This is a genomic window from Streptomyces sp. R-74717 (genome assembly GCF_047305335.1).
Classification (GTDB): domain Bacteria; phylum Actinomycetota; class Actinomycetes; order Streptomycetales; family Streptomycetaceae; genus Streptomyces; species Streptomyces atratus.
In genome coordinates this window covers 7,957,371-8,007,500 of sequence record NZ_CP102361.1, presented here as the reverse complement: position 1 = coordinate 8,007,500, position 50,130 = coordinate 7,957,371, and the positions used below count along the sequence as shown (strand labels likewise).

Below are 50,130 nucleotides of genomic sequence, written 5' to 3'. Positions count from 1 at the left end.
GACCACTGTGACGTCCCCTCTTGCCGGACATGCCATCGGGCTCGCTGCGGTACCGGACCCGGTCTTCTCCGGCGCGATGGTGGGTCCTGGAACCGCCATTGATCCCGTACGCGAGCCGTCCGAGGCCGTATCGCCGGTCGACGGCATCGTTGTCTCCCTGCACCCGCACGCGTTCGTCGTCGTGGACGAGCACGGGCGCGGTGTTCTCGTGCACCTCGGCATCGACACCGTTCAGCTCAATGGTGAGGGTTTCGAGCTGCTCGTGAACAAGGGGGACACGGTCACGCGCGGTCAGGGCATCGTGCGTTGGGATCCTGCGGGCGTCGAGGCGGCCGGCAAGTCCCCCGTGTGCCCGATCGTCGCGCTGGAGGCCACCGCTGATTCCCTCTCCGACGTCCGTGAGGACGGGGACGTGAAGATCGGCGACACGTTGTTCGGTTGGCAGTGACGGACTCGGTGCAGTGAAGGCCGACTGGATATCCACCGCGGAGGCACGGGCCGCCGCACAACCGGGGACGGGTGAAATGGAGACAACGCTGCGAGGCGTCGGTGTGAGCCACGGAGTGGCGATCGGCGAGGTGCGTCATATGGGCACGGCGGTACTCGAACCGCCAGCCAAGCAAATTCCGGCCGAGGAGGCGGAGCGCGAACAGGGGCGCGCTCGCCAGGCTGTGGAGGCTGTGGCGGCCGATCTGATTGCGCGCGGCAATCTGGCCGGTGGCGAGGCCCAGCATGTGCTCGAAGCCCAGGCCATGATGGCTCAGGACCCCGAGCTGATGGCTGATGTGGATCGGCGCATTGCCGTCGGCAGCACCGCCGAGCGCGCCGTCTACGACGCGTTCGCCGCCTACCGGGCTCTGCTCGCCAGCGCCGGGGAGTACCTTGCGGGTCGGGTTGCCGACCTGGACGACGTGCGCAACCGGATCGTGGCTCGCCTGCTCGGTGTGCCGATGCCAGGTGTGCCGGACAGCGACGAGCCCTACGTGCTGATCGCACGGGATCTCGCGCCCGCCGACACGGCGCTGCTCGACCCGGCCCTGGTGCTCGGCTTTGTGACCGAGGAGGGCGGGCCGACCAGTCACAGCGCGATTCTGGCGCGGGCGCTCGGTGTGCCTGCCGTGGTGGCGCTCCCCGGTGCCGGTGAACTGGCCGAGGGCACGGTCGTCGCGGTGGACGGCAGCACCGGTGAGATCTTCGTGCAGCCCAGCGCCGAGAAGCGTGCGGAGATGGAGAGCGCCGCTGCGGCGCGCAAGGCCGCACTGTCCGCTTCGACCGGTCCCGGCGCTACCTCCGACGGCCACAAGGTCCCGCTGCTCGCCAATGTCGGTGGGCCGGGCGATGTGCCGGCGGCGGTCGAGGCCGGTGCCGAAGGCGTGGGTCTGTTCCGTACCGAGTTCCTGTTCCTGGACGACAGCAAGCAGGCACCGTCCGAGGAGAAGCAGGTTGCGGCGTACCGGGCAGTGCTTGAGGCGTTCCCCGAGGGACGTGTCGTGGTGCGGGTGCTGGATGCCGGCGCCGACAAGCCGCTGGACTTCCTGACGCCGGCGGACGAGCCGAACCCGGCGCTGGGTGTGCGCGGGTTGCGGAGTCTGCTGGACCACCCCGAGGTACTGAGGACCCAGTTGACCGCGCTGGCGAAGGCGGCCGAGGGTCTGCCTGTCTACCTTGAGGTCATGGCTCCGATGGTGGCGGACCGCAAGGATGCGAAGGCCTTCGCAGATGCCTGCCGTGAGGCCGGGCTGCGGGCGAAATTCGGCGCGATGGTGGAGATTCCGTCTGCGGCGCTGCGGGCGCGCTCGATCCTGCAGGAGGTGGAGTTCCTCTCGCTGGGCACCAATGACCTCGCGCAGTACACCTTTGCCGCCGACCGTCAGGTGGGTGCGGTGTCCCGGCTGCAGGATCCGTGGCAGCCTGCGCTGCTCGACCTCGTGGCGCTTTCGGCGGAGGCGGCCAGGGCCGAGGGCAAGAGCTGTGGTGTCTGTGGTGAAGCCGCCTCCGATCCGCTGCTCGCCTGTGTCCTGACGGGGCTGGGTGTGACGTCGTTGTCGATGGGGGCCGCGTCCATTCCTTATGTCCGCGCCACGCTGGCGAAGTACACGTTTGCGCAGTGCGAGCGTGCCGCTTCCGCCGCGCGTGCGGCGGACTCCGCCGAAGAGGCACGGGTGGCGGCTCAGGCGGTGCTGTCGGGCGAGTAGCCCTGCGGCGTCTGTGGTTGAAGGGGCTCCCTGCCGATGGTGGCGGGGAGCCCCTTCGGATTGTCAGTGGTGTGATTCCGGTTCGTCCGCGCCCAGGTCGAAGCCCGCGCAGTACTCCACATGTGACTCCGGGGCGACCGGTTCGCCGGTGTCGGCGTCGGTGCAGTAGGCGCTGAAGACCTCACCGGCGGTGAGCGGGACCAGGCTGCCGCGGGCCAGCCGCCAGCCGTGGACCCGGTCCTGGGTGCCCCGGTTGCTCGTACGGAGTACGACTCCCCCGGGCTTTTCAAGGGCGATACCGACGGCGAGCACCGTGACGAACTCGGCTCCTTCCGCTGTTTCGAGGCGGGCCGGTCCCGTGGTGTCGCGCTCGGTGTGCAGGACGGCGAGCAGGTGCTCGTTCTCGGTGGGGGCGCTGCAGACGAGGTGGTGGGTGCCCGGGCCTGCCGTCTCCAGCAGGCGCAGCAGCAGGTGGGAGGCCCGGTCGAAGGCGGCGCGGCCGATGTCCTGGCCGCAGTCCGCGCAATCTCCGAGGCCTGCCAGGGTCATCGTGGCGTACTCCCAGGTGGCCTGGCGGACGGCTCGGCTGACCAGGAGCGGGATCAGGGTGTCGATGGGCTGCCCGGCGTATGCGACGGTGGCCCCGGCTGAGGCGATCTCGGCGGTGAAGCGGCTGCGGCTAGCGGGAGCGTCGGGAGCGATTCCCGACTCGGTGCAGAATTCCGCGTACTCCTCCGGGTCGAAGAGAGCGACCGTGGCGTGCATGCCCTGTGCGGCGAGGGCTTTGAGCAGGCCCTCGACCTGCTGCAGATAGACGGCGTGGTCGTCGAACGTGAAGGTGCGGTAGCGCTGCATCGCCGCGAAGTCCTGCTCGTCGGCCAGGAGGCCGATGGTGCTGGGTGCTTCGCGGCGCAGCGTACGTCGCATGGATGTGCCGGAGCGGCTGTACCCGGCGGCCGCGCTGTGCTTGGCGTGCTTGGTGTTCCTGGTGTGCGCCATTACTCCCCCAGTGCGCTGTCGATCATTGCTCACTCAGAGTAATCATGGGCACTGACAATGCAGACGGTCAGGCACGCTTGCGGGCGAGGTCCTCGTAGAAGCGGAGGAGTTCGAGGTTGTCGACCGAGCCGGGATTGACCGCCTTGGCCAGGGCCGTGCCTTGCAGAAGGCGTTTGACCGGAACCTCGATGCGCTTGCCGGTGAGGGTGTGCGGAATGCCTGGGACCTCGATGACCTCGTCCGGGACGTGGCGCGGGGACAGGTTCTCGCGGATGGTCTGCTTGATGCTGTTGCGCAGGTCGTCGTCGAGCGCCGCCCCGTCGGCGAGGTGGACGAAGAGCGGCATCCAGTACCCGCCGTCGGGCTCCTCGATGCCGATGACGAGGGATTCGCGGATCTCGGGGAGCCGCTCGACGGCTTCGTAGATGTCGGCGGAGCCCATGCGTACACCCTGGCGGTTGAGGGTGGAGTCGGAGCGGCCGTGAATGACGACCGAGCCGCGTTCGGTGATCGTGATCCAGTCGCCGTGGCGCCACACACCGGGGTACATGTCGAAGTAGCTGTCGTGATAGCGGCTGCCGTCGGGGTCGTTCCAGAAGCGGATCGGCATGGAGGGCAGGGGTGCGGTGACGACGAGTTCGCCGACTTCGCCGATGAGCGGCTTGCCTGCGGGGTCCCAGGACTGGAGGTCCGTGCCGAGGCACGGGGCCTGGAGTTCGCCGATGTGTACGGGGAGGGTGGGGACAGCGCCGGCGAAGCAGCTGCAGATGTCCGTGCCGCCGCTGACGGAGGCGATCCAGAGTTCGTCGGCGACTTCGTCGTGGAGCCAGCGGAAACCGTCGGGCGGGAGTGGGGAGCCGGTGGTGGCGACGCACTGGATGCGGGAGAGGTCGAAGTCGCGGCCCGGGTGGATGCCGGCCTTGCGGCAGGCCATGACATAGGCGGCGGAGGTACCGAAGAGGGTCGCTCCGGTCTGTTCGGCGACGCGCCACTGGGCGCTGACGTCCGGATAGCCCGGGCTTCCGTCGTACAGCACGAGTGTGGTCCCGGTGAGCAGGCCGGAGACGAGGAAGTTCCACATCATCCAGCCGGTGGAGGTGTACCAGAAGAACCGGTCGTCGGGGCCGAGGTCGCAGTGCAGGCCGATCTGCTTGAAGTGTTCCAGCAGGATGCCGCCCTGGGACTGGACGATCGCCTTGGGGAGTCCGGTCGTGCCGGAGGAGTAGAGCACCCACAGCGGATGGCCGAAGGGGACCTGTTCGAAGACGGGCTCGGTGTCCGCGGAAGTGAGGGCGGACCATTCGAGGGCGCCTTCCGGGGCCTCGGTGCCCAGCAGCGGGATGTGGACGACGGCGCGCAGAGTGGGGAGTTCGCGGCGAAGCTCCGCGACCGTGTCGGTGCGGTCGTGTTCCTTGCCGCCGTAGCGGTAGCCGTCGACGGCGAAGAGGACGACGGGTTCGACCTGCTGGAAGCGGTCGAGAACGCTGCGGGCGCCGAAGTCGGGGGCGCAGGAGGTCCAGACGCCGCCGACGGCCACGGTGGCGAGGAAGGCGACGACGGCCTGGGGGACGTTGGGAAGGTAGGCGCTGACACGGTCGCCCGGTTCGACGCCGAGGGCACGGAGCTCGGCGGCGAGCGATCCGACCCGGCGGCGGAGTTCGGACCACGAGATGGGGACCTGGGTGTGGGTCTCGTCGACGTGGAGCAGGGCGGGTGCGTCTGCGCGCAGGGGGTCCTCCGCGGTGCGCAGGGCGTGTTCGGCGTAGTTGAGAGTGGCACCGGGGAACCACTGGGCGGCGGGCATGGTGCGGTCGCCGATGACGGTCTCGTACGGGGTGGAGAACCGTACGTCGAACCAGTCGGCGACGGCCCGCCAGAAGGTGTCCAGCTCGTCGACGGACCAGCGGTGCAGCGCCGGATAGCCGCCATCGGCCGGTGCTCCGTACCGCTCGGCCGCCCAGCTCTGGAAGCGGGTGACCGCCGCGGCGGCGATGCGCTCGGCGTCGGGCTGCCAGAGGGGGGCTTCGTTCGCTGCTGAGGTCATGGGGCGGCTCCCTGGCTGTGCGGGTACGCGGGGTGGGCGTGGTTCGCGCGCACACGTGCTGGGGTGTGCGCGTGAGGCGGCTTTTACGGACGATGCCATGTGATCGTCTTTCGCACCAGGGTTCGCCGCCCATGGTCGTGTGTCCGGATATGTGGTCCGGCCACGGGTGAACGGAAGTTGAACGGAGCCCGCACCCGCCCTGTCGGGTGGCAGGGTGAACTGCATGAACGGTCGTGACCTGGTGCGCTCGGTGAAGATGGTCGGTTCGGTGCAGGGGCTGCGCGCGGTGCGCTCCTCCTTGCGGCGTCGCAATGCGGATGCGCGGGCGCTGCCGCGGCGCGGTGCGGAGCGGGCGAGAGTGCCGGGACTTGTGGTCGGGGCGGATCCGGGGCCGGGCGGGGGTGTGGTGCGGTTCGCGCGTTCGGAGTTGCGGGTCCGGGTGGCGGTGGGCGGTGCGGTGTTCTGGGGCTGGGACGGCGCGGAGCCGTTGCCGTCGTACGCACTGGCCGGTGCGGCGCCCGAGGCGGATCCGCGGGCCGAGCTGGAACCGGACAAGGACGGCGGCTGGCAGGTGGTCTCGGAGCGGCTGACCGTTGCGGTGTCGCGGCACGGGGCCGTGGAACTGCGTACTCCTGGCGGGGTGGTGCTCCGGCGCGAGTTGCCGCCGCGCTGGTGGGAGCCGGTGGCGGGTGGTGCCGCCCGGTGGGTGCAGCGATCCGAGGTGCCGGCGGACGCCCGGTTCTTCGGGCTCGGCGGACGGGCGTCGGGGCCGCGGCTGCGGGACGGTGTGTACGAGCTGTGGAACACCGATCCGGGTGGGCACTTCGGGCCGGATGACGATCCGCTGTATCTGACGATGCCGGTGCAGATGGTGGTCTCCGATGCGGGGACGCATCTGGTGTTCCACGACAACACCTGGTCGGGGCGGGTGACGTTGCGCGAGGGCGAGGAGGGTGCGGGATCCGGCCATGACCGTCCGGGGTTGTGTGAGGTGCGGATGGACGGGGGGCCGCTGCGCTGCTGGGTGATGGCCGGTACGCCGGCCCGGGTGCTGCAGGGCTGGACGACGCTCACGGGTGCGCCCGCGCTGCCGCCGTCCTGGGCGTTGGGTCCGCAGCATGCCCGTTGGGGTTTCGGGAGCGAGCGGGAGGTACGGCGGATCGTTGCCGGGTACCGGGAGCGGGGGCTGCCCTTGTCGGTACTGCATCTGGACATCGACCACTACGACGCGCATCGGGTGTTCACCGTCGACCGTGAGCATTTTCCCGATCTGCCGGGGCTGGCGAAGGAGTTGCGGGAGGACGGGGTGCGGCTGGTGTCGATCGTCGATCCCGCGGTGAAGGCGGAGCCGGGGGATGCGGTGTTCGACTCGGGTAGGGCGGTCGGGAGCGGCGGGGCGTTCGTCCGGGATGCGCGGGGGCGGGCGGTGCGCGGGGAGGTGTGGCCGGGTGAGTGCGTGTATCCGGACTTCACCGATCCGCAGGTGCGGAAGTGGTGGGGTGGTCTGTATGAGGAGCGGCTCGCGCAGGGGTTCTCCGGTGTGTGGCACGACATGAACGAGCCGGTTTCGTTCGCGGCGTTCGGAGATCCGACGCTGCCGCGGTCGGCGCGGCACTCTCTGGAGGGCCGCGGGGGTGATCACCGCGAGGCCCACAATGTGTACGGGCTCGCGATGGCGCGTGCCGGGTACGAAGGGCTTCGCCGGCTGCGGCCGGAGGTGCGTCCTTTTCTGTTCTCGCGTTCCGGTTGGGCGGGGATGCAGCGTTACGGGGGCACCTGGTCCGGTGATGTGGAGACCGGCTGGCCGGGACTGCGGGCCTCGCTGGCGCTGGTGCTGGGGCTGGGGCTGTGCGGGGTTCCGTATTCGGGGCCGGATGTGGGTGGGTTCGACGGCTCGCCGTCGCCGGAGTTGTATCTGCGGTGGTTCCAGCTGGGCGCGTATCTGCCGTTGTTCCGTACCCATGCGGCGATCGACGCGGGACGGCGGGAGCCGTGGGAGTTCGGACCGCAGGTGCTTGAACATGCGCGGGCCGCGCTGGTGGAGCGGGAGCGGCTTCACCCGTACTTCGTGACGCTGGCGGAGCTGGCCCGGCTGACCGGTGCGCCGTATGTGCGACCGCTCTGGTGGGGTGCGCCCGGGGAACGGGCATTGCGGGAGTGCGAGGACGCGTTCTTGCTGGGCGACGCCTTGCTGGTGGCGCCGGTGCTGGAGCGTGGTGCGGATCGCCGGGCCGTGCGTTTGCCACGGGGGCGTTGGTACGACACGGCGACGGGTGAGGTGTACGAGGGGCCGGGGCAGGTGTTGCTCGACGCACCGTTGGCGCGTGTGCCGGTGCTGGCGCGGGCGGGTTCGGTGCTGCCGGTGCGGGGTGCGGACGGGGGTGTGGAACTGGAGGTGTGGGCTCCGGCCGCGGGGCGAGGTGGGGGCGGTCTGGTGGTCCGGGATGCGGGTGACGGCTGGGAACGGGCGGAGGTCGAGCGGTATACGTCGCGGCTGGTGGACGGCGAGGTTCGGGTGGAGCGGGAGGGCCAGGAGGGGCCGGTGAACCACCCGGTGCGTGTGCGGGGGTTGTAGGCCGGGTCGCGGTGTGCGGAGGGGCCGTCGGGCCGGTCAGTGGTAGCCGCCTTCGAACCACGTGCGGGCGGCCCGGGTGTGCAGGGGGAAGGCCAGCTCGGTGGGTGTGCGGAGCAGCTGGAAGCCGGAGGTCTCGTCGGTCGGCCCGGAGGGCGGGAGGCCGGCCGCGGGGCGTTCCGGAAGCAGGCCGAAGAGGAGCAGATGGCCGTCCGGAGCGCTGAGGGCATCGGCGAGGCGGACGTCCTGTTCGTCGGCCTCGATGCCGGTTTCCTCGTGGAGTTCACGTACGACCGCGTGTTTCCAGTCCTCGTCGTGGTCGATGAAGCCGCCGGGAAGGGCGAGACCGCCGCGGTGGGGCGGGATGGTGCGGGTGATGACGACGAGTCCGGTGCCGTCCCGGTCGGTGACGGGGAGCAGGGCCACGGCGACCGGCAGCGGGTTGCGGTAGGCGGTGTCGCCGCAGACGGTGCAGGTGCGGGGCCAGGCGGTGGGAGGCACCGAGGCGGAGTACGGTGCTCCGCAGCTGCCGCAGTGGGAGTCCTTGACCGGCTTGTCGGGATTGCTCATGGGCGCAGGCACGCGCGGACTGTATCCGATCGCCTGCCAGGCCCCCGTTATCTTTTTCGCGGTCCTGCAATGGGGCCGTTGGCCTCCGGGCCCGGTATGACTGTGTCCCCTCTGTCGAAGCGATGACCTGGGGGGTGGTGTCGCCGGGTCCGTGGGGTGCCGTCGGAGACGCTGATGAGAGGTCCGGCCACCGCCTGGCCCGGTGCAATGCCGGGCAGCTCGCGGGCGGCAGGTCTGCATAACGTGGATGCGCGAGCACGGTGCCACCGCCGAGGCCGGCAAGGTCAACCACTTGGGAGGGGTGCGATGTTCGACACCGGCGATGTGGGCGTCTTCCTGGGCATGGACGTCGGCAAGAGTGCCCATCACGGCCACGGGCTGACCCCGGCCGGGAAGAAGGTCTTCGACAAGCCGATGCCCAACAGCGAACCGAAACTGAGGGCCGTCCTCGACAAGCTGACCGCGAAGTTCGGCACCGTGCTGGTGATCGTCGACCAGCCCGCATCGATCGGTGCTCTGCCCCTGACCGTCGCCCGGGACGCGGGCTGCCAGGTCGCCTACCTGCCCGGACTCGCGATGCGGCGGATCGCCGATCTGTATCCCGGCGAGGCGAAGACCGACGCGAAGGACGCGGCGGTGATCGCGGACGCCGCCCGGACGATGCCCCACACCCTGCGCTCGCTGGAGCTGACCGACGAGATCACCGCCGAGCTCACCGTCCTGACCGGCTTCGACCAGGACCTCGCCGCGGAAGCCACCCGCACCAGCAACCGGATACGCGGCCTGCTCACCCAGTTCCACCCCAGCCTCGAGCGCGTCCTGGGCCCACGACTGGACCACCGGGCCGTCACCTGGCTCCTCGAACGATACGGATCCCCGGCCGCCCTGAGGAAAGCCGGCCGCCGCAGACTCGTCGAACTCATCCGGCCCAAGGCCCCGCGGATGGCACAGAGGCTGATCGACGACATCTTCGACGCCCTCGACGAACAGACCGTCATCGTTCCCGGCACGGGCACCCTCGACATCGTGATCCCGTCCCTGGCCGCCTCGCTCGCAGCGGTCCACGACCAGCGCAGAGCGCTCGAAGCCCAGATCACCACCCTGTTGGAGGCCCACCCTCTTCACCCGGTCCTGACCTCGATGCCCGGAGTCGGAGTCAGGACCGCCGCCGTCCTGCTGGTCACGGTCGGCGACGGCACCGGGTTTCCCAGCGCAGCCCACCTCGCCTCCTACGCCGGCCTCGCCCCCACAACCAAGTCGTCCGGGACCTCGATCCACGGCGAACACGCACCACGAGGAGGAAACCGGCAGCTCAAACGCGCGATGTTCCTCTCCGCCTTCGCCTGCATGAACGCAGACCCCGCCTCCCGCACCTACTACGACCGCCAGCGCGCCCGCGGCAAGACCCACACCCAAGCACTCCTCCGCCTCGCCCGCCAACGCATCAGCGTCCTGTTCGCCATGCTCCGCGACGGCACCTTCTACGAGTCCAAAGCCCCCACCGCCATCCTGGCCGCATAACCACCCCAAAAACCCGCACACCCGGCACCACGTCCTTGACGAAGGACATAGAGGCACCCCCCCCGCACTACTGGATTATGTGCTCATGACAGGCATCGCTTCCGCTTTCCGTGTCCTGGCAGCCACTGCCGCCACCCTGCTCGCCGTCACCGCCGCCGCCCCCGCGGCGCAGGCGAAGCCCGAGCCGAAGGCCCCCGAGGAGTTCGTCGCGCTGCGTTCGGTGGATCCCACGATCATCCAGGAGATGCGCTACCCCACCGCACACAACTTCATGGGCGTGCCGGTGGACGGCTACCGCCAGTCGCTCTGCATCCTGACCCGGCCGGCGGCCCGGGCCCTGCACCGCGCGCAGACCCGGCTGTTGAAGCAGGGCTACTCGCTGAAGGTGTACGACTGCTACCGGCCGCAGCGGGCGGTCGACCACTTCGTGCGGTGGGCGAAGGATCTCGACGACGAGGCCATGAAGGGCGAGTTCTACCCCCGGGTCGACAAGACGCGACTGTTCGCCGACGGTTACATCGCGGAGAAGTCCGGGCACAGCCGCGGCAGCACGGTGGACCTGACGCTGGTGAAACTGCCCGCCGCGCCGACCGCGCCGTATCTGCCGGGTCGGAAGCAGGTGCCCTGTTACGCGCCCCGGGCCGACCGCTTCCCCGACAACTCCGTGGACATGGGCACCGGATTCGACTGCTTCGACACGCTCTCGCACACCGATGACCCGCGCATCCAGGGAACTCAGCGCGCCAATCGGCAGTTTCTGAAGAAGACACTCACCGACGCCGGCTTTGTGAATCTGGCCGAGGAATGGTGGCACTACACGTTCAAGCCCGAGCTGTTCCCCGACACCTACTTCGACTTCCCGGTGGCCGGGAGGTCCGTCGCGGGGCACTGACGCGAGCGCGGAGAAAGGGCGGCCGGGACCACCCCCGTGGGTTCCGGCCGCCCGTTCTTCTTCTCGGACGCGGATCGACCGTGTCCGGTTGCCGCTCAAGCCATTACGGTGCCCGTATGTCACAGCAGACGTTCGATTCGTACGAGGAGTTCTGGCCCTACTACGTCGCGATGCACTCCAGGGCCGCCACCCGCTGGGTCCATCTGACGGGCACCCTCACCGGCCTCGCGGTCACCGCGTACGGCCTGGCACGGGGGCGCAAGAGGTACGCGGTCGCACTTCCGCTGATCGGGTACGGGACCGCCTGGCCCGCCCATTTCCTGATCGAGAAGAACAATCCGGCCACGTTCGGGCACCCCGCCTGGTCACTGCGCGGCGACGTACAGATGATCCGGATGATGCTGGCGGGCCGCGACCGGGAGCTCGCAGAGACCGCCGCCAAGTGGCTCGCCGACAACCGCTGACCGTGACACACTTCTGACGTTCCGTCAGAACTTCTATCGGGGAGGGGTTTTGCCACAGATGCGCACACCAGTGGTGGCCGGATGGTTCACCGGGGACAGCACCGACGAGGACTTCCGACTGCTGGGCACCCGCTGTTCTGCCTGCTCGTCGGTCTTCTTCCCGCGTCAGGACGTCTTCTGCCGCAATCCGCAGTGCGCGGGCGGTGAGCTGGCCGAAGTGCCGCTCTCCCGGCGCGGCACGGTCTGGTCGTACACGGACGGCCGCTACCGGCCGCCCGCCCCCTACCTCTCCGACCCCGACGTGCCCTGGGAGCCGTACACGCTGGTGGCCGTCGAGCTGGCGGCCGAGCGCATGGTGGTCCTCGGACAGGCCGCGCCGGGGGTGGGCGTCGCGGATCTGGCGGTCGGAATGACCGTCGAGGTGGTGCCGGGTGTGCTGAGCGGGGGCGCCGCCGCCGGGACCGATCCGGCCCCGGTGTGGACGACCTGGCACTGGCGGCCGGTGCCGTCCGAGGGCACCGGCGGGGCCGAGGGCGGTGCGGCATGACCGGGGAGGTGGCCGTCCTCGGCGCCGGGATGCATCCGTGGGGCAAGTGGGGGCGCAGCTTCGTCGAATACGGCACGGCGGCGGCCCGGACGGCGCTCGGTGATGCGGGGATCGGCTGGCGGGACGTGCAGTCGGTGGTCGGCGCGGACACCGTGCGCGGCGGCTACCCGGGCTATGTGGCCGGTGCGACGTTCGCGCAGGCACTGGGCTGGCAGGGGGCGAGGGTCGCCAGCGTGTACGCGGCATGTGCGTCGGGTGCCCAGGCGATCAACACTGCCAGGGCACAGATCCTCGCCGGCCTGGCGGAGGTGGTACTCGTGGTGGGTGCGGACGCCGCACCCAAGGGGTTCTTCGCCCCGGCGGGCGGCGACCGGCCGGACGACCCCGACTGGCTGCGCTTCCGGGTGCTCGGCGCGACGAACCCCGCGTACTTCGCGCTGTACGCCCGTCGACGGATGGCCGTGCACGGAGACACCCCGGAAGACTTCGCGCTGGTCAAGGTGAAGAACGCGGCGGCCGGTGCGCTGAACCGTAACGCCCGCTACCGCGCGCCCGTGACCGCCGAGCAGGTCGCCGCCTCCGCCGTGGTCGCCGATCCGCTGCGGCTGCTGGACATCTGTGCAACGTCCGACGGCGCGGCGGCGCTCGTGCTGTCCAGCATGGAGTTCGCCCGGCGTCACGGGGCCACGGATCCGGTCCGTATCCGCGCCGTCTCCACCGTGACGCCGACCTACCCGAAGGCCGTACTCGACCTTCCGGACATCGCGACCGATTCGGCGGTCGCCGTGGAGCCGGCCGCGGAGAGTTTTCGCGCCTCGATCGCCCGGGCGGCGTACGAGGAGGCGGGCGTGGGGCCCGAGGATCTGTCCCTGGCCGAGGTGTACGACCTGTCGACCGCTCTTGAGCTGGAGTGGTACGAGGACATCGGGCTGTGCGGTGCGGGTGAGGGCGCCAAGCTCGTACGTGAGGGGGCGACGGCGCTCGGTGGCCGTATCCCGGTCAATCCGAGCGGCGGACTCGCCTCCTTCGGGGAGGCTGTGCCCGCGCAGGCCATCGCCCAGGTCTGCGAGCTGACCTGGCAGCTGCGCGGCGCTGCGGGCCGACGGCAGGTTCCGGGCGCGCGGGTCGGGATCACGGCGAATCAAGGGCTGTTCGGCCATGGATCCGCAGTCGTCGCGGTCCGCTGAGCGCCTTACCCGGCCGATCTGCCGTGCGCGACGGTCTGCACGGCACCTGTCGTGAACAGCGCTTGCTGTCAACAGCCTTGACGACCCATCACGCCAAGTGAAAAATCCATGCCCGGTCAGGCAACAACGCGCGGCCCGTACCCCGGTCGGCGGGGGTGCGGGCCGCGTTTCCGGCACTGTGCCGGCCGATGGGCCTACGTCGTTGCGGGCTCGCGGGGACGCTCCACCCGGGCCACTGCGTGCTCGACGACCGCCACCAGTACGTCCCGTGCGGAGGAGCGGTCGCGTGCGTCGCACATGAGCACCGGCACCTCCGGGTCGAGGTCCAGAGCCGCCTGCACCGTCTCGGTGGGGAACTTGTCGGCTCCCTCGAAGCAGTTGACGGCGACAGTGAACGGAATCGCACGGCGCTCGAAGTAGTCGACCGCCGCGAAGCAGTCCTCCAGCCGCCGGGTGTCCGCGAGCACGACCGCTCCCAGCGCGCCCTGGGCGAGTTCGTCCCACAGGAACCAGAAACGGTCCTGACCCGGGGTGCCGAAGAGGTACAGCACAAGGTCCTCGCGGAGTGTGATCCGGCCGAAGTCCATGGCTACGGTGGTAGTGGTCTTCGCCTCCACGCCCGCCAGGTCGTCCACCGGGCGGCCCGCCTCGCTGAGTCTCTCCTCCGTACGCAGCGGCCTGATCTCGCTGACCGCGCCGACCAGAGTCGTCTTGCCCACCCCGAAGCCGCCCGCAACCAGGATTTTCAGGGTAACGGGCTCAACGGGCCGTCTGTTGCGGCTAGAGCGCCCGAAGGCCATTGATCACCTCGCGAAGAATGTTCACGTCCGGCAGCTCGGCCGGCGGAACGGGACGGGTTACGTGCACCAGCTCGTCCTCGACGAGGTCACCGACCAGTACCCGGACCACCCCGACGGGGAGATCCAGGCCGGCCGCGAGTTCGGCGATCGACTGGGGCATGTCACTGCAGAGTTCGACGATCTCCACATGTTCCGGGGAGAGCGTCTGGTTCCGGCCGGGATCGTCGGCCGCGGGTTCCGGGACGACGATCGCGATCAGGTCGAGCCGATGACGGGAGGCGCTGCTGGTACGGCCCCGGGTCATCGCGTACGGACGGACCACAGGGCCCGCTTCGGCGTCGTACCAGCGCGATGCCTGCGGGTCCGTGGGCCTTGCCGGAGATCTGGAGGAATCAGCGCTCATGCCGTCCACTCACCCCCCGGCGGTCGGACCGGTCGTCCGGGGAGCGTTGGCCAGGTGGACGCCGACGCGCTTGACCATCAGCGTCATCTCGTAAGCCACTTGACCGACGTCGGAGTCGGCGTCGGCCAGCACGGCGAGACAACTGCCGTCACCGGCCGCCGTGACGAAGAGGAACGCCTCGTCGAGTTCGACGACGGTCTGGCGGACCCGGCCCGCGTCGAAATGGCGTCCCACGCCCTTGGCGAGGCTGTGGAATCCGGAAGCGACGGCCGCCAGATGTTCGCTGTCCTCGCGGGTCAGGTCCTTGGACGTGCCGGTGGCGAGGCCGTCGCTGGAGAGCACCAGCGCCTTGTGGATGCTGGCGACGCGGTCGACGAGTTCGTCGAGCAGCCAGTTGAGCTGGCCTGAGTCCTGGCGTGCGGCGTTGGGTGCTGCGGCGTTCGGTGCGGTCATCGGCCGTCCCCTCCCGGAGTGGATCCTTGTGCTGTTTCGCCGGGACCGGTCACGTCCTCGGCGTTCTGCCGACGGCCGCGCTGCCAGCCGCGTTGGAGCGAAGCCATGCGGCTGCGTACCTCGTCCGCATCCCGCTCGAAGTCCTGAGACGGTTCCGTTACGGCCGGCTCGGCATCGCGGCCGCCGGAGGCTTCGCGAAGCTGCGGGGCGAGGCTGGCCTGCCGGATGCGCCTGGGCAGACCACCCACGGTCTCCCGGGCCGCGCTCGGCGCTGTCGGAGGCACGGGCTCAGGAGGTGTGGCCGGCTCGGCGGGTTTCCGGAAGCCGGTGGGCCGCCGGGGTTCGGTGGGGTGCCGCGGCTCGGTGGGTCTGCCGGTGTCGACGACGGAGGGCCACGGGGCGGCGGCCGACGGTCTGATCCCGGCGCCGGTGGTGGGACTGCCGGTTTCGGCCGGTCCGGGTGAGGAGTCGTGCTCGGCGGTTGTGGGGTGGGCGCGGCCCGCCTCGTCGACCCGGCGTCCGTTGTCGGCGACCAGGGTCGGCGGTTTGCGGCGGGGCAGCGGCACCGGGCCGCCGGGGCGCATCGCCCGTACATCGGCCGCGGACTCCCCTGCCCGGTCGGACGCCTGCTGGTGCTGTTCGCGGTCACCGTCGCGCCGGGGGTCGCGGGCGCGGAAGATGCCGCCGCGTTCACTCTCGGTGTCGTGGATGTCGGAAGCACCGCCCAGCAGAGGGTCGATCAGCGGATCGAGTACGGGGTCGTTCTCGAAGCCCAGCGCTCCGACGGGTCCCTCCAGCTCGACGGGCCCGTCCAGGAGGGCCGGGTCCACGAGGCCGGTGGGGACGGGGGCGAGGCCGGAGGGCCTGCCGGTGGCGCGGCGGTCCGGCACGCCGTCCCTGCGGCCCTTGTCGCTGCCCGGTCCTTGGCCGGCTGCCCTCCCGCCGCTGCCGATCGCCTTCTCGGACCGGCGGTCGAGGCGGAAGCCGGTGCCGTGCGTCTCCGGGGCGTCGGTGAGCAGCGCCGCCGGGATGAAGACGACGGCGGTCGTGCCACCGTAGGGAGAGGTCTGCAGCGAGACACGGACGTTCTGCCGCTGGGCGAGGCGGCTGACCACGAAGAGACCGAGCCGGTCGGTGTCGGAAAGTTCGAACTCGGGGGTCTCGGCGAGTCTCAGGTTGGCGTCGAGGAGGACGTCGGGAGCCATGCCGAGACCGCGGTCGTGGATTTCGAGCGTGAAGCCGTTGGTGACGCGTTCACCGTGCACCTGGACCGCGGTGTGCGGCGGCGAGAACACGGTGGCGTTCTCCAGGAGTTCGGCGATCAGATGGGTGAGGTCGGCGACGGCGGGGCCGCCGAGACCGATGCGGGGCAGTCGGCGGACCTCGATCCGCTCGTAGTCCTCGACCTCGGCGACCGCTGCCCGTACCACGTCCATCAGCTGGATCGGCTTGCGCCACTGACGGGACGGTGCGGCACCGGAGAGGATCACCAGGCCCTCGGCATGGCGCCGCATGCGGGTGGTCAGGTGGTCGAGGCGGAAGAGGTCCGCGAGTTCATCGGTGTTCTCGGTGCGGCGCTCCATGGTGTCCAGGAGCGTCAACTGCCGGTGCAACAGGACCTGGTTGCGGCGGGCGAGATTGACGAAGACCTCGGAGACCCCGCGGCGCATGTCCGCCTGTTTGACCGCGGCTTCGACGGCGGCCCGTTGCAGGGTGTTGAGGGCCTGGCCGACCTGGCCGATCTCGTCCCGTTCGTACTGGAGGTGCGGTGCCTCGGTCTCGACATCGACCTGTTCACCTGCGGCGAGCCGGCGCATCACGCTCGGCAGCCGTACGCCGGAGACCTCATGGGCGTCCTTCCGGAGCCGGGAGAGGTCACGGATGAGCTCGCGGCCGATGCGTACGGAGACGAACACCGAGGCGAGCAGGGCGAGGAATCCGAGGACACCCGCGACCCCGGCCTTGATCAGGACGCTGTAGCCGGCGGGCTTGCCGCGGTCCTGGAAACGGTTGTTCATCTCGGTGGAGTCGTTGGCGAGCCGGTCCAGGACCGGCGGGGCCACTTCCTGCCACCGCTCGGCGTCGACCGCTCGCGGGTCCTGGGAGGGACCGCCGCTGATGAGCGTGTTCTCCGCGGCCCTCAGCGCTTCGCTGTCCGGGCTCGACCAGTACTGCGCCACGCGTTGGCGCTCCGACGAGGGAAGCATCTCGCCATTTATCTCGTAGAGCAGCTTGCGATTGGCGACGAGGTCGGAGATCTGGCGCAGTTCGGACGCGGTGAGCCGTCCGGCGATGAGTGACGAGGCAACCAGAGCGTCTTCGCGGGAGAGCATTTCGCGGGCGCGTGAGATGCCCACGAGCGCGCGGACCTGCTTGTCCATCGACACGTTCTCCATCGTGCGGAGGCCGGTCAAAAAGCGGTAGCAGGGGTCTATGAGACGGTCGTAGAACTCCATCGCCTTGAGGCGGTCGATGGTGCGTTTCTCGACCGAATCGCGGAGTGCGCCAAGGCCCTCGACCGTGCCGAGGACCGCGTTCAGCTGTGATTCGTCCTCGGGCCGCAGTGCATCGCGGATGTCCTTCTGCCTTGCGCTGTCCCTGACATCCGCCACGACACGGTCGGTGGCTGCTCGTTGGCGCTCCAGCAGGGGCAGAGCGTTGGAGGCCCTGGGGTCGGCAAGGAAGACAAGGGTCTGACGGCGCTCGTCCTGAATGGCACGGACTGCGCCCTCCAGAGGATGACCGACCTTCTCCACGATGGTGCTCGCGCTCAACAGGTGGCCGGCCTCGCGCCCTGTCAGGAAAGTGGCGAAACCCCAGAGTCCGGTGAGGGAGACGAGCGGCACCAGCAGCAACGCCACGATCTTCCTGCGGATGGACTTCCCGCGAAAGCGCATGGCCTCCTCCAGCCCGGCCCGACGGGGCGGTGGTCGTGTTCCGTCAACAAACGGCGCGAGCCTACTACCGACAGAGAGACAACTCGAAGGGATGTCCGGACGATTTTCAGCCGCACTCCCCGGTGTTGATCACGAGTTTTCCCGGTATTCCGGGCAATGAAATTCGCGAAAGCGGCAGAAGAGACCTGTCAGAGCATCACACTGTTCGGCAGGGCAGTTGGCTGGAATTCTTCGTTCGGTGACGGGTCGAGGGAATCTTCACAGCTGGTCACTCGTCTCTCTGTACGGGTCAGGGGGAACACGGGGAGCGCCCAGGGCAGGACGGCCCGGTCCGCCCGCGTAGAAACGGCGCATGCCGGGCAGCAACCCTGAAGTCGGACAGCGGTGGGGAGTTGAGAGTCCTTGGATACGGAAGAGCGTCGGAGTGCGGTGTCGTCGGCACCGGCTGCGACGGCGGTCTCGGCGGCGACAGGCGGGGCGAAGATCCCGTGCCAGCAGCACCGGCAGCTCTGGGTGGAAGAGCCTGCGATACGGCGGCGGATGCCGGACCCGGTCCGTAGGGCTGCCGTGCGTGCCGTGCTCATCATGTCGCTGACGGTCATCCAGGCCATGGTGGCGTTCCTGTGCACGCTGGCGGGGTCCTGGCTTGCCTTTCCGATGGTGCTGAGCAGTGTGGGCAGCACGGTGGTTACGACCTGGTCGGTGCTGGATGTCTGGGTCACCCGGCAGGTCTGGAATCAGCGCAACGGCGTGGTGTCCGTGCCGAGCAGTTCGGCGCGGCAGTTGCGCCGTGAGCGGCGCAGAGCCCGGCGGGCGGCGCGGACCGCGCAGCGGGACGATGCGCGGATACGCCGCCGGGGCGCGGGCAGCCTCTCGCGGGCCTGAGCGCTGCCTGCCCTGCCCCATGGATCGAGCAGGGCTCTCGCGGCTTGTGGCCGCGGTGTCTCCCTGCTCGCCGTTCCTGCTCGCCGTCCTTACTCGTCGGACGGGCCCTGAGCGGGAACCCGGGCGGTGTCGGGCGGTGTCGTGGCGCGCTTGAACATGCGGGTGGCGGTGATCTCGCCGTGCACGGTCTCGCCGTTCGGGTCCTGCTGAGGCAGCCCGGGGCGAAGGTGCTCCTCCACGCTGATGTACTTCAGCCCGGCCCGCAGGTCCGCGTCATTGCGCAACCGGATGACCAGCGGGAATTCGGCAAGCGCCGTGGTGTCGAAGAGTCCGGTCGTGTAGAGCAGTTGTACGCCGAGGGCGTCCGACACCGCTCGCTGGAGCTCCAGCAGATAGGTGGCGTTGGCCCGGCCGATGGGATTGTCCAGGAACAGCGTGCCCGCGTGCCGGTGCTGGTGCCGGTCGCGGCCCCGGTCGTTGCTGCGCAGTGCAGCCATCGTGCAGTACAGGGCGATGGCGGCGGTGAGCAGCTGACCGCCGGAGAAGACGTCGCCCATCTGCCCGACCGGGACGCGTTCGGCACGGAGCACCGCGTCCGGCTTGAGAATCTCCACGGCGATGCCCTTGGGCTCCAGCGCCGCCTGCACACCGCGCAGCAGGAGGGACATGCCGTCCCTGCGCAGATCGGAGTTCTTCTTCAGAGCGGCGCGGGTGGCCTCGTCGATGACCTCGCCGAGGCGCTCGGTGAGCGTCGCCTGATCGGGTTCCTCGAAACGGATCCGGAGGAACTCCTGGCCTGACCACTCCCCCAGTCCTTCGGGGAGCTGGGAGAGCCGCTGGGCGGAGCGGAGGGTGGTGAGCGCGGACTCCACGAGGCCGCGGAGCCGGTCGACGATGGAGTCGCGGTTGCGCTCCAACTGGGCCAGCTCGTCGGTGAGGACACGGAGCCGGGGTGCGAAGGCGGCGGCCCACTTCTCGGCGTGCTCGGGCAGCGCCGCGGCCGGCAGTTCGCGGATCTGCTGGCGGGCGGGGGTGCGGACCTGTTCGTAGCGGGTGGAGTTGGCGTGCCGTACGAGGACGTCGCTCGCTTCCCGTACGGCGCTCTCCGCTGCGGACAGGTCGGCGGCGCAGCCGCGCAGTGAGCGGCGGGCCTCTGCGGCGGACTGCCGGGCCTCGTCGAGGCTGCCCGGGTACGGCTCGGGGGCCTCCGTGTCGTCGTCCGCGCCGTGGTCCCTGAGGAGATCGCGCAGAAGTGCCGCGGTCTCGTCGAAGCCGCCTGCGGAGTCCTCGGCGGTGCGGTGTGCGCGCAGCAGCTCGGCGTGGGCGGCGCGGGCGGTGTCCAGGGTTGCGGTGGCGGAGGCCAGTTCGGCCGTGGCGGTACGCAGGAGGGCCTGGGCCTGCTCGGCGTCGGCGGGGACCAGCTCGTCGGGGAGTTCGGTGTGATGGGTCTCGCCGTCGACCGGGGCCAGGCGCTCGGCCTCTCCCCGCAGCCGGCCCAGCTGCTCGCTCGCGGTGGAAGCCCTGGTTTCCAGGAGCTGAACCAAGGATTCGGCGCGGGCGGCGGCCGCCTGCCTGGAGGGGCCGTCGGCGCCGTCGGTGCCTTCGAGGAGCTGGGCGGCCCGGGTGCGGACCTTGTTGGTGAGCCGGTCCAGCTCGGCGAGGGCGGCGCTCTCGTCGCTCTCCGCGCGGGCCTGTTCGGCGCGCAGGTCTGCGCCGACGCCCACCTTCTCGTACAGCTGGGATGCGGCTCGGTAGGCCTCCCGCAGCGCGGGAAGCGCGGGGCGTGGGGTGTCGCCCTCGGGCTCCGGGAGGTGCTCGGGGGCTCCTGCGATCTCGGCACGTTCGGCGCGCAGGGCGCGGGCGGTGCGGCGGGCGTCGTCGGCGGCGCGCTGAGCGGCCCTGCGGTCTTCGTCGGCGGCGCGAGCCCGCTCCAGGCAGACGGTGGCGCGGGCCTCGGACTCGGCTGCTTCGTCGATCAGTTCGCGCAATTTCGCCTGCCAGCCCGCGCGCTCGCGTAGCCGGTGGGCAAGGCCCGCGAGGGCGTCGGCGGCGCGGCGGGCGCGCTGGGCGGCCTCCTGGCGTTCATCGCGGACGCGGGCGGTATCCGCGGCGGCCTCGTCGGCCTCGGCGCGCACGGTACGGGCTTCGGCGAGTGCGGCCTCTGCCGCCTCGGCGGCCGAACGGGCGGTGCGGGCTGCTTCGGCGAGCTCGGCGAGCATGCCGGGCGGGCAGTCGGCGCGCCAGGAGCCGATGCGGGCAGCGAGGGAGCGGTCGGCGGTGAGGCGGGCCGCGAGGGTGCGGATGTCCTCGTCGCGGGCGGCGGCCCTGCTCCTGAGAGCATGCCGCTCCTCGTCGGCCGCGTGTTCGTCGTGCATCGCCGGGTTCGGCGGAACAAGGAACACCCCTTCCGTGCTCGCGGCCGAGCCCGTGCCGGCGGCCGGGACGGGGGCGAGCAGCGCGGCGGCGGTGCCTACAGCGACGGCGGAGCGCGGCAGAAGGGCGGCGCCGCTCAGGACGTCGCGGGCGCGGGCGTGCGAGTCGGGGTCGGTGATGACCACGCCGTCGACAAGTTCGGGACGGGCGGCGAGTACGGCCGCGTGGTCGGCGGGGTCGACGGCCTGGGCGAGGTATCGCCAGCCGGGAAGGGCGGGGATGCCGTGCTCGCCAAGGTATTCGACGGTGGCCAGGACATCTGGGCCGGGCGGCAGCAGTCCGCCGTCGCCGAGTGCGCCGAGGATGCGGGAGTCGTCGGCGGCCGCGGTGCGCAGTTCGAAGAGGCGGCGCTCGGCGGAGGCGATGCCCTGGTCGAGCAGCTCCCGCAGTTCGTCGGCGCTGCGGTCCAGCTCCTGGGCGGTGAGCGGCTGTTCGTGGGCGGCGGGCTGTTCGGCAGTGACGGTGTGCGTGGCGTGGGCGGCCCGGTCCGGCCGGCCGGTCTGGCCTTCCTGACCCGCCTGGCCCCGCCGGCCTGCCTGTTCCTGGTGGTCCGGACCGTGCGGGGCGTCCGGGTCCCTCTCCGCCCCGGCCGCTCCGCTGCGGGGCCGGGGTACGCCTGTGCCATGCGTGGCGGGCAGGCCAAGCAGGTCGGCCAGACGGTGGTCGGCGGCGATCGACTCGGCGGCCCTGAGCTCGGCCCCGTACGACTGATCCGCGGCCTGCGCGGCATCGGCGGCGCGCGCCGCGGCGAGTTCGGCGCGGCTCTCGGCGGCTGCGGCTTCCCTGGCCAGGTCGGCCGCCGAACGTGCGGCCTCCCTGGCGGTGTCCCATGCGGCGACGGCGGACTGCTCGGCGTCGCTCGCGGCGAGGGCGGCGCGCGCCGGGTCGGCGTCCGGCGCGGTGTTGTCGAGCCAGCCGGCCCGTACCGCTTCTGCTGTCTCCTGCTCGACCTCGGCAAGGCGCTGGCGCAGATGTCCGGCCTCGCTGCGGGCGCGCTGGGCCTCGGTGGCTGCGGTGGTGGCATCGCGGTGGGCGGTCTCGCCCGCCGTCTGGAGGGTGTCGGAGCGCTCCTCCTCCTCGTTGGCCAGGGTCTCGCCGGCCTCCGCCGCGGTGTGCAGGGCCCGTACGAGATCGGCGGCGGCCTTGGCACGGGCGGCGAGCGCAGGCGCGGCGTCGCGCTCCGCCTCGCGGATGGCCACGGCCACACGTGCGGAGCGGTCGGCGGCGGCGCGGTGTCGCAGTACGGCCTCGGCAGCCTGCCAGGCGGAGTGCAGGGTGCGGGCGTCGACCAGTTCGCGGCGCTGGGCGGCAGCGCCCTTCTCCGCCGCGGTCAGGGCCAGGGAGGCGTGCCGGTAGGCCAGTTCGGCCGCGATCAGGGCGCTGCGGCTGCGGGCCTCCTCTGCGGTGGTGACGGTGTGCGCGGCGCCCGTCACCTGTTGGGCGAGCTCGGCGGTCCGGCCGCGCTCCTGGCCGGCGCGGGCGGAGAGCCTGCGGGCGAGCGTACGGGTGCGGCGCTCGGCGCCCGCGTGGATGTCCCGGGTGCGGGACCGGGTACCGGCGGCCTCGACGATCCGGCCGAGCAGATCGACCGAGCCCGCGGTGAAGTCGCGCTCCGCGGTCAGCTCGGCTCGGCGGCCGAGCTTGTTGCCGAAGCCGCTCACCAGGTCGGCGAGCCCGTCCGTGTCACGGGTGTCCGTGACGGCGCGGAGGAGGAGGTCGGTGAAGTCGGAATCCTTCTTGACCGCGAAGAGGCCGGCCGCCTCACCCTCGTCGGCGTTCATCTCGCGCTGGTAGCGGAAGAGTTCGGGGTCGAGACCGAGGTCACCGAGGTGCTCGTTCCAGCGGTCGTGGATCTCTTCCCAGTGCACATCGAGGTGCTGGTAGAACTTGCCCGCCTCGGTCAGGGCGTCGCGGAAGCCCTTCATCGTGCGCCGACGGCCCTGCGCGCCGGAGACGCCTTCGACGGGGCGGTGGACGGAGGTGGCCTCGGCGACCGGCAGGGAGTCCAGGCTGAGGCCAGGCCCGGGGCGGAAGGAGTACCAGGCCTCGGCGAACTTGCGCGGGTCGTTGGAGACCTGCCGTCCACGCCACTCGCTGACCTTGCCGACGACGACGCACTCGCCGGTGAGGGTGTGCTGCCACTCCAGGGCGACATGCCCGCAGTCGTCGGCGAGCAGAAACTTGCGCAGTACGCCGGAGCTGGCGCCGCCGAGGGTGTTGCGGTGGCCGGGCAGCATCACCGAGAAGATCAGTTTCAGCAGCACCGACTTGCCGCCGCCGTTCTCCAGGAAGAGCACACCGGCAGGGGCGGGGCGGCGCGGCGGGCCGACCGGCTCCTCCTCGAAGAACTCCGCTTGTGCCGGGGCGGGGTTGGGCACGGGCTCGCCCACTCCACGCAGGTCAAGCACGGTGTCGGCATAGCGCGCACCGGCAGGCCCGATGGAGTAGAGGCGGACCCGGGACAGCTCGTACATGGCGGCGGACTCTCGTCGTTCAGACAGCGGGGGGAGACGGCGGTGGTGGGGCGGGCCGGTCAGGCGTGGAAGGGCAGACCGGCGTCGGCGACCAGCTCCAGGCCGTCGGGGTCGGGCGGCGGCAGCAGCGTCGCCGTTCCGTCGGTCACCGGTACGACTCCGAGTTCGAGCAGTTCGGCCATGGCGGCGTTGCCGGCCATGTCGCGGACCTGGAGCTGGTAGCGGGCGGTGGTACGGAAGGCGCCTCCGGCGTCGTCCCCGGTGCGCTGGAGGAAGCCGGAGTCGGTGAGGAAGGCGACGGCCTTGCCGACGATGCCGGTGGTGGAGCCGGCCAGCCTTCGGGCGTCCTTCGTGGCTCCGGTGGAGCTGCGCCGGGCGTAGATCCGCCAGGCCGCCTCCAGCCCGGGGGCGTCGGTGGCCGGGTCGGTGTTGTCGCCGTGCTCCTCGGCGCGCTCCTCCAGGCGGTGGCACGCCTGGCGTACGAACGAGTCGACGCCATTGACGGTGATCCGGCCGATGTACGCGTCGTCGGCGAGATCCTCGGGGCGGGGGAAGGCCATCGCGGCGACGGCGAGGTGCGCGAGCCCATGCAGGAAGCGGTCGGCGGAGTCGGACGAGGCGCGGCGGGCGTAGTCGCCCATGCGGACGGCGAAGACCGAGTCCTCACCGGCGGTCACGGCCATACCGGCGCGGGTGGACACTTCCAGGACGACCAGGCCGAGTCCGGTCGCCACCGCGTCGGCGAGCCGGGCGAAAGCGGGCTCCTCCCGGTAGCGGCGGAGCAGTTCGGCGTACTCGGCGTCGCGTGCGGGCAGCAGTTTGGGCTGCAGCCCGAAGGCGACGAGCCGGGCGGCGTCCGCTGCGTCGGCCGGGGTGACGGGTGCGGTGGCGACTGTGGGCCCTGCCGGGTCGGCGGGCGTCGGGCTCTCGGTCGGGTACGGGGCGGTCGGCTCGCTCCACGCGTCGGCGTGCTGTGCGCGGTGGTCGCTCACGACTGTCGCTCCTCAATGCGGAAATTCTTCGGTACGGGGTGGACGGCTCCGGTTCTCGCGGCATCCGTCCTGGGCGGCGCGGTCCTGCCCGCGCGCACCGCGTGGGCGCGGGCACGTCGGCGACGTCCATGGCCGACGTGCGCCGGCCGGGTCGGCGAGGCGTGTGCCTCACGGGGCGCGCCGCTCATGACGCCTCCGAGCGGTCCGCGGCCATTCCGGCCGCGTCCAGCAGGGCCGTACCCACTATCAGGTCCGCACCGCCGAACTCCGGGTCGTGGAGCTGTGTCCCGTCGTCGACGGAGAACAACAGGCGCTGCTCGCCCTGCCGGTAGGCGGTGCCGACCGGCGGACTCGCGGCGTGCACCGCAAGCAGAGCGACCAGGTAGGGCAGTTCGGGATCGCGGCGCCGGGCCTCCGCGAGGAGTCCGGAGAGCCGGCGCGGGGCGTCGTGCTCCAGATCGAGGAGTTCCATGGCGCTCGCGAGTTGCTCCTCGCTGAACCTGCTGTCGTCCGGAGTGGCGATCAGATCGGGTTCGGGCATTTCGGCGCCCAGGTGTTCCCGCTCCAGGGGCGGGGTCAGCAGCATGTCGACGAGATCGCCCACCCGCACCGAGGTGGGGGTGCGCAACCCGGTGCCTTGGGCGAAGAACGCGTCCGTGACGCGGATGGCCTGTTCGACGGGGAGCGGCAGCAGCGGGGCGACCAGCTGACCGTAGAGATCGAGGCCTGTGCGGGCCGTGGGGGTGGCGAAGGCCTGCCGGTCCTGTTCGGCGCGGAAGAGCGGTCCGGCTTCCAGCAGGCGGGACTGCAACTGGGTGTGGCGGCGGATGCAGTCCTTGACGATGTCGACGAGCTCGGCGGCGCGCCGCTTGTGCTCGGGCTCCTCGGCCTCGTCACGCGCCTTGCGGATGTTGGTGAGGATCGCGTTCTCGTGACGGTAGCGGTCGGCGACGTGATCGAGTGCTTCGGCGATCATGTCGGGTACCGCGTTGAGCCAGTCGACGGCCCGGACGTTGCGCCGGGTGGCCTCCAGCGTCTTGCGGAGGGTCTCCGCGTACTGCACGGTGCGGTAGCGGGCCTGCTCGGCGGCGAGCTGTGCGTCCGCCAGGCGGCCCCGGCTGATGAGGACCTCCAGCTTCACCTCGGCGGCGATCTGGGCGCTGGTGACGTCCGTGTCGAGGGCGCCGACCAGGACATTGACCGCCTCGTCGGTGGCCCGGAGATAGACGGTGCCGCCGTATCCCGGGACCTCTTCGATCAGCTTGAAGTCGTAATCGCGGCGAACATACACCCCATCAGGGCCGAAAGTACCGTACACCGCACGGAATCCGCGGTCGACGCTGCCGACATTGATCAGGTTCTCCAGCACCCAGCGGGCGACCCGCTCGTGCTCGGCGGCCGGGCGGCGCGGGGCCTGCGCGGCGACGCGGGGAAGCAGCCTGGTCACTATCTGGTCGTGATCGGCACCCGTGTCGAAGTCCATGTTGAGGGTGACGTGGTCGATCGCGGCGAGTGCGACCTCGGCCATCGTGTAGACGGTGTACTCGCCGGCCAGATTCGCCTTGCGCACATCGAGGTCGTGCAGTGGCGCCGTGCAGGCGAGCGCGCGCAGCCGCCGCGAGAGCCCCTCGTCGGCGGCCGGGCCCGGGGCAGGCCGCGGCCCCGCGCTGAGCTGGGGCGCAGCGTTGTCCGTGTAGGCAGGCGAAGTCACGCTGCACAGATTAGGTCCTCACACTGACAACGGTCGAAACGGCGCAGAAGCGACCCCTTGCCCGGAGCCGGCCGGCGCCGACTTCACAGCCGTTCCCCGGTGCGTTGCGGACGCTTGTCCCGGCCCGGCTCCGGGGTTCCGTAGCCCCCGCCGCCCGGTGTGCGGAGCACGAGTACGTCCCCCCGCTCCAGCTCGGCCGTGTCACAGCCGCGCAGTGGTGTGACCGTCCCGCCGTCGGAGCGCTCGATGTGCTGCTCACCCAGCGCGCCGGGTTCACCGCCCGCCATGCCGTACGGCCGGACCCGGCGGTGGCCGGAGAGCAGCGCCAGGGTCACGGGTTCGAGGAAGCGGATTCGCCGCTCCACACCGCAGCCGCCGTGCCAACGCCCCGTACCCCCGCTGCCGTCCCGTACCCGGAAACTCTCCAGCAGCACGGGGTAGCGCCATTCGAGGACTTCGGGGTCGGTGAGGCGGGAGTTGGTCATATGGGTCTGTACGGCGTCGGCGCCGTCGAAGCCGTCGCCCGCGCCCGATCCGCTCGCCACGGTCTCGTAGTACTGGACCCGTTCGTTGCCGAAGGTGAGGTTGTTCATGGTGCCCGAACCCTCGGCCTGGATGCCGAGCGCCGCGTACAGAGCACCGGTGACGGCCTGGGACGTCTCCACGTTTCCCGCGACGGTGGCCGCCGGATAAACGGGGGCCAGCATGGAGCCCTGCGGAATTCTGACCTCCAGGGGCTTGAGGCAGCCGCTGTTGAGCGGGATGTCGTCGGGGACCAGGGTCCGGAAGACGTACAGGACAGCCGCCATCACCACGGATTTCGGCGCGTTGAAGTTACCCGGCTGCTGCGGTGAGGTGCCGGTGAAGTCGACGACTGCGCTGCGGGTGGCCTTGTCCACGGTGAGGGCGACCTCGATGACCGCGCCGTTGTCGGTCTCGTAGCGGTAGGCACCGTCGTGCAGTTCGGCGATGATCCGGCGGACGGACTCCTCGGCGTTGTCCTGTACGTGCCCCATGTACGCGGCGACGGCCGCGGTCCCGAACTGTTCGGCCATGCGCCGGAGTTCGGCGATGCCCTTCTCATTGGCGGCGATCTGGGCGCGCAGATCGGCGAGGTTGGTGTCCGGGTCGCGGGAGGGGTACGCGGCGGTGGTGAGCAGTTCGCGCGTCTCGGCCTCGCGGAGTCTGCCGTCCCGTACCAGCAGCCAGTTGTCGAACAGCACTCCTTCCTCGTGGATGGTGCGGCTGAAGGCGGGCATGGAGCCGGGGGTGATGCCGCCGATCTCGGCGTGGTGTCCACGTGAGGCAACAAGGAAGCGCAGCTCCGGCTTCTCACCACCGGTCTCGTCGAACACGGGTGTCACCACGGTCACATCGGGCAGATGTGTGCCGCCGTGGTACGGGTCGTTGATGGCGTACACATCGCCTGGCCGCATCGCGCCACCGTTGCGCCGCAGCACCTCCTTGATGGACTCGCCCATCGAACCGAGGTGCACGGGAATGTGCGGGGCATTGGCGATCAGATTCCCGTCCGAGTCGAAGAGGGCGCAGGAGAAGTCGAGCCGCTCCTTGATGTTGACGGAGTGAGCCGTGTTCTCCAGGCGCACACCCATCTGTTCGGCGATCGACATGAAGAGGTTGTTGAAGACCTCCAGCATGACGGGGTCGACCCGGGTACCGACGGCCGTGCGGTCCGGGCGCGGGCGGACCCTGGTGAGCAGCAGATGGCCGGTGCCGGCGAGAGCGGCCTGCCAGCCCGGGTCGACGACAGTGGTGGCATCCGCCTCTGCGATCACGGCAGGGCCGGTCACGGTGTCGGCAGGGCGCAGTTCCTCGCGCCGGTGGAGCGGGGTGTCCTGCCATCGGCCGTCGGCGAACATCCTTACGGTGTCATGCGGTTGAGGTTCTGCGCTCTCGCGGGGTGCGCGGTCGGCCGGGCGCGGTTCGTGCTGTCCCGCCGTTCCGATCGCCTCGACCGACACCGCCTCGACGACCAGGGGTTTGTCCATGGTGAACGCGTAGCGTGCGCGGTGCTCCGCGGTGAACGCCTCGGCCATGGCGGGTGCGCTGTCCAGGCCGACGGGCAGGCTCGAGTCCGTACCGGCGTAGCGCAGGAACACGCGGGCGTGCGTGCTGATCGCGCTGTCGGGGATGGCGTCGGCGCGCAGTTCGGCGCGGGTGCGGGCGGCGAGTTCGTCGCAGAGTTCGCCCACCGCGGTACGGGTCGCCTCACTCAGTTCCGCCTCGACGGACTGTTCGCGCATCGCGGTGGCATCGGCGAGACCGATGCCGTACGCGGAGAGCACACCGGCCAGGGGCGGTACGAGGACCGTGTCGATGCCCAGGGCGTCGGCAACGGCGCAGACGTGCTGGCCTCCGGCACCGCCGAAGCCGGTCAGGGCGTAGCGGGTGATGTCGTGTCCGCGCTGCACGGAGATCTTCTTGACCGCGTTCGCCATGTTGAGCACGGCGATCTCCAGGAACCCGGCGGCGACCTCGGCCGCCGTACGCCGCGTTCCGGTGGCGCGCGCCACGTCCTCGGCGAGCGCGTCGAAGCGTTCGCGGACGAGGTCCGCGTCGAGTGGAAGGCTGCCGTCCGGTCCGAAGACGGCCGGGAAGTGCGCGGGCTGGACCCGGCCGAGCATCACATTGGCGTCGGTGACGGTCAGCGGCCCGCCGCGGCGGTAGCAGGCCGGGCCGGGGATCGCGCCCGCCGATTCGGGGCCGACGCGGTAGCGGTGGCCGTCGAAGTGCAGGACGGAGCCGCCGCCGGCGGCGACGGTGTGGATGTTCATCATGGGGGCGCGCATCCGCACACCGGCCACCTGAGTGCCCAGTTCGCGCTCGAACTCGCCCGCGTAGTGCGACACATCGGTCGAGGTGCCGCCCATGTCGAAGCCGATGACCCGGTCGAATCCTGCCTGTCCGGACGTACGGGCCATGCCGACCACACCACCGGCGGGGCCGGAGAGCACCGCGTCCTTGCCCCGGAAGTGGGAGGCTTCGCGCAGCCCGCCGTTGGACTGCATGAACATCAGCCGGATGCCGTCGAGTTCGCGGGCGACCTCGTCTACGTACCGGCGCAGGATCGGCGAGAGATAGGCGTCGACGACGGTGGTGTCGCCGCGTGGTACGAGCTTGATCAGCGGGCTCACCTCGTGCGAGCAGCTCACCTGGGTGAAGCCTGCCTCGCGGGCTGCGGCGGCCACGGCGCTCTCGTGTCCGGGGTGGCGGTAGCCGTGCATCAGGACGACCGCCGCGCTGCGCAGTCCGTCGGCCCGGGCCGCCTTCAGTCGCCCGGCCACCGCGTCCCGGTCGAGCGGTGTGACGACCCGGCCGTGGGCGTCGATCCGCTCGGGGACCTCGATCACCCGCTCGTACACGGCCTCGGGCAGCAGGATGCGGCGGTCGAAGAGTCTCGGCCGGTTCTGGTACGCGATGCGCAGCGCGTCGCGGAAGCCTTCCGTGATGACCAGGACGGTCGGCTCGCCGCGCCGCTCCAGCAGGGCGTTGGTGGCGACCGTCGTGCCGATCTTCACCGTGCCGACCCGGTCGGCGGGGACCGGGTCGGTGGGTCCGAGGCCCAGCAGCCCCCGGATTCCTGCCACGGCGGCGTCGCGGTAGCGGTCCGGGTCGTGGGAGAGCAGCTTGCGGGTGACCAGGTGCCCGTCGGGATCCCGGCCCACGACATCGGTGAACGTCCCGCCACGGTCGATCCAGAACTCCCAGCGTCCGGTCATCCCTCCATACTGACGCGCGGCACGGGCAACGGCCCTGACGGCACGGCCGGCTCCCCGGCAGCCGGCGCACCGATCGGTGCCACGGCGGCCAGCGCGCTCCGCAGCGCCGCCTCGGCCCGCCGGTCCAGCCGCCGGCCGGTGCCGCACACCCGGTGCCATGCCTCCGCTCCGGCCAGACACAGCAGCTGGGGCAGCAGATCGGTGCTTCTGCGCGCCAGCCATCCGGTGCCGGCGGTGGCCAGCCAGAGCCAGGTGTCGGCGAGGCCCGGGGGCGGCTGTTCGGATTCGAGCCCCGGCGGGGCTCCGAGGGCCAGGCCACGGGCGGCCAGCAGCTCGTGGAAGCCGGCCGCGACCGCCCGGTGACCGCGTTCGGCCGGGTGGAGCCGGTCGGCGCTCCACAGGGAGCGGTCGCGGACCCAGGCCCGGTCCGCCATGTGCAGATGAACGGCGTCGTAGCGTTCGGACAGTGCGTGCACGACGGCGTTCACCGCGGCCTGGCGCCGGGCGAGCGGCCTGCCCAGGGGCGCGGGGAGCCCGAGCACGGCGCCGGGGTCGGGCAGACAGGCGGTCAGGAGTACGGCTCCGCTCTCCGTCAGGAGCGCGCAGACCTCGTCGAGACGCCGCGCGAGGAGCCGGATATCGAACGTGCGGCGCAGGGTGTCGTTGACGCCGACGACGATGGACGCGAGGTGGGGCCGGAAGGCGGCCGCCGCCGCGGCCTGCCGGTCCAGGACGTCGCCGGACTGCGCACCGCTGACGGCGAAGTTTCGGAATTCCACGCCCCGCCGGCCGTCCGCGAGACCTTCGGCGAGCAGTGCGGCCCAGCCCCGCCGGCCACCGGGGACGGGGTCGCCGACGCCTTCGGTGAACGAGTCCCCGAGCGCGGCGAACCGTACCGGGGAGAAGCTCGACGCAGTGCAAGCGTGCGGTCCCGGGTCGCCTGACGGCACCGACGCCCCCTTCATGTCCGTACCCCCGGAATCCCGCCCCGGTCCGGCACGTCGTGCGCGGCCAGGAACGCGGCCACCGAGCGGTCCCAGCCGAAGAGCTCGGCCCGTTGCCTCGCCTCGGCGCGACGCCGCTCCTGCGGGCGCCCGAGCAGCTCCCGTACCGCGGCGGCGAACGCCTCACCCGTGTCCGCGGCAGCCACTCCGGCACCGCCGATCACCTCCGGCAGCGCGGAACTCGCGCTCGTCACCACAGGGGTACCGCAGGCCAGTGCTTCCAGGGCCGACAGGCCGAACGTCTCGGCGGGTCCGGGCGCCAGGCAGATGTCGGCCGCCGCCTGCAGATCCGCCAGAGTCTCCCGGTCCCGCACATGGCCCAGGAATTCGACCGGCAGCCGCTGCGCCCGAGCTCTGCTCTCCAGGCCCGCGCGCAGTGGCCCGTCGCCCGCGACGACCAGCGCCGCGCGCACCCCGCGACGCCGCAGCTCGGCAATCGTCTCCAGGGCCCGGCCGGGGCGTTTCTCGACCGAGAGCCGCGAGCACAGCAGAAGCAGCACGTCCCGGCCGTGCAGGTGCCGGTCGCGCAGCACCGTACTGCGCCGGTGGGGACGGCAGCGTCGCAGGTCCACGCCGAGCGGGGCGCGCACCACATTGCGGGCGCCGATGCGCAGGAACTCGCGCTCCGCCCATTGCGTGGTGCACACGATCCGGGTGTATGCGTGGGCGCTGCGCGCGTTGAGACGGTCGGCCGTCATCCCGGCCGCGCCGGCCGGGACGCCCCAGGTGCGCAGCACCCCCTCGGCCGTCTCATGGGAGACCATCACGGCGGGCACCCTGGCGCGGCGCGCCCACTCCCCCGTCCATCGCAGCGTGGTCCGGTCGGAGACCTCGAGACGGCCGGGCCGCAGCGTTTCCAGGAGGCGGCGGAGGCCGCGCCGGCCTGCCAGTACGCGGTAGCCTCCGCTGCCCGGCAGGACCGGCCCGGGGAGCGTGATCACCCTCCCCTGCTCCGTACGCTCGTCGCTCCGTGTGTCGCCGGGCACGATGAGCACCGGCTCGTGCCCGGCCGCGAGATAGCCGCGGCCGAGTTCGTCAAGGGCGGTGCGCAGTCCGCCCGATGACGGGGTGATGAAGTTCGCCAGCCGGACGATGACCGTCCGCCGTTCGCGGCCGGTCATGCCGCTCTACCTTCCTTCTGGGATCGCCCCAGCCATTCGTAGGGTTGTGGCACCCAGGGGAGCCGGGTGTGGCTTTCATGCCGCTGCCGTCCGTGGCTTTGGTGGCTTGGCCGCCCGGCTCCCCACGACGACTCGGCCGCCGATTGGGAAGTGCGAGAAAGTCGCTGTGTAGAGCAATGCCGGCGAGGTCGTCCGTGGTGCGAACTGCAAGAGCGAACGACTGGAGCACGATGAGCCGGATATGGGCGGGGATCGACTGCGGCAAGACGCACCACCACTGCGTGGTGGTGGATACGGAAGGCGACCGGCTGCTGTCGCGGCGCGTGGCCAACGACGAGATGGAGCTCCTCCAGCTCCTGGGCGATGTCCTCGCTCTCGCCGACGGAGAGCAGGCCACCTGGGCCGTGGACATGACCGGCGGTGAGCCCGGCCTGCTGATCGCGCTCCTGGTCAACCACAGCCAGGAACTTCTCTACATCCCCGGACGCGTCGTCAACCGGGCAACCGACGGCTACCGGGGCGAAGGCAAGACGGACGCCCGGGATGCCCGAGTGATCGCGGACCAGGCACGCATGCGCAGGGACCTGCAGCCTGTCCGCCCCGGCGACGAGGCAGTGATCGAACTGAAGCTGCTGACCAGCTACCGCAGCGACCTGGTCGCCGACCGCACCCGGACGGTCAACCGTCTCCGCTCCACGCTGACCAGCATGTTTCCCGCGCTCGAGCGCGCCCTGGACGTCACCAACGTCGGTCCGCTCGTGCTCCTGACGGGCTACCAGACTCCAGCCGCCCTCCGGCGCGTCGGTGCCAAGCGGCTGACGACCTGGCTGCACAACCGCAAGGTCCAGGGCGCCCAGAGGCTGGCCGAGGCAGCCGTGGAGGCTGCCGGGCGGCAGCACACCGCCGTCGTCGGCGAGAAGGCGATCGCCAAGATGGTCCACACCCTCGCGAAGGAGGTGATGGCCCTCAACGAGAAGGTCAGCGAAACCGACAGGCTCATCGAGGGCCGGTTTCGCGAACACGAACTCGCCGAAGTGATCGAAAGCGTGCCCGGCATCGGGACCGTGCTCGGCGCTGAGCTTCTCGTCGGCATCGGCGGCGATCTCGAAGGGTTCCCCACCGCGGAACGCCTGGCGGCCTTCGCCGGCCTCGCCCCCGCGCCCCGCGACTCCGGAAAGAGCAGCGGCAATCTGCACCGGCCGCAGCGATACCACCGACGACTTCAACGGGTCTTCTACACGTCCGCGCTCATCAGCATTCAGCGAGATCCCAACTCCCGCCGGTTCTACGACCGCAAGAGAGCCGAGGGGAAGCGACACACACAAGCAGTCCTCGCCCTCGCACGCCGCCGCGTCAACGTCATCTGGGCGCTCATCCGTGACCGACGGTGCTACCAGGTGGCACCACCAGTCACCCTTGCCGCTTGACATCAGCATTGGGAAGCCACCGCCGTCCGGTCGCGCAGCACCTCGTCGTAGTAATCCAGGAGTTGATCACCCACGGCCTGCCACGTCCGGCCCTCGACCGTGGCCCGGCCGGTGGCGCCGTAGGCCGCCGCGAGCGCGGGGTCCGCGGCGAGTGCGCCGACTGCCGCCGCCACGGCACCCGCGTCGAGCGGCGGGACCAGCAGCCCGGTCCGCCCGTGGTCGACGAGGTCGAGCGGTCCGCCCGCCGCCGGGGCGATCACGGGTACCCCGGAGGCCATGGCCTCCTGCACCGTCTGGCAGAACGTCTCGTACGGTCCTGTGTGCACGAACACGTCCAGCGAGGCGAAGAACCGGGCGAGGTCGTCCCCGGTTCTCCGGCCGAGGAAGACCGCGCCGGGCAGGGCGGTCCGCAGCGACGCAGCACTGGGTCCGTCCCCGACGACCACGACCCGGACCCCGGGTGTCGCACAGGCCCCGGCAAGGAGTTCGACGTGTTTCTCCGGGGCGAGCCGTCCGACGTACCCGACGATCCGCTCCCCGCCGGGGGCGAGACGGCGGCGCAGTGCCTCGTCCCGCAGTCCGGGCCGAAACCGTGCGGTGTCGACGCCACGTGGCCACAGCCGTACCCGGGGCACACCGTGTTCGGTGAGGTCGCGGACGGCGGCGGTGGACGGGGCGAGCGTGCGGTCGGCGGCGCTGTGCACGGCGCGCATCCGGCGCCAGGCGGTGTTCTCGCCGGTGCCGAGATACGTGCGTGCGTAGCCGGCCAGGTCGGTCTGGTAGACGGCCACGGTCGGCAGCCCGAGCCTGGTCGCGGCTGCCATGCCCCGTACGCCGAGCACGAACGGTCCGGCCAGATGGACGAGTTCGGCGCGGTGCGCGGTGAGGGCGGCCGTCAGCCGCCGACTCGGAAGTGCCACCCGGACCTGGGGATAGCCGGGCAGGGGAAGTGAGGGGACCCGCACCACGGGGCATGGTGCGTCGGCCTCGAAGGCGTCGGAGAGCTCCGAACGGGATGTGGTCGTCGCGCCGGCCGTGGCCGGGGCGACGACGAGCGGTTCGTGGCCGCGGCCGGCGAGATGCCGGGCCGTCTGCAGGGCGCAGTGGGCCACACCGTTGACATCGGGCGGGAAGGATTCGGTGACGATGACGACACGCATACCCGTGTTGTCGCCACGCCGGAGGTGTCCGGGCCGACTTGGATCTTTCCGCCCGGGGAACGTCCCATGAGCGTTTGAGCCGAGCACGCCCCCGACGCGCTGCTCGCTCGTTCGCGCCGCGCGCCCCCCCGACGCGCGCCGCTGTGCGTACTCCGGTCAGACCGCGGGGGTGTCGGGCCCGATCCTGCTGCGTACCGCTGTCTGCACCTCGGCCTCCTCGGCCGGGTCCGCGGCGAGTCGGCGCAGTCGCTCGGCGACCCTGATGTCGCCGGTCTCGGCGTGGAGTGCGGCAACCTCGCGGGTGGTCTCCTCGCAGTCCCACAGGCATTCGACGGCGAATCCGGTGGCGAAGGAGGGGTCGGTTGCGGCCAGTGCGCGGGCCGCTCGGCCGCGCAGGTGCGAGGAGGACGTCTCCCGGTAGACATGGCGCAGCACGGGGGCCGCACAGGCGATGCCCAGCCTGCCCGCGCCGTCGACGAGGGTCCACAGGCGTGGGGCGTCCGGGCCTTCGCCCCGCACGGCCTCCCGGAGTGCTCCGAGGACCAGCGAGGCGTCCTGGGCGCCGCCCCGGCAGGCGAGCACACCGGCCGCGGAGGCGCCGAGCGCGTCGGGCCGTCGGGCCCAGCGCCTGGCGCGCTCCACCGCCGCGTCGCCGCACATCCGCTCGAAGGCGGCGACGGCCGCGTCGGCGACGGTGCGCGAGACGCCGACCGCGGCGATCTCGATCAGGTCGAGCACGGCAGGATCCCTGGCCTCGGCCAGATAGTGCAGGGCGGCGCAGCGTGCGCCTTCCGGGCCGCTGCGGGCGGCCTCGATGATCGTGGACCGGTCCTCGGGTCCGGCGACGGCGGTGAGACAGCGGGCGGCCGGGACATGGAGGACGCTGCCGCGTTCGAGTCCCTGCTGGGCCCAGTCGAGGACTGCCTGGACGCTCCAGCCGGGGCGGGGGCCGCCGGGCCGCATCTGCCGCTGCCAGCGGTCGAAGGAGCCCTGTTCGGAGGCGGCCCTGACCCTGGCGCCGACCTCTTCGCGCGGGTCGTCCGCCCAGAGCCGCCAGGGGCGGGGTTCGAAGGCGTCCCGTACGGCGACGGCCAGCTCGGCTGCGCCCTCCTCGGTGGCCGGGAACCGGCCGAGCACGGGTACGGCGAGGGCGCGGAGCCCCGCGTCGTCGTCACGCAGGGCGAGCTCGTCGAGGGCCCAGGCCCAGTTGGCTCCGGTCGCGGCGTACCGCCGCAGCAGGGCCAGCGCGTCGTCCCGTCCGTACGAGGCGAGGTGGCCGAGCACGGCGAGGGCCAGCCCGGTGCGTGAGTCGTCGGTGTCGAGGTGGTCGTCGGGATCGCACAGATGGCGCTCGATCTCTTCGATACCGCCGTCGAGGTCGAGGTACAGGCGTGCGTAGTAGAGCGAGCGGTTCTCCACCTGCCAGTCGTGACGCGGATCGCTCAGGACGCAGTGGTTGAGAGCCGCCAGGGCCTCGGGGCGTGGTGCGGCGAGCGCGTGGAGCGTGCCGTCGCCACGGCCCCTCTGCAGCAGGCCGAGCAGGGTGCCGCTCGGCGCTATGAACGGATCAAACATGGAAAAAGCCTCACATCAAGCTGTCGACGCAACCGGGACTGTGCAGTTCCAAGTGCCGGGTGGGGCACTACGCCGCGCAGCAACATGATCGGCCGACCGCCGTCTTCTGCTTGGTGTAGACCATCTTCCTCTGCCTCTCGTCGGTGGCCCGAACCGGGCCCGCGACGTCATGATGACCCAGCCATTTCGCCACCGCGACCACATTTACGGCGTACCCGGTCAGCGGGAGCCGAAGAGTTCCAGCAGGTCGGCCTTGCCGAACATGCGTGCAGTGTCCAGTGCGGAGGGGGTTCCGGCCGACGGGTCGGCCCCTGCGGCGAGCAGCGCCTCGATCACCGCGCCCTCGCCCTTGAAGACGGCTCCGGCCAGCGGTGTCTGCCCGCGGTCGTTGGCCCGGTCCGGGTCTGCGCCACGGCCGACGAGGGCGGTGACCGCGGCGGCGTGCCCGTGATAGGCGGCGAGCATCAGCAGCGAATCACCCCGGTCGTTGGTGAGGTTCACAGGAACACCCGCGTCGACATAGGCGGCGAGCGCTTCGGTCTCACCGCGGCGGGCCAGGTCGAAGACCTTCGTCGCCAGCTCGACCACCTCGGGATCGGGGGTTTCGCTCATCGGACGGACCGCCTTCCATCAACCGGATTCACACTGTCGACCTGCTGGGGCGTACGGCGCCGGGGCCGTACGAGTGAATCGACAGGGTACTGCTCAACCGCGCACATGACCCGGCCCGCCCATGGCGAGAGATCACGTCCGGTGACGGCGGAACAGCGCGTGACATCGGCGCTTCCGTCCTGTCGGTACTCCCATGTGGGCCAATCAAGTGAAAATGCAGATTTTTCACCCGAATGCAGCTTTTATCGTATAGATACTTCCGGTGAACCTGGAAGGACTCATGGTGACTGTCCCCCTAACCAGGAGAACCTCTCATGATCCTGTCCATGTCAGGCGTAGTCATCCTCGGCATCATCGTCTTCCTGTTCTTCAGGAAGGACGGCCTCAAGGCATCGCACGCCGTCGTCACTGCCATGTTCGGCTTCTATCTGGCAGGCACCGCCATCGCACCGAGCATCACCGCGGGCGGCGCGAGTCTCGCCGGCCTCTTGGGCGGGATCAAATTCTGACCCTCCGCCACTACTCCCACCCCGTCAGGAGACCGACGTGGCCCGGCGACCACTCCCCCGCATTCTGAGCAGCGGCAGCGCCTCGATCACTCGCAGTCGCGAGTTCGCGCGCACGGCCGCCGACAACGCCACCGACGTCCTCCATCCGCTGATCATGATCACTCGTGGTCTGCGGCTGCTGGCCGGAGCCGGACGGCAGAAGTGGGCCGCGACGCCCAAGGACAAGCGTGGTCCGACGCTGTTCACCGTCGCGGCCTGCGTATTCGTGGTCGCGCTCATCCCGTACGGGTCCGTGCTCGCCCTGGTCACGGTGATGGGCGCAGCCGCATGGAAGGGCCGGGAGCGGACTCCCGCAAAGACCGGCCCCGACGAGACGGAGACCGGGCGGTTGCGGTCCCTGTACGAGGCGCTCGTGCCGTACTTCTCCGTGGCCGACGACCCCAGCCCGCTGTTCGCCCACGGCGGCGGCTGGGACAAGGTCTTCAGCGGTTACGAGTTCGACAGCAACGGGCGCCTGACACGTCTCCAGGTGACGTATCCCGCCTACTTCACCGACAGCGAAGCCGCCTCCCGTATCCGGATCGAGCAGCTGCTGCACGCAAAGTCGGGCCGTGGCCGCGAGTACCACTTCGCCTGGGACGAGGAGGGCAACCGGCTCGTCATGAGCGTGCTCGACGCCCTGCCCACCTCGATCGGGGCCCAGCGCTTCGTCACCGCCCCCGGCGAGACCGTGCTGGGTTTCACCGACGGCGACGCGGTGCAGCGCACCGTTCCGGTGAACGACGGCGACGAGACCCGCGACGCGCCTCCGGTCGTCTGGCGGACCGGCGCCCGCTCGACCGAGCCGCATCTGCTGGTCGTCGGACAGCCCGGCAGCGGCACCACCACGCTGATGCGCTCCATCGCCCTGCAGGCGCTCCAGCACGGTGACATCCTGATCATCGAAGGCAGCGGAACCGGCGAGTACGCCTGCCTGACCGGGCGCGACGGCGTACTGGCCGTGGAGTGCGGTCTGGCGGGCGCGCTGGCGACCCTGGAGTGGGCGGCCCACGAGACGGAGCGACGGCTGATCGCGGCGAACCGGGCCCGGCAGTCCGGCCACCCCGCCCCCGACGACATCAAGCGCCCGCTCTGGATCCTGCTGGACCGGCCCAGCGTCCTCGGCCACCTGGCGGCGGCCGACGGCAAGCCCGACCCCCAGGAGCTGCTCCAGGTGCCGCTGCGGCACGGCAGGGCGGCCAACGTCACCGTGGTCGTCACCGATCAGTTCGACAGCCTGGACACCCTCGGTGAGACCGTACGGACCCACACCAGAGCCCGGGCCGTGCTCGGCGACTGTTCCCGCGACCAGGTCGAGTCGGTGCTCGGCACGGAGCCGCACACGACGCCGACACCGGACGTCCCGCCCGGCCGGGGGTACGCGCGGCTCGGCACCGGTCCCGTACTGCGGCTCCAGGTCCCTGCCACACCCGATCCGTACGACGAGGCGACCAGCGAGACGCAGCGGCAGGCGGTCCTCGGTCTGCTCCCCGGGCTGCAGTCGCCGGCCGAGGAGACCGCACCCGTCGCGGCGAGCGTGCCGGACCCGGCGATGCCACGCACCGTGACCGCGGCCGTGGCCGTCGAGGGCATGGCGGTCGGCGACTGAACAGCCCTGCAGATCAGGCGACGAACGTCCGCGGTGCCTCCACTCCCGCGCCCGCCCCCGAACCCACCAGCTGCGCCGCCGCCGCGAGCCGTACCGCCGCCTCGTCCGCGACCGGCCCGGCGACCGTGAACGGCAGCCGTACGTACCCCTCGAAGGCGCCGTCGACACCGAACCGGGGGCCGGAGGGAACGCGTACGCCGACCCGCTCCCCCGCCACAGCGAGCCGGGAGCCGGAGAGGCCGCCGGTACGCACCCAGAGGGTCAGACCACCGCGCGGAACCGAGAACTCCCAGTCCGGCAGCTCCCGGCGAACCGCGGCGACGAGCGAGTCCCGGTTCTCCCGCGCCTGTTCTCGCCGGACCTGCACGGCCTGCTCCCAGCCGCCGGTACGCATCAGCCAGTTGACGGCGAGCTGCTCAAGGACGGGCGTCCCCATGTCGGCGTAGGCGCGGGCGGCCACCAGGCTGCGGATCACATCCGGGGCGGCGCGCACCCAGCCGATCCGCATGCCGGCCCAGAAGGCCTTGCTCGCCGATCCGACGGTGAGCACGGTGGAGCCCGCCGGATCGAAGGCGCAGACCCGGCGCGGCATCTGCACATCGGCGTCGAGATACAGCTCGTTCATGGTCTCGTCGACGACCAGGACCGTACCGGCGGAGCGGGCGGCTTCCACCAGGTCACGTCGCCGGTCCTCGTCGGCCAGCGCACCGGTGGGATTGTGGAAGTCGGCGACGACATAGGCGAGCCGCGGCGCCGCGTCCCGCAGCACCTGCCGCCACCGGTTCATGTCCCAGCCGCCGAGCCCCTCCTCCATCGCCACCGGCACCAGCCGGGCGCCCGCCTCCCGCATCAGCTGCAGGATGTTGGCGTAGCTCGGGGACTCCACCGCGATCCGTTCGCCGCGGCCCGCGAAGAGGTGGCAGATCGCGTCGATGGCACCCATCGCCCCGGTGGTCACCATGATCTGTTCGGGCATGGTCGGGATGCCGCGCTCGGTGTAGCGGTCCGCGATCATCTGCCGCAGTGCGGGCAGACCCGCCGGGTAGTCGCCGTGGGTGTGGGCGTAGGGTGCCAGCTCCTCCAGGGCGCCCTGGACCGCCCGGGTCAGCCACGGTTCGGGGGCGGGCAGCGAGGCGCAGCCCAGGTCGATCATCGAACCGAGCGACTCCGGGGGAAGCGGTTCCAGACCGCGTGCGGGCAGCGGATTGCCCGCAGGCACGGCGGTCCAGCTGCCGGCACCCCGGCGGGACTCCAGGAACCCCTCGGTCCGCAGAGCCTCGTACGCGGCGGCGACGGTGGTGCGGCTGACGGACAGGGCGAGCGCCAGTTCACGCTCGGCGGGGAGCCGGGCGGCCACCGGCACCCGGCCTTCGAGGACGAGCAGACGGACTCCGTCGGCCAGCGCGCGATAGGCGGGCGGCCTGCGGGCGCCCGGTCCGGCGGGCCGGGGCTGTTGGGCCCGGAGCTGCCGGGCGAGCTGTGCCGCACCGACTACCGAAGTCCACTGCGCCATGAAAATCAGTCCACCTTCCTCGGATTGGCCATAGTTGGCGGCCAATCCCCTGCCACAGAGTGACATGCGGCAGTCCACTACCACCACTCCAGGGGGCACTTCTTGTCCATCACTCCCGTCCCTCGCGGGGCGCACCTCACTCGAAGGCTGATTCAGCTGTACGTCGGCCTTGCGCTGTACGGAGCGAGCTCGGCGCTCCTGGTCCGCGCGGGTCTCGGCCTCGAACCCTGGGGAGTACTGCACCAGGGACTCGCCGAGCGCACCGGACTGTCCATCGGGGTCGTCTCGATCATCGTCGGCGCCGCCGTTCTGCTGCTGTGGATACCGATCAGGCAGCGTCCCGGCCTCGGCACCGTCTCCAATGTCTTCGCCATCGGCATCGCCATGGACGGCACGCTGGCCCTCGTACCCGATGTGCACGGCCTCGCCGCGCAGATCGCCGTGATGGTCGCCGGTGTCGTGGTCAACGGTGTCGCGACGGGGCTGTACATCGCGGCGCAGTTCGGCCCTGGACCGCGCGACGGGCTCATGACCGGTCTGTATCTGCGTACCGGCCGCTCCATCCGGCTCGTCCGCACACTGATCGAGGTGGCGGTCGTGGTGACCGGCTTCGTGCTCGGCGGCTCACTCGGCGCGGGCACGGTGCTCTACGCCCTGGCCATCGGCACGCTCGCCCAGTTCTTCCTGCGCTTCTTCGCCATCGGCGGGAAGCCGGCAGCAGCGGCCACCGCCGGGTCCGATGACGAGGCGGCCGCCGCACCCGAGCCGGACGGCGTCGACACCACCGTCACCGCCCGGACACCGGAGCAGGCCATACTGCCGCAGTGACCTCCGTACGCCACCCCTATCTGGACCATCCCGCGACCATCCCGTTCGCCCATCGAGGCGGAGCCGCGGACGGGATCGAGAACACCACGGCCGCGTTCCGCCGGGCCGCCGATGCCGGGTACCGCTACTTCGAGACCGATGTGCACACCACGGCGGACGGCCGTCTGGTGGCCTTCCACGACGCCACTCTGGACCGGGTGACGGACGCCCGGGGCCGGATAGCCGAGCTGCCGTGGAGCGAGGTGCGGCAAGCCAGAGTGGCGGGCCGGGAGCCGCTGCCGCTGTTCGAGGAGCTGCTGGAGACGTTCCCCGAAGCCCGCTGGAACGTCGACATCAAGGCCGAGTCCGCCCTGGTCCCGCTGGTCGATCTGATCCGCCGGGCGGATGCCTGGGACCGGGTGTGCATCGGCTCGTTCTCGGAGACCCGGGTCGCCAGGGCCCACCGTCTTGCCGGGCCCCGGCTCGCCACCTCCTACGGCGTCCTCGGCGTGCTGGGCCTGCGGCTGCGCTCGTACGGAATTCCGGCGGCGCTGCGGGCCGGCGCGGTGTGCGCACAGGTACCGGAGAGCCAGAACGGCGTCCGGGTGGTCGACCGGCGCTTCGTGCGCCAGGCACACGCACGCGGACTCCAGGTGCACGTCTGGACGGTGAACGAACCCGAGCGGATGGCAGCGCTCCTCGATCTCGGTGTGGATGGCATCATGACCGATCACATCGAGACGCTGCGTACGGTGCTGAGCGAGCGGGGGGCCTGGGCCTGACGCGCCGGTCGTGCGAGGTCTCCACGGGGAGAGACGAGGGGGTGCGGGTTGAGCGCCGAGACCGCGGACGCCGCTGAGCCGGCTGGACTCACGACAGGTTGTGCCGACGCCGCGAGCCGCAGACGTGAACAACGCGGCTGGTATTTCTACGACTTCGCCTGCTCCGTCTACTCGACGAGCGTCCTGACGGTATTCCTCGGCCCCTATCTGACGTCGGTCGCCAAGGCCGCCGCCGACGCCGACGGTTTCGTGCACCCGCTCGGCATACCGGTGCGCGCAGGATCGCTGTTCGCCTACGCGGTCTCCGTGTCCGTCGTGGTCGCGGTGATCGTCATGCCGGTCGTGGGCGCCGCCGCGGACCGTACGGGGCGGAAGAAGCCGCTGCTGGCGGCCGCCGCCTATGTGGGGGCCGCCGCGACCACCGGCATGTTCTTCCTGGACGGCCACCGCTATCTGCTGGGCGCGTTCCTGCTGATCGTGGCGAACGCCTCGATCTCGGTGTCGATGGTGCTCTACAACGCCTATCTGCCTCAGATCGCCGGACCGGACGAGCGGGACGCGGTCTCGTCGCGCGGCTGGGCGTTCGGATACACCTCGGGCGCGTTCGTTCTCATCCTGAATCTGGTCCTGTACACGGGCCACGACTCCTTCGGCCTCTCCGAGTCCGACGCGGTGCGGATCTGCCTCGCATCGGCCGGCGTCTGGTGGGGTGCCTTCACCGTCGTACCACTGCGACGGCTGCGCGACCGGCGGGTGACGCCGGGCGGCGCGGGGGCGGTCGGCTCGGGGTGGCGGCAGCTGATGGCCACCCTGCGCGACATGCGCCGCCATCCGCTGACACTCTCCTTCCTGCTGGCGTACCTCGTCTACAACGACGGCGTGCAGACGGTGATCTCCCAGGCCTCGGTGTACGGCTCCGAGGAGCTGGGACTCGACCAGACGACGCTGATCACGGCCGTGCTGCTGGTGCAGGTGCTCGCGGTGGCCGGAGCGCTGGGGATGGGCCGACTGGCGCGGGTGTACGGCGCGAAGCGCACGATCCTGGGCTCGCTCGTCGTCTGGACGCTGATTCTCGTCGCCGGCTATTTCCTGCCCGCCGACACGCCGGTCTTCTTCTATCTGCTGGCCTCGGCGATCGGTCTGGTGCTCGGCGGCAGCCAGGCGCTGTCGCGCTCGCTGTTCTCCCATCTGGTGCCGCACGGCAAGGAGGCCGAGTACTTCTCCGCGTACGAGATGAGCGACCGCGGACTGAGCTGGCTGGGGCCGCTGGTGTTCGGTCTCGCGTATCAGCTGACCGGGAGCTACCGGGATGCGATCATCTCGTTGGTGATCTTCTTCGTGGTCGGTTCCGTACTGCTCGCGAGGGTGCCGATCCGACAGGCCGTGACGGCTGCGGGGAATCCCGTTCCGGAACGGATTTAGACGTTGAAGTGAAAGGCCGGTAGTGTACGCCTTTGGCCTGCCCGGAGGACCGTTACTGCGAGTGGAAGAAGCCAAACCGTTGGGTGACAACTTCCGCCAGATGTGACAAACCGGGCATTGGCGGGTACCTGGACCCTGGGAAACCTGATAAAGCAGCGGCACGACGGGCGACGCATGACCGGCAACGGGAATCTTTACCGCCGACCGGACGTTGACCGGATGACGACGACAGCGACACCTGTCCTGTGGGCGACAAGCCCGGGAGGCACGATTCATGAGTGAGCGAGCTCTCCGCGGCACGCGACTCGTGGTTACCAGCTACGAGACGGACCGCGGCATCGATCTGGCCCCGCGCCAGGCGGTGGAGTACGCATGCCAGAACGGACATCGATTTGAGATGCCGTTCTCGGTAGAGGCGGAAATTCCGCCGGAGTGGGAGTGCAAGGCGTGCGGCGCCACGGCACTCCTGGTGGACGGGGATGGCCCCGAGGAGAAGAAGGGCAAGCCTGCGCGTACGCACTGGGACATGCTCATGGAGCGGCGCACACGCGAGGAGCTGGAGGAGGTGCTGGCCGAGAGGCTGGCGGTTCTGCGCTCCGGAGCCATGAACATCGCCGTGCATCCGCGGGACAGCAGGAAGTCTGCCTGACCGCATAACACCGCAATACGACAGAGCCGCGGGCTGTGGCACACCGAGCGTGTGTCACAGCCCGCGGCTCTGTCGCGTCACGGTCCGGTATCAGGGAGTCAGCGGCGGCCGGGGGCCCTCGTCGGGGCGGGAGCCCGGCTGTGTGCCGTCCTGGCTGATGACCTCACCCTGCACGATCTTTCCGTCCGGCCGGTGAATACGGGCCTGCTGGAAGGCGTCGGAGAGGCTGCCGGGGCTCGCGGCGCGCATGCGGCGCTCCAGCGACCGCTCCGCGTACCGGCCCACCATCGAACGGACCGGCGGCACGAGCAGCAGAAGCCCCGCCACGTCCGAGATGATCCCCGGGATCATCAGCAGCAGTCCGGCCAGCATCAGGAAGCCGTTGCCCTTGCTGCCCGAGGGTGCGGCCTGCGGAGCGGCGGTCCCGGGCTGCCCCGGCATCTGCTGGAGCGTCTCGGTGAGATTGCGGAAGGCCCGGCGGCCGGCCCGCTTCATCACCGCGGCCCCGAGCACGATCCCCGCCACCAGGAGCAGCAGCACGGTGAACCCGCCCGCCGTGTCGGCCACGACGGTGAGCAGCCAGATCTCCAGCACCGCCCAGGCGGCGACGGCGAGGGGGACGAAGGTACGGGCGCGTGAGCGCCTGGGGGCGGTCGGGGGCGGTGTGCCGGTCGTCATGGTCCCCAGTGTGCCTGTACGGGCGTCCGATCGACGTATGGGGGTGATCATGAGCGGCGGACCGGCGCCCGCCGCCTTCGGTGGCTCAGGTCGCCTTGCGGCCGAGGACCCGGTTCGTGCGGGAGGTGACACCCCAGGAGGTGACCCGCCAGAGCGCCTCGACCAGGATGTCGCGGCTCATCTTCGAGTCGCCGATCTCGCGGTCCACGAAGGTGATCGGGACCTCGACGACGTGATACCCGGCGTCGATGGCGCGACGGGCCAGGTCGACCTGGAAGCAGTAACCCTGCGAGGCGACCCGGTCGAGGCCGATGCCCTCCAGGGTCTCGGCGCGGAAGGCCCGGTAGCCGCCCGTGACGTCCCTGGTCCGCAGCCCGAGGAGGAGCCGGGAGTACGTACTGCCGCCGCGGGAGATCATTTCCCGGGACTTGGGCCAGTTGACCACCCGCCCGCCCGGCACCCAGCGGGAACCGAGCACCAGGTCGGCGCCCTTGAGCGCGGTGAGCAGACGAGGCAGTTCCTCGGGCTGGTGGGAGCCGTCGGCGTCCATCTCCACAAGCACGCCGTAGCCGTGCTCGATGCCCCAGCGGAAGCCCGCGAGGTAGGCCGCGCCCAGCCCTTCCTTGCCCTTGCGGTGCAGGACCTGGACCTGGTCATCGCCCGAGGCGAGCTCGTCGGCGATCTTGCCGGTGCCGTCGGGGCTGTTGTCGTCGGCGACAAGGATGTCGGCTTCCGGCACAGCGGCGCGCACCCGGCTCACGATCGGCTTGATGTTCTCGGCCTCGTTGTAGGTCGGAATGATCACCAAGGTTCTGCCGAGCGGGCCGTACCGCCTCTGACCGCCGTCGTTCACTTACTGCCCCTTAAGTCCGTACGCAGGTGCACACCATATCCAGCGGGCGGGGGCCCGATGCCGACGCGGTCGGGCGGGAGCGGACACCGCCACGGACAGAAGGAGGGAAGTACGGACAGACCCCCTGACGGGAAACCGACGGGAACTACGGATGGGGGCCCAGCGCCCTTCGGGCCGACCTGGGACCCGCTGGCTGCGGGTCGACCTAGAGCCGTTGTCTACTGAACGTCCGGGCCCCACCCGGGTCACACCTACCGTCCGGCTGAAACCTTCCCTCGCCCCCGAGGCGCGGGCGCTGAACCTGGCTGTCAGTGGTGGTGCGCCGGTGCGGCACACCACCCCATGACCCAGCGGCGTTCGACGACTGCGTGGAGGCTTAACCGGTCGGACGTCCTGTGGTGGACTCGGCCGAACCTACCGGCCGGTGGGCGCGTTCTGTCAATAGCCGCCTGACCTGCAATGTTTACGGAACTTGCCTGGTCAGTAGCGAAGATCCGCAGGTCGCGGCGGAGCGGGGACATCTTCGATCGGCGGTACGAAATGTCCGGACGTCACCCGTTCGGTCGTACGTAGACATTTTGTCCGAAGACCGCGGTGCTCAGGCAGACCGGGAGCTCGGCGCCCGGGGTGAGGTCCGGCAGGCCGGGCGTTCCCGACCTCGGGTCGGTCGACCAGCGGGCGACCCGGTCGTCCGGGGCCTGGACCACCAGGTCAGCGGTGCGCCAGATCGCGTAGTCGGCCGGGGCGCCGGGTACCAGGATCCCCGCGTCGTCGCGGCCGACGGCCCGCCAGCCGCCCCTGGTGTGGGCGGTGAAGCCGGCCCGCACGGAGATACGGTGCTCGGGCGTGCGATGGAATGCGGCGGCCCGTACGGTCCCCCACGGGTCCAGCGGGGTCACGGGGCTGTCCGAGCCGAAGGCCAGGGGCACACCGGCCCGCAGGAGCGCCGCGTACGGGTTGAGGGTCCTGGCCCGCTCGGCGCCGAGCCGCTGCGCGTACATGCCCTCCTCCCCGCCCCAGGCCGCGTCGAAGGCAGGCTGCACGGAAGCGGTCAGACCCAGCTCCGCGAAGGCGGCGACGGTCTCGGGGGTGAGCATCTCGGCATGCTCGATACGGTGCCGGGCGGCCCGGATCCGGGCCAGGCCGAGCGTCTCGGAGGCGGCCCGGACGCCCTCCACCACGGCGGAGACCGCCGCGTCGCCGATGGCGTGGAAGCCGGCCTGCAGCCCGGCCTCGGTGCAGGCGGTGACATGGGCGGCGATCCGCGCCGCGTCCAGGTGGGCGGTGCCCGTGTGTCCGGCCGGACCGTCGGCGTACGGCTCGTGCAGGCAGGCGGTGTGCGAGCCGAGCGAGCCGTCGACGAAGAGGTCCCCGGCGGCGCCGATCGCGCCGAGTTCCCGGATGCGGCGGGCGTCCTTCTCGTCGCCGACCTGCTGGGCCCAGTAGCCGAAGACCCGTGGTCCGCTCTCCGTCGCGGCGAGCTTGAGCAGCGCGACGAAGTCCTCCTCGTCGGAGATGTCCGGGCCGCCGCACTCGTGGACGGTGCCGATGCCGAGCGACGCGGCGTGGCGCAGAGCGGCGCGCTGGGCGTCGGCGCGCTGCAGCGGCGAGACGGCGCCGTGGGCCGCGGAGCGCACCGCGTGGTGGGCGGCGCCGGTCAGCTGGGCGTCGGGGTGGTACCCGGCCAGCTGGGTGACGCCCGGGACCAGATCGAGCAGGGCGGTGGTGACGACCGCGGAGTGCACATCGATACGGGGCAGGTACACCGGCCGTCCGCCGGCGGCCGCGTCGAGCTCACCGCGCGACGGCGGGCGCTGCTCCGGCCAGCGTGTGGCGTCCCAGCCGTGACCGAGGACGACCCGGTCCGCGGGGTGCGCCGCCACGTACGCGCGCAGGAGACCGAGCGCCTCGTCGAGGGTCCGGGCACCGGAGAGGTCGAGGCCGGTGAGAGCCAGGCCGGTCGATGTGGTGTGGACGTGGGCGTCGGTGAACGCCGGGGTGACCAGCGCACCTTCGAGGTCGATCACTTCGTCGACGCCGCTGGCGAAGGCGTCGGCGGCCCCTTCCGAGCCCACCCAGGCGACATGGCCGCGTTCGACCACCATGGCGGTGGCGAAGGGGTCGGCGGGGCTGTGGACTTCTCCACCGCGCAGCAGCACGGTGCGGTGTTCGCTCTGGGGGGCGGTGCTCTCGGTCATGGGACCAGTCTCGCGCCTGCCCGGACCCGCTCGTTCCGCGGCCCCCTCAGATCTGCGGGGGCCGGGCCTCGTACGGCGTGGAGAGTACGACGGTGGTCCGGGTGGAGACACCGGCCAGCGAGCGGATCCGGGTGAGCAGGTGTTCCAGCTCCAGCGGGGTCGCGACACGCACCTTGAGGATGTAGTTCTCGTCACCCGCGACGCTGTGACACGCCTCCAGCTCCGGGACGCCCGCGAGCCGCTCCGCGATGTCGTCCGGCGCGCTCGGGTCGAAGGGTTTCACCGAGATGAACGCAGTGAGCGGCAGACCGACGGCCTCGGGGTCGACGACCGCGGCATAGCCCCGGATCACCCCGCGCTGCTCCAGTCTGCGGACACGCTGATGAACCGCCGAGGTGGACAGGCCCGTGGCCTTGCCCAGGTCGGTGTAGCTCATCCGCCCGTCCTTGACGAGCAACTCCACGATCTGTCGGTCCAGCTCCTCCATACGGATCAACCTATTGCCCCAGGTCCCTCCAGGCACAGCGGTGAGGGCTCCGGAAGGGCACCTGCGGCAGTCATGTGACGAATGCCACAGGTTTACGGGTGGGTAGTCGACCCCCTCGCGGTTACGGCCGATGCGCGACGGGAAGTGCTTGCTGTGGTCGAGGCCGTGGCGCCTTGTCGGCCCACCCGAGGGGGGAATTTCCCATGCAGAGCCTGAAGCTCACCGGACGCACCGAACCGGAGCCCGTTGATCCGGTCGAGGACACCGCTCCCGACGCGTACGACATGTTCGAGATGTACCGGGTGATCTGCCCGGACTGCGCGCAGCCGATCGCGCTGCTGGCGGACGAGGACGTACTGCCGGAGCACGCGCTGTGCCCGACCCCGTGGAATCCGTTCGTTCTGACGGTCTGTGCCGGTACCGGCCGCGCGGCGTCCCAGGCGCGGCCCGCCGACGAGTCGCTCGACCTCCAGGAGCAGGAGACGGCCCTGCTGTTGACGCTCCCTCAGGGACTCGACTGGCGAATGCAGCCGTTCTCGCATGCCGGTGGTCCCGGCTCGCACCCGCTGCGGGTGCCGCAGATGCGGCGCGACGCCGCCTGAGGGCCCTCCCGCACCTGCGCGGGACCGCCCGGACGCATCCGGGCTCATCCGGCACTTCTGCGCTGCACCACGACGGCCCGGCCGGCGTGGTGCCCGCTGTCGATGAAACTCCGCCGCCCGGGGACCCGGCGAACGGGCTCTCGAATCGGCTGGGCAGTGACCCTGGCCCGCCCCGCACCGTTGGCCAGGCATAACCCCGCTGCACTCAACGGCCGGTCCCGGTCGCCGCCGTCTCATCGCTCCGACCGCCGAAGAATCGGTTCCGCAGCCCGGTTCACAGCCGGTGCCGCAGCCCGTGCCTCCCCGGTCCACGCCGCGGTCGGCGCCGCACTCCACCGATCCGCCCATCTACCGGTCCCTGCTGCGTCATTGGGAGGGCACGGGACGGACCCTGCCGGGCCGCCATGACCAGGAGTGGAACCGGATCATGACGACGCCCGTGTGGTCGGAGCGACCGCTGCGGGTCAGCGCGTCTCAGGACCCGCGAGGTGGCGCGCGATGACCATCCGCTGGATCTGATTGGTGCCCTCGACGATCTGCAGCACCTTGGCCTCGCGCATCAGCCGCTCGACGGGGAAGTCGAGGGTGTAGCCGTATCCGCCGAGCACCTGGACCGCGTCGATGGTCACCCGCATGGCCGCGTCCGTGCAGAACAGCTTGGCCATGGCCGCCTGGCGCGAGAAGGGCCTGCCCTCGTCGCGCAGCCGGGCCGCCTCCAGGTAGAGCGCCCGGCCCGCCTCGATCTGGGTGGCCATGTCGGCGAGCATGAAGCGCAGGCCCTGGAAGTCCGCGATGGGCCGGCCGAACTGCTGCCGCCCGGTGGCGTAGGCGACGGCCTCGCCGAGGGCGGCCTGGGCGACACCGATCGCACAGGCGGCGATGCCCAGGCGTCCGGAGTCGAGTGCGGACAGGGCGATCGCGAAGCCCTGGCCCTCCTCGCCGATCCGGCGGGCGTCGGTGACCCGTACGCCGTCGAAGTTCAGTTGGGCGGTGGGCGAGCCCTTCATGCCCATCTTCTTCTCGGGGGCGGCCGCATTCAGCCCCTCGGCGTCGCCGGGGACCAGGAAGGCCGTGATGCCGCGGGCGCCCTCGGCTCCGGTGCGGGCCAGGACCGTGTAGAAGTCGGCGATGCCGCCGTGCGTGATCCATGCCTTGGTGCCGGTGATGACCCAGTCGTCGCCGTCCCGTACGGCCTTCGTACGGAGCGAGGCCGCATCCGAGCCCGAGGCGGGCTCGGAGAGGCAGTAGGCGCCCAGCAGGCCACCTCCCAGCATCGCCGGAAGGTGTTCGGCCTGCTGCTCCTT

Annotated in this window: 39 protein-coding genes (2 of these 39 running past the window's edge); 17 read left to right on the top strand and 22 right to left on the bottom strand. The window is 71.0% G+C overall.

Annotation, left to right across the window (positions count from 1 at the left end):
• Both NRF20_RS36760 and ptsP read left to right on the top strand, forming a co-directional pair.
• Positions 1–448, top strand: the 3' portion of a protein-coding gene (locus NRF20_RS36760; protein ID WP_266363348.1) for a PTS glucose transporter subunit IIA. 2 nt of this gene lie to the left of the window's left edge; the window shows 448 of its 450 coding nt (coding positions 3–450); the start codon is cut by the window's left edge — 1 of its three bases falls inside, at position 1; the stop codon is at positions 446–448.
• A 76-nt stretch (positions 449–524) separates the two neighbouring features.
• On the top strand, positions 525–2,195 hold the full coding sequence (gene ptsP, locus NRF20_RS36755; protein ID WP_398633826.1) for a phosphoenolpyruvate--protein phosphotransferase: 1,671 nt from the start codon (positions 525–527) through the stop codon (positions 2,193–2,195).
• A gap of 63 nt (positions 2,196–2,258) precedes the next feature.
• On the opposite strand, the gene NRF20_RS36750 is transcribed toward ptsP, so the two are convergent.
• Entirely contained in the window at positions 2,259–3,194 is a 936-nt protein-coding gene (locus tag NRF20_RS36750) for a hypothetical protein (RefSeq protein ID WP_398633827.1), read from the bottom strand.
• A 67-nt stretch (positions 3,195–3,261) separates the two neighbouring features.
• Entirely contained in the window at positions 3,262–5,238 is a 1,977-nt protein-coding gene (locus tag NRF20_RS36745) for an acetoacetate--CoA ligase (protein WP_413753965.1), read from the bottom strand.
• Positions 5,239–5,461: 223 nt separating this feature from the next.
• Here NRF20_RS36745 and NRF20_RS36740 point away from each other — a divergent pair, with 223 nt between their 5' ends.
• On the top strand, positions 5,462–7,813 hold the full coding sequence (locus tag NRF20_RS36740) for a glycoside hydrolase family 31 protein (protein WP_413753964.1): 2,352 nt from the start codon (positions 5,462–5,464) through the stop codon (positions 7,811–7,813).
• 36 nt (positions 7,814–7,849) lie between these two features.
• Here the strand turns inward: NRF20_RS36740 and NRF20_RS36735 are convergent, their stop codons facing one another.
• A complete protein-coding gene (locus tag NRF20_RS36735) occupies positions 7,850–8,380 on the bottom strand; it encodes an NUDIX domain-containing protein (RefSeq protein WP_398633859.1) in 531 nt (176 codons plus the stop codon).
• A gap of 306 nt (positions 8,381–8,686) precedes the next feature.
• Between NRF20_RS36735 and NRF20_RS36730 the strand changes: the two genes are divergently transcribed.
• From NRF20_RS36730 to NRF20_RS36710, 5 genes are all read left to right on the top strand, one after another.
• Complete coding sequence (locus tag NRF20_RS36730; RefSeq protein ID WP_413751981.1) at positions 8,687–9,901, top strand: IS110 family transposase; 1,215 nt, start codon at positions 8,687–8,689, stop codon at positions 9,899–9,901.
• A gap of 85 nt (positions 9,902–9,986) precedes the next feature.
• Entirely contained in the window at positions 9,987–10,793 is an 807-nt protein-coding gene (locus NRF20_RS36725; RefSeq protein WP_398633830.1) for a M15 family metallopeptidase, read from the top strand.
• 116 nt (positions 10,794–10,909) lie between these two features.
• Positions 10,910–11,257, top strand: coding sequence for a DUF962 domain-containing protein (locus NRF20_RS36720; RefSeq protein ID WP_266363335.1), 348 nt, complete (start codon positions 10,910–10,912; stop codon positions 11,255–11,257).
• 58 nt (positions 11,258–11,315) lie between these two features.
• The gene (locus NRF20_RS36715) at positions 11,316–11,804 is read left to right on the top strand and encodes a Zn-ribbon domain-containing OB-fold protein (RefSeq protein WP_266363333.1); all 489 of its coding nucleotides are present in this window, start codon (positions 11,316–11,318) and stop codon (positions 11,802–11,804) included.
• Entirely contained in the window at positions 11,801–12,991 is a 1,191-nt protein-coding gene (locus NRF20_RS36710; RefSeq protein WP_398633832.1) for a lipid-transfer protein, read from the top strand. The genes NRF20_RS36715 and NRF20_RS36710 overlap by 4 nt, the downstream gene beginning before the upstream one ends.
• Before the next feature lie 194 nt (positions 12,992–13,185).
• Here the strand turns inward: NRF20_RS36710 and NRF20_RS36705 are convergent, their stop codons facing one another.
• Genes NRF20_RS36705 through NRF20_RS36690 form a run of 4 tightly spaced genes read right to left on the bottom strand, consistent with a single transcriptional unit; the run spans position 13,186 to position 17,544 of the window.
• Complete coding sequence (locus NRF20_RS36705) at positions 13,186–13,791, bottom strand: GTP-binding protein (RefSeq protein WP_382950322.1); 606 nt, start codon at positions 13,789–13,791, stop codon at positions 13,186–13,188.
• The gene (locus NRF20_RS36700) at positions 13,772–14,194 is read right to left on the bottom strand and encodes a DUF742 domain-containing protein (protein ID WP_114248879.1); all 423 of its coding nucleotides are present in this window, start codon (positions 14,192–14,194) and stop codon (positions 13,772–13,774) included. The genes NRF20_RS36705 and NRF20_RS36700 overlap by 20 nt, the downstream gene beginning before the upstream one ends.
• A 9-nt stretch (positions 14,195–14,203) precedes the next feature.
• Complete coding sequence (locus NRF20_RS36695) at positions 14,204–14,647, bottom strand: roadblock/LC7 domain-containing protein (protein WP_398633833.1); 444 nt, start codon at positions 14,645–14,647, stop codon at positions 14,204–14,206.
• Positions 14,644–17,544 (bottom strand): nitrate- and nitrite sensing domain-containing protein, encoded by a 2,901-nt coding sequence (locus NRF20_RS36690; protein WP_398633834.1) that lies wholly within the window; start codon positions 17,542–17,544, stop codon positions 14,644–14,646. The genes NRF20_RS36695 and NRF20_RS36690 overlap by 4 nt, the downstream gene beginning before the upstream one ends.
• 402 nt (positions 17,545–17,946) lie before the next feature.
• On the opposite strand from NRF20_RS36690, the gene NRF20_RS36685 reads away from it, so the two are divergent.
• Positions 17,947–18,429 carry a hypothetical protein gene (locus NRF20_RS36685; protein WP_398633835.1) on the top strand — a complete coding sequence of 161 codons (483 nt, stop codon included), beginning with the start codon at positions 17,947–17,949 and terminating at the stop codon, positions 18,427–18,429.
• Between the two features lie 89 nt (positions 18,430–18,518).
• On the opposite strand, the gene NRF20_RS36680 is transcribed toward NRF20_RS36685, so the two are convergent.
• From NRF20_RS36680 to NRF20_RS36655, 6 genes are all read right to left on the bottom strand, one after another.
• Positions 18,519–23,336 carry a hypothetical protein gene (locus NRF20_RS36680; protein WP_413753963.1) on the bottom strand — a complete coding sequence of 1,606 codons (4,818 nt, stop codon included), beginning with the start codon at positions 23,334–23,336 and terminating at the stop codon, positions 18,519–18,521.
• A gap of 59 nt (positions 23,337–23,395) precedes the next feature.
• A complete protein-coding gene (locus tag NRF20_RS36675) occupies positions 23,396–24,328 on the bottom strand; it encodes a hypothetical protein (RefSeq protein ID WP_413753962.1) in 933 nt (310 codons plus the stop codon).
• Between the two features lie 184 nt (positions 24,329–24,512).
• Positions 24,513–26,039, bottom strand: coding sequence for a hypothetical protein (locus NRF20_RS36670; protein WP_398633838.1), 1,527 nt, complete (start codon positions 26,037–26,039; stop codon positions 24,513–24,515).
• Between the two features lie 83 nt (positions 26,040–26,122).
• Positions 26,123–29,779, bottom strand: coding sequence for a hydantoinase B/oxoprolinase family protein (locus tag NRF20_RS36665; protein ID WP_398633839.1), 3,657 nt, complete (start codon positions 29,777–29,779; stop codon positions 26,123–26,125).
• Positions 29,776–30,729, bottom strand: a complete 954-nt coding sequence (locus NRF20_RS36660; RefSeq protein ID WP_398633840.1) for an SGNH/GDSL hydrolase family protein — start codon at positions 30,727–30,729, stop codon at positions 29,776–29,778. The genes NRF20_RS36665 and NRF20_RS36660 overlap by 4 nt, the downstream gene beginning before the upstream one ends.
• Positions 30,730–30,740: 11 nt before the next feature.
• The gene (locus tag NRF20_RS36655; protein WP_398633841.1) at positions 30,741–31,904 is read right to left on the bottom strand and encodes a glycosyltransferase; all 1,164 of its coding nucleotides are present in this window, start codon (positions 31,902–31,904) and stop codon (positions 30,741–30,743) included.
• A 230-nt stretch (positions 31,905–32,134) separates the two neighbouring features.
• Here NRF20_RS36655 and NRF20_RS36650 point away from each other — a divergent pair, with 230 nt between their 5' ends.
• Positions 32,135–33,331, top strand: coding sequence for an IS110 family transposase (locus NRF20_RS36650; RefSeq protein WP_413754645.1), 1,197 nt, complete (start codon positions 32,135–32,137; stop codon positions 33,329–33,331).
• Between the two features lie 2 nt (positions 33,332–33,333).
• Here NRF20_RS36650 and NRF20_RS36645 read toward each other — a convergent pair whose 3' ends face one another.
• The 3 genes from NRF20_RS36645 to NRF20_RS36635 form a co-directional block, all read right to left on the bottom strand.
• On the bottom strand, positions 33,334–34,491 hold the full coding sequence (locus NRF20_RS36645; RefSeq protein WP_413753961.1) for a glycosyltransferase family 4 protein: 1,158 nt from the start codon (positions 34,489–34,491) through the stop codon (positions 33,334–33,336).
• A gap of 156 nt (positions 34,492–34,647) precedes the next feature.
• A complete protein-coding gene (locus tag NRF20_RS36640; RefSeq protein WP_413753960.1) occupies positions 34,648–36,066 on the bottom strand; it encodes a HEAT repeat domain-containing protein in 1,419 nt (472 codons plus the stop codon).
• Between the two features lie 219 nt (positions 36,067–36,285).
• Positions 36,286–36,678, bottom strand: a complete 393-nt coding sequence (locus tag NRF20_RS36635; RefSeq protein ID WP_398633844.1) for an ankyrin repeat domain-containing protein — start codon at positions 36,676–36,678, stop codon at positions 36,286–36,288.
• Positions 36,679–36,992: 314 nt separating this feature from the next.
• Here NRF20_RS36635 and NRF20_RS36630 point away from each other — a divergent pair, with 314 nt between their 5' ends.
• Together NRF20_RS36630 and NRF20_RS36625 are read left to right on the top strand one after the other, a co-directional pair.
• Entirely contained in the window at positions 36,993–37,187 is a 195-nt protein-coding gene (locus NRF20_RS36630; RefSeq protein WP_037696696.1) for a hypothetical protein, read from the top strand.
• Positions 37,188–37,224: 37 nt separating this feature from the next.
• Positions 37,225–38,835, top strand: a complete 1,611-nt coding sequence (locus tag NRF20_RS36625; protein ID WP_413753959.1) for a hypothetical protein — start codon at positions 37,225–37,227, stop codon at positions 38,833–38,835.
• 13 nt (positions 38,836–38,848) lie between these two features.
• Here NRF20_RS36625 and NRF20_RS36620 read toward each other — a convergent pair whose 3' ends face one another.
• Positions 38,849–40,348, bottom strand: a complete 1,500-nt coding sequence (locus NRF20_RS36620; RefSeq protein ID WP_398633846.1) for a PLP-dependent aminotransferase family protein — start codon at positions 40,346–40,348, stop codon at positions 38,849–38,851.
• 102 nt (positions 40,349–40,450) lie between these two features.
• Here NRF20_RS36620 and NRF20_RS36615 point away from each other — a divergent pair, with 102 nt between their 5' ends.
• The 4 genes from NRF20_RS36615 (at position 40,451) to NRF20_RS36600 (ending at position 44,008) form a co-directional block, all read left to right on the top strand.
• Entirely contained in the window at positions 40,451–41,176 is a 726-nt protein-coding gene (locus tag NRF20_RS36615) for a YitT family protein (protein ID WP_398633847.1), read from the top strand.
• Positions 41,173–41,937, top strand: a complete 765-nt coding sequence (locus NRF20_RS36610; protein ID WP_398633848.1) for a glycerophosphodiester phosphodiesterase — start codon at positions 41,173–41,175, stop codon at positions 41,935–41,937. Before NRF20_RS36615 ends, NRF20_RS36610 begins: the two co-directional genes overlap by 4 nt.
• Before the next feature lie 48 nt (positions 41,938–41,985).
• Entirely contained in the window at positions 41,986–43,359 is a 1,374-nt protein-coding gene (locus tag NRF20_RS36605; protein ID WP_398633849.1) for an MFS transporter, read from the top strand.
• 274 nt (positions 43,360–43,633) lie between these two features.
• Complete coding sequence (locus tag NRF20_RS36600) at positions 43,634–44,008, top strand: RNA polymerase-binding protein RbpA (RefSeq protein WP_266363297.1); 375 nt, start codon at positions 43,634–43,636, stop codon at positions 44,006–44,008.
• Between the two features lie 90 nt (positions 44,009–44,098).
• On the opposite strand, the gene fxsA is transcribed toward NRF20_RS36600, so the two are convergent.
• From fxsA to NRF20_RS36580, 4 genes are all read right to left on the bottom strand, one after another.
• Entirely contained in the window at positions 44,099–44,686 is a 588-nt protein-coding gene (gene fxsA / locus NRF20_RS36595; protein ID WP_398633850.1) for an FxsA family membrane protein, read from the bottom strand.
• 85 nt (positions 44,687–44,771) lie between these two features.
• A complete protein-coding gene (locus NRF20_RS36590; protein ID WP_266363293.1) occupies positions 44,772–45,539 on the bottom strand; it encodes a polyprenol monophosphomannose synthase in 768 nt (255 codons plus the stop codon).
• A gap of 551 nt (positions 45,540–46,090) precedes the next feature.
• Positions 46,091–47,737 carry an amidohydrolase gene (locus NRF20_RS36585; RefSeq protein ID WP_398633851.1) on the bottom strand — a complete coding sequence of 549 codons (1,647 nt, stop codon included), beginning with the start codon at positions 47,735–47,737 and terminating at the stop codon, positions 46,091–46,093.
• Positions 47,738–47,783: 46 nt separating this feature from the next.
• Positions 47,784–48,224, bottom strand: a complete 441-nt coding sequence (locus NRF20_RS36580; RefSeq protein WP_024493538.1) for an Lrp/AsnC family transcriptional regulator — start codon at positions 48,222–48,224, stop codon at positions 47,784–47,786.
• Between the two features lie 203 nt (positions 48,225–48,427).
• Between NRF20_RS36580 and NRF20_RS36575 the strand changes: the two genes are divergently transcribed.
• A complete protein-coding gene (locus tag NRF20_RS36575) occupies positions 48,428–48,826 on the top strand; it encodes a hypothetical protein (RefSeq protein ID WP_398633852.1) in 399 nt (132 codons plus the stop codon).
• A gap of 464 nt (positions 48,827–49,290) precedes the next feature.
• On the opposite strand, the gene NRF20_RS36570 is transcribed toward NRF20_RS36575, so the two are convergent.
• Positions 49,291–50,130, bottom strand: partial view of an acyl-CoA dehydrogenase family protein gene (locus NRF20_RS36570; protein ID WP_398633853.1) — the 3' portion only. The gene runs 333 nt beyond the window's last position; only the last 840 of its 1,173 coding nucleotides appear in the window; its start codon lies beyond the right edge, outside the window — the gene reads right to left on this strand; it ends in the stop codon at positions 49,291–49,293.

What these genes read in the sequence shown, in the direction of transcription:
- ptsP (WP_398633826.1), top strand. Translation starts at nt 525, where the DNA reads ATGGAGACAACGCTGCGAGGCGTCGGTGTGAGCCACGGAGTGGCGATC.
- NRF20_RS36750 (WP_398633827.1), bottom strand. Translation starts at nt 3,194, where the DNA reads ATGGCGCACACCAGGAACACCAAGCACGCCAAGCACAGCGCGGCCGCC.
- NRF20_RS36745 (WP_413753965.1), bottom strand. Translation starts at nt 5,238, where the DNA reads ATGACCTCAGCAGCGAACGAAGCCCCCCTCTGGCAGCCCGACGCCGAG.
- NRF20_RS36740 (WP_413753964.1), top strand. Translation starts at nt 5,462, where the DNA reads ATGAACGGTCGTGACCTGGTGCGCTCGGTGAAGATGGTCGGTTCGGTG.
- NRF20_RS36735 (WP_398633859.1), bottom strand. Translation starts at nt 8,380, where the DNA reads ATGAGCAATCCCGACAAGCCGGTCAAGGACTCCCACTGCGGCAGCTGC.
- NRF20_RS36730 (WP_413751981.1), top strand. Translation starts at nt 8,687, where the DNA reads ATGTTCGACACCGGCGATGTGGGCGTCTTCCTGGGCATGGACGTCGGC.
- NRF20_RS36725 (WP_398633830.1), top strand. Translation starts at nt 9,987, where the DNA reads ATGACAGGCATCGCTTCCGCTTTCCGTGTCCTGGCAGCCACTGCCGCC.
- NRF20_RS36720 (WP_266363335.1), top strand. Translation starts at nt 10,910, where the DNA reads ATGTCACAGCAGACGTTCGATTCGTACGAGGAGTTCTGGCCCTACTAC.
- NRF20_RS36715 (WP_266363333.1), top strand. Translation starts at nt 11,316, where the DNA reads ATGCGCACACCAGTGGTGGCCGGATGGTTCACCGGGGACAGCACCGAC.
- NRF20_RS36710 (WP_398633832.1), top strand. Translation starts at nt 11,801, where the DNA reads ATGACCGGGGAGGTGGCCGTCCTCGGCGCCGGGATGCATCCGTGGGGC.
- NRF20_RS36705 (WP_382950322.1), bottom strand. Translation starts at nt 13,791, where the DNA reads ATGGCCTTCGGGCGCTCTAGCCGCAACAGACGGCCCGTTGAGCCCGTT.
- NRF20_RS36700 (WP_114248879.1), bottom strand. Translation starts at nt 14,194, where the DNA reads ATGAGCGCTGATTCCTCCAGATCTCCGGCAAGGCCCACGGACCCGCAG.
- NRF20_RS36695 (WP_398633833.1), bottom strand. Translation starts at nt 14,647, where the DNA reads ATGACCGCACCGAACGCCGCAGCACCCAACGCCGCACGCCAGGACTCA.
- NRF20_RS36690 (WP_398633834.1), bottom strand. Translation starts at nt 17,544, where the DNA reads ATGCGCTTTCGCGGGAAGTCCATCCGCAGGAAGATCGTGGCGTTGCTG.
- NRF20_RS36680 (WP_413753963.1), bottom strand. Translation starts at nt 23,336, where the DNA reads ATGTACGAGCTGTCCCGGGTCCGCCTCTACTCCATCGGGCCTGCCGGT.
- NRF20_RS36665 (WP_398633839.1), bottom strand. Translation starts at nt 29,779, where the DNA reads ATGACCGGACGCTGGGAGTTCTGGATCGACCGTGGCGGGACGTTCACC.
- NRF20_RS36655 (WP_398633841.1), bottom strand. Translation starts at nt 31,904, where the DNA reads ATGACCGGCCGCGAACGGCGGACGGTCATCGTCCGGCTGGCGAACTTC.
- NRF20_RS36650 (WP_413754645.1), top strand. Translation starts at nt 32,135, where the DNA reads ATGAGCCGGATATGGGCGGGGATCGACTGCGGCAAGACGCACCACCAC.
- NRF20_RS36645 (WP_413753961.1), bottom strand. Translation starts at nt 34,491, where the DNA reads ATGCGTGTCGTCATCGTCACCGAATCCTTCCCGCCCGATGTCAACGGT.
- NRF20_RS36640 (WP_413753960.1), bottom strand. Translation starts at nt 36,066, where the DNA reads ATGTTTGATCCGTTCATAGCGCCGAGCGGCACCCTGCTCGGCCTGCTG.
- NRF20_RS36635 (WP_398633844.1), bottom strand. Translation starts at nt 36,678, where the DNA reads ATGAGCGAAACCCCCGATCCCGAGGTGGTCGAGCTGGCGACGAAGGTC.
- NRF20_RS36630 (WP_037696696.1), top strand. Translation starts at nt 36,993, where the DNA reads ATGATCCTGTCCATGTCAGGCGTAGTCATCCTCGGCATCATCGTCTTC.
- NRF20_RS36620 (WP_398633846.1), bottom strand. Translation starts at nt 40,348, where the DNA reads ATGGCGCAGTGGACTTCGGTAGTCGGTGCGGCACAGCTCGCCCGGCAG.
- NRF20_RS36600 (WP_266363297.1), top strand. Translation starts at nt 43,634, where the DNA reads ATGAGTGAGCGAGCTCTCCGCGGCACGCGACTCGTGGTTACCAGCTAC.
- fxsA (WP_398633850.1), bottom strand. Translation starts at nt 44,686, where the DNA reads ATGACGACCGGCACACCGCCCCCGACCGCCCCCAGGCGCTCACGCGCC.
- NRF20_RS36585 (WP_398633851.1), bottom strand. Translation starts at nt 47,737, where the DNA reads ATGACCGAGAGCACCGCCCCCCAGAGCGAACACCGCACCGTGCTGCTG.
- NRF20_RS36580 (WP_024493538.1), bottom strand. Translation starts at nt 48,224, where the DNA reads ATGGAGGAGCTGGACCGACAGATCGTGGAGTTGCTCGTCAAGGACGGG.
- NRF20_RS36575 (WP_398633852.1), top strand. Translation starts at nt 48,428, where the DNA reads ATGCAGAGCCTGAAGCTCACCGGACGCACCGAACCGGAGCCCGTTGAT.